55 protein-coding genes (2 of these 55 running past the window's edge) are annotated in these 57,671 nt (G+C 48.3%); 30 read left to right on the top strand and 25 right to left on the bottom strand.

Annotated elements, in window-relative coordinates; translation table 11 throughout:
- Together C2M24_RS15265 and pxpB are read right to left on the bottom strand one after the other, a co-directional pair.
- Positions 1-662 carry the 5' portion of a biotin-dependent carboxyltransferase family protein gene (locus tag C2M24_RS15265; RefSeq protein WP_105216035.1) on the bottom strand. The gene continues 295 nt to the left of window position 1, outside the view, so 662 of the gene's 957 nt are visible here — the first part of the coding sequence; it begins with the start codon at positions 660-662; its stop codon lies off the left edge, out of view.
- A 3-nt stretch (positions 663-665) separates the two neighbouring features.
- Positions 666-1,325, bottom strand: coding sequence for a 5-oxoprolinase subunit PxpB (pxpB, locus tag C2M24_RS15260; protein ID WP_158683790.1), 660 nt, complete (start codon positions 1,323-1,325; stop codon positions 666-668).
- A 158-nt stretch (positions 1,326-1,483) separates the two neighbouring features.
- Here pxpB and msrA point away from each other — a divergent pair, with 158 nt between their 5' ends.
- Complete coding sequence (msrA, locus tag C2M24_RS15255; RefSeq protein ID WP_105216031.1) at positions 1,484-2,776, top strand: peptide-methionine (S)-S-oxide reductase MsrA; 1,293 nt, start codon at positions 1,484-1,486, stop codon at positions 2,774-2,776.
- A gap of 284 nt (positions 2,777-3,060) precedes the next feature.
- On the opposite strand, the gene C2M24_RS15250 is transcribed toward msrA, so the two are convergent.
- Positions 3,061-4,059, bottom strand: a complete 999-nt coding sequence (locus C2M24_RS15250) for a GlxA family transcriptional regulator (protein ID WP_233999562.1) — start codon at positions 4,057-4,059, stop codon at positions 3,061-3,063.
- A 120-nt stretch (positions 4,060-4,179) separates the two neighbouring features.
- Here C2M24_RS15250 and C2M24_RS15245 point away from each other — a divergent pair, with 120 nt between their 5' ends.
- The gene (locus C2M24_RS15245; RefSeq protein WP_105216027.1) at positions 4,180-6,075 is read left to right on the top strand and encodes a beta-ketoacyl synthase; all 1,896 of its coding nucleotides are present in this window, start codon (positions 4,180-4,182) and stop codon (positions 6,073-6,075) included.
- Positions 6,076-6,156: 81 nt separating this feature from the next.
- Here C2M24_RS15245 and fghA read toward each other — a convergent pair whose 3' ends face one another.
- Together fghA and C2M24_RS15235 are read right to left on the bottom strand one after the other, a co-directional pair.
- Entirely contained in the window at positions 6,157-7,005 is an 849-nt protein-coding gene (gene fghA / locus C2M24_RS15240; RefSeq protein WP_105216025.1) for an S-formylglutathione hydrolase, read from the bottom strand.
- 9 nt (positions 7,006-7,014) lie between these two features.
- The gene (locus C2M24_RS15235) at positions 7,015-8,142 is read right to left on the bottom strand and encodes an S-(hydroxymethyl)glutathione dehydrogenase/class III alcohol dehydrogenase (RefSeq protein WP_233997887.1); all 1,128 of its coding nucleotides are present in this window, start codon (positions 8,140-8,142) and stop codon (positions 7,015-7,017) included.
- Between the two features lie 93 nt (positions 8,143-8,235).
- On the opposite strand from C2M24_RS15235, the gene C2M24_RS15230 reads away from it, so the two are divergent.
- The 5 genes from C2M24_RS15230 to C2M24_RS15210 all read left to right on the top strand — a co-directional run bounded on the left by C2M24_RS15230 (position 8,236) and on the right by C2M24_RS15210 (position 12,895).
- On the top strand, positions 8,236-9,144 hold the full coding sequence (locus tag C2M24_RS15230) for a LysR substrate-binding domain-containing protein (RefSeq protein WP_199775733.1): 909 nt from the start codon (positions 8,236-8,238) through the stop codon (positions 9,142-9,144).
- An 85-nt stretch (positions 9,145-9,229) separates the two neighbouring features.
- Positions 9,230-10,438: a lipoprotein-releasing ABC transporter permease subunit gene (locus C2M24_RS15225; protein WP_105216023.1), complete on the top strand. Its 1,209-nt coding sequence runs from the start codon at positions 9,230-9,232 to the stop codon at positions 10,436-10,438.
- Positions 10,431-11,132, top strand: coding sequence for a lipoprotein-releasing ABC transporter ATP-binding protein LolD (lolD, locus tag C2M24_RS15220; RefSeq protein ID WP_105216021.1), 702 nt, complete (start codon positions 10,431-10,433; stop codon positions 11,130-11,132). Before C2M24_RS15225 ends, lolD begins: the two co-directional genes overlap by 8 nt.
- Before the next feature lie 5 nt (positions 11,133-11,137).
- Positions 11,138-12,370 carry a lipoprotein-releasing ABC transporter permease subunit gene (locus C2M24_RS15215; protein ID WP_105216175.1) on the top strand — a complete coding sequence of 411 codons (1,233 nt, stop codon included), beginning with the start codon at positions 11,138-11,140 and terminating at the stop codon, positions 12,368-12,370.
- A gap of 99 nt (positions 12,371-12,469) precedes the next feature.
- The gene (locus tag C2M24_RS15210; RefSeq protein ID WP_105198929.1) at positions 12,470-12,895 is read left to right on the top strand and encodes a DUF4826 family protein; all 426 of its coding nucleotides are present in this window, start codon (positions 12,470-12,472) and stop codon (positions 12,893-12,895) included.
- Here C2M24_RS15210 and C2M24_RS15205 read toward each other — a convergent pair.
- From C2M24_RS15205 to cspD, 9 genes are all read right to left on the bottom strand, one after another.
- The gene (locus C2M24_RS15205; RefSeq protein ID WP_105216019.1) at positions 12,882-13,340 is read right to left on the bottom strand and encodes a GNAT family N-acetyltransferase; all 459 of its coding nucleotides are present in this window, start codon (positions 13,338-13,340) and stop codon (positions 12,882-12,884) included. The two genes, C2M24_RS15210 and C2M24_RS15205, sit on opposite strands and share 14 nt — an antisense overlap.
- Before the next feature lie 8 nt (positions 13,341-13,348).
- Positions 13,349-14,491 (bottom strand): cupin domain-containing protein, encoded by a 1,143-nt coding sequence (locus C2M24_RS15200; RefSeq protein WP_105216017.1) that lies wholly within the window; start codon positions 14,489-14,491, stop codon positions 13,349-13,351.
- A 112-nt stretch (positions 14,492-14,603) separates the two neighbouring features.
- Complete coding sequence (gene purB, locus C2M24_RS15195) at positions 14,604-15,971, bottom strand: adenylosuccinate lyase (RefSeq protein ID WP_105198932.1); 1,368 nt, start codon at positions 15,969-15,971, stop codon at positions 14,604-14,606.
- Positions 15,972-16,041: 70 nt separating this feature from the next.
- Entirely contained in the window at positions 16,042-16,644 is a 603-nt protein-coding gene (hflD, locus tag C2M24_RS15190) for a high frequency lysogenization protein HflD (RefSeq protein WP_105198933.1), read from the bottom strand.
- A gap of 1 nt (position 16,645) precedes the next feature.
- On the bottom strand, positions 16,646-17,746 hold the full coding sequence (mnmA, locus tag C2M24_RS15185) for a tRNA 2-thiouridine(34) synthase MnmA (RefSeq protein WP_105198934.1): 1,101 nt from the start codon (positions 17,744-17,746) through the stop codon (positions 16,646-16,648).
- 86 nt (positions 17,747-17,832) lie between these two features.
- A complete protein-coding gene (locus tag C2M24_RS15180; RefSeq protein ID WP_105216015.1) occupies positions 17,833-18,276 on the bottom strand; it encodes an NUDIX hydrolase in 444 nt (147 codons plus the stop codon).
- Positions 18,269-18,922 (bottom strand): rRNA large subunit pseudouridine synthase E, encoded by a 654-nt coding sequence (locus tag C2M24_RS15175; RefSeq protein ID WP_105216013.1) that lies wholly within the window; start codon positions 18,920-18,922, stop codon positions 18,269-18,271. Before C2M24_RS15175 ends, C2M24_RS15180 begins: the two co-directional genes overlap by 8 nt.
- 56 nt (positions 18,923-18,978) lie before the next feature.
- On the bottom strand, positions 18,979-21,201 hold the full coding sequence (locus tag C2M24_RS15170; protein WP_105198937.1) for an NADP-dependent isocitrate dehydrogenase: 2,223 nt from the start codon (positions 21,199-21,201) through the stop codon (positions 18,979-18,981).
- Between the two features lie 304 nt (positions 21,202-21,505).
- The gene (gene cspD, locus C2M24_RS15165; protein WP_105198938.1) at positions 21,506-21,727 is read right to left on the bottom strand and encodes a cold shock domain-containing protein CspD; all 222 of its coding nucleotides are present in this window, start codon (positions 21,725-21,727) and stop codon (positions 21,506-21,508) included.
- A 200-nt stretch (positions 21,728-21,927) separates the two neighbouring features.
- Here cspD and clpS point away from each other — a divergent pair, with 200 nt between their 5' ends.
- Together clpS and clpA are read left to right on the top strand one after the other, a co-directional pair.
- The gene (clpS, locus tag C2M24_RS15160) at positions 21,928-22,245 is read left to right on the top strand and encodes an ATP-dependent Clp protease adapter ClpS (RefSeq protein ID WP_105216011.1); all 318 of its coding nucleotides are present in this window, start codon (positions 21,928-21,930) and stop codon (positions 22,243-22,245) included.
- Between the two features lie 27 nt (positions 22,246-22,272).
- Complete coding sequence (gene clpA, locus C2M24_RS15155; RefSeq protein WP_105216009.1) at positions 22,273-24,546, top strand: ATP-dependent Clp protease ATP-binding subunit ClpA; 2,274 nt, start codon at positions 22,273-22,275, stop codon at positions 24,544-24,546.
- An 82-nt stretch (positions 24,547-24,628) separates the two neighbouring features.
- On the opposite strand, the gene infA is transcribed toward clpA, so the two are convergent.
- The 4 genes from infA to trxB all read right to left on the bottom strand — a co-directional run bounded on the left by infA (position 24,629) and on the right by trxB (position 27,354).
- Complete coding sequence (gene infA / locus C2M24_RS15150) at positions 24,629-24,847, bottom strand: translation initiation factor IF-1 (RefSeq protein WP_023401681.1); 219 nt, start codon at positions 24,845-24,847, stop codon at positions 24,629-24,631.
- A 91-nt stretch (positions 24,848-24,938) separates the two neighbouring features.
- Entirely contained in the window at positions 24,939-25,649 is a 711-nt protein-coding gene (locus C2M24_RS15145) for an arginyltransferase (protein ID WP_105216007.1), read from the bottom strand.
- Positions 25,627-26,358, bottom strand: a complete 732-nt coding sequence (aat, locus tag C2M24_RS15140; protein ID WP_105215997.1) for a leucyl/phenylalanyl-tRNA--protein transferase — start codon at positions 26,356-26,358, stop codon at positions 25,627-25,629. Before aat ends, C2M24_RS15145 begins: the two co-directional genes overlap by 23 nt.
- 42 nt (positions 26,359-26,400) lie before the next feature.
- Positions 26,401-27,354, bottom strand: a complete 954-nt coding sequence (gene trxB / locus C2M24_RS15135; protein WP_105199095.1) for a thioredoxin-disulfide reductase — start codon at positions 27,352-27,354, stop codon at positions 26,401-26,403.
- Positions 27,355-27,611: 257 nt separating this feature from the next.
- Between trxB and pssA the strand changes: the two genes are divergently transcribed.
- Positions 27,612-28,937: a CDP-diacylglycerol--serine O-phosphatidyltransferase gene (pssA, locus tag C2M24_RS15130; protein ID WP_105216173.1), complete on the top strand. Its 1,326-nt coding sequence runs from the start codon at positions 27,612-27,614 to the stop codon at positions 28,935-28,937.
- Between the two features lie 71 nt (positions 28,938-29,008).
- Here pssA and ald read toward each other — a convergent pair whose 3' ends face one another.
- Positions 29,009-30,130: an alanine dehydrogenase gene (ald, locus tag C2M24_RS15125; protein WP_105215995.1), complete on the bottom strand. Its 1,122-nt coding sequence runs from the start codon at positions 30,128-30,130 to the stop codon at positions 29,009-29,011.
- Positions 30,131-30,272: 142 nt separating this feature from the next.
- Between ald and lrp the strand changes: the two genes are divergently transcribed.
- From lrp to C2M24_RS15080, 9 genes are all read left to right on the top strand, one after another.
- Positions 30,273-30,752, top strand: coding sequence for a leucine-responsive transcriptional regulator Lrp (gene lrp / locus C2M24_RS15120; protein WP_105215993.1), 480 nt, complete (start codon positions 30,273-30,275; stop codon positions 30,750-30,752).
- A gap of 126 nt (positions 30,753-30,878) precedes the next feature.
- On the top strand, positions 30,879-33,497 hold the full coding sequence (locus tag C2M24_RS15115; protein ID WP_105215991.1) for a DNA translocase FtsK: 2,619 nt from the start codon (positions 30,879-30,881) through the stop codon (positions 33,495-33,497).
- Positions 33,498-33,517: 20 nt separating this feature from the next.
- Positions 33,518-34,159 (top strand): outer membrane lipoprotein chaperone LolA, encoded by a 642-nt coding sequence (lolA, locus tag C2M24_RS15110; RefSeq protein ID WP_105215988.1) that lies wholly within the window; start codon positions 33,518-33,520, stop codon positions 34,157-34,159.
- A gap of 46 nt (positions 34,160-34,205) precedes the next feature.
- Positions 34,206-35,507, top strand: a complete 1,302-nt coding sequence (locus C2M24_RS15105) for a replication-associated recombination protein A (protein WP_105216169.1) — start codon at positions 34,206-34,208, stop codon at positions 35,505-35,507.
- Positions 35,500-35,877, top strand: coding sequence for a fluoride efflux transporter CrcB (gene crcB / locus C2M24_RS15100; protein WP_105216171.1), 378 nt, complete (start codon positions 35,500-35,502; stop codon positions 35,875-35,877). Before C2M24_RS15105 ends, crcB begins: the two co-directional genes overlap by 8 nt.
- Before the next feature lie 8 nt (positions 35,878-35,885).
- On the top strand, positions 35,886-37,181 hold the full coding sequence (serS, locus tag C2M24_RS15095; protein WP_105215976.1) for a serine--tRNA ligase: 1,296 nt from the start codon (positions 35,886-35,888) through the stop codon (positions 37,179-37,181).
- Between the two features lie 270 nt (positions 37,182-37,451).
- Complete coding sequence (locus C2M24_RS15090) at positions 37,452-37,664, top strand: hypothetical protein (RefSeq protein WP_105215974.1); 213 nt, start codon at positions 37,452-37,454, stop codon at positions 37,662-37,664.
- 159 nt (positions 37,665-37,823) lie between these two features.
- Complete coding sequence (locus C2M24_RS15085) at positions 37,824-38,210, top strand: hypothetical protein (RefSeq protein WP_105215972.1); 387 nt, start codon at positions 37,824-37,826, stop codon at positions 38,208-38,210.
- A 125-nt stretch (positions 38,211-38,335) separates the two neighbouring features.
- Positions 38,336-39,385, top strand: coding sequence for a peptidase M42 (locus C2M24_RS15080; protein WP_105215970.1), 1,050 nt, complete (start codon positions 38,336-38,338; stop codon positions 39,383-39,385).
- Between the two features lie 50 nt (positions 39,386-39,435).
- Here the strand turns inward: C2M24_RS15080 and C2M24_RS15075 are convergent, their stop codons facing one another.
- The 5 genes from C2M24_RS15075 to C2M24_RS15055 form a co-directional block, all read right to left on the bottom strand.
- Entirely contained in the window at positions 39,436-39,888 is a 453-nt protein-coding gene (locus C2M24_RS15075) for a hypothetical protein (protein ID WP_105198946.1), read from the bottom strand.
- A 120-nt stretch (positions 39,889-40,008) separates the two neighbouring features.
- Positions 40,009-41,853, bottom strand: a complete 1,845-nt coding sequence (locus C2M24_RS15070) for an ABC transporter ATP-binding protein (protein ID WP_105215968.1) — start codon at positions 41,851-41,853, stop codon at positions 40,009-40,011.
- A gap of 160 nt (positions 41,854-42,013) precedes the next feature.
- Positions 42,014-43,726: an AMP-binding protein gene (locus C2M24_RS15065; protein ID WP_105215966.1), complete on the bottom strand. Its 1,713-nt coding sequence runs from the start codon at positions 43,724-43,726 to the stop codon at positions 42,014-42,016.
- A gap of 446 nt (positions 43,727-44,172) precedes the next feature.
- Complete coding sequence (locus tag C2M24_RS15060; RefSeq protein ID WP_105215964.1) at positions 44,173-44,712, bottom strand: manganese efflux pump MntP; 540 nt, start codon at positions 44,710-44,712, stop codon at positions 44,173-44,175.
- A gap of 91 nt (positions 44,713-44,803) precedes the next feature.
- The gene (locus tag C2M24_RS15055; RefSeq protein ID WP_105215962.1) at positions 44,804-45,244 is read right to left on the bottom strand and encodes a DUF3010 family protein; all 441 of its coding nucleotides are present in this window, start codon (positions 45,242-45,244) and stop codon (positions 44,804-44,806) included.
- 250 nt (positions 45,245-45,494) lie between these two features.
- Between C2M24_RS15055 and thrS the strand changes: the two genes are divergently transcribed.
- From thrS to rplT, 4 genes are all read left to right on the top strand, one after another.
- Positions 45,495-47,405: a threonine--tRNA ligase gene (gene thrS, locus C2M24_RS15050; RefSeq protein ID WP_105198951.1), complete on the top strand. Its 1,911-nt coding sequence runs from the start codon at positions 45,495-45,497 to the stop codon at positions 47,403-47,405.
- A 63-nt stretch (positions 47,406-47,468) separates the two neighbouring features.
- Positions 47,469-48,029, top strand: a complete 561-nt coding sequence (infC, locus tag C2M24_RS15045) for a translation initiation factor IF-3 (RefSeq protein WP_105199099.1) — start codon at positions 47,469-47,471, stop codon at positions 48,027-48,029.
- A gap of 208 nt (positions 48,030-48,237) precedes the next feature.
- Entirely contained in the window at positions 48,238-48,438 is a 201-nt protein-coding gene (gene rpmI / locus C2M24_RS15040; protein WP_022944197.1) for a 50S ribosomal protein L35, read from the top strand.
- A 15-nt stretch (positions 48,439-48,453) separates the two neighbouring features.
- Positions 48,454-48,813 (top strand): 50S ribosomal protein L20, encoded by a 360-nt coding sequence (rplT, locus tag C2M24_RS15035; RefSeq protein WP_105189760.1) that lies wholly within the window; start codon positions 48,454-48,456, stop codon positions 48,811-48,813.
- A 57-nt stretch (positions 48,814-48,870) separates the two neighbouring features.
- On the opposite strand, the gene C2M24_RS15030 is transcribed toward rplT, so the two are convergent.
- Entirely contained in the window at positions 48,871-49,698 is an 828-nt protein-coding gene (locus C2M24_RS15030) for an SDR family oxidoreductase (RefSeq protein WP_105215960.1), read from the bottom strand.
- Positions 49,699-49,819: 121 nt separating this feature from the next.
- Between C2M24_RS15030 and C2M24_RS15025 the strand changes: the two genes are divergently transcribed.
- The 7 genes from C2M24_RS15025 to C2M24_RS14995 all read left to right on the top strand — a co-directional run.
- Entirely contained in the window at positions 49,820-51,589 is a 1,770-nt protein-coding gene (locus tag C2M24_RS15025; protein ID WP_105215958.1) for a M14 family metallopeptidase, read from the top strand.
- A gap of 7 nt (positions 51,590-51,596) precedes the next feature.
- Positions 51,597-52,238 (top strand): MBL fold metallo-hydrolase, encoded by a 642-nt coding sequence (locus C2M24_RS15020; RefSeq protein ID WP_105216167.1) that lies wholly within the window; start codon positions 51,597-51,599, stop codon positions 52,236-52,238.
- An 89-nt stretch (positions 52,239-52,327) separates the two neighbouring features.
- Positions 52,328-52,786, top strand: coding sequence for an Lrp/AsnC family transcriptional regulator (locus C2M24_RS15015; protein WP_105198954.1), 459 nt, complete (start codon positions 52,328-52,330; stop codon positions 52,784-52,786).
- 125 nt (positions 52,787-52,911) lie between these two features.
- Positions 52,912-54,468 carry a SulP family inorganic anion transporter gene (locus C2M24_RS15010; protein ID WP_105215956.1) on the top strand — a complete coding sequence of 519 codons (1,557 nt, stop codon included), beginning with the start codon at positions 52,912-52,914 and terminating at the stop codon, positions 54,466-54,468.
- 125 nt (positions 54,469-54,593) lie between these two features.
- The gene (locus C2M24_RS15005; RefSeq protein ID WP_158683789.1) at positions 54,594-55,319 is read left to right on the top strand and encodes an SIMPL domain-containing protein; all 726 of its coding nucleotides are present in this window, start codon (positions 54,594-54,596) and stop codon (positions 55,317-55,319) included.
- 141 nt (positions 55,320-55,460) lie between these two features.
- Positions 55,461-55,853 carry an MAPEG family protein gene (locus C2M24_RS15000; RefSeq protein ID WP_105215952.1) on the top strand — a complete coding sequence of 131 codons (393 nt, stop codon included), beginning with the start codon at positions 55,461-55,463 and terminating at the stop codon, positions 55,851-55,853.
- Between the two features lie 102 nt (positions 55,854-55,955).
- A protein-coding gene (locus C2M24_RS14995; protein WP_105215950.1) for a cation:proton antiporter domain-containing protein crosses the window boundary here: on the top strand, positions 55,956-57,671 show its 5' portion. Its footprint extends 186 nt past the window's final position; the window shows 1,716 of its 1,902 coding nt (coding positions 1-1,716); it begins with the start codon at positions 55,956-55,958; its stop codon lies beyond the right edge, outside the window.

The following is a 57,671-nucleotide window of genomic DNA, read 5'->3' as shown; positions in this document are numbered from 1 at the left end:
TCGTCAAGGTCCGCGCTGGTTGGCTCTGCCTGCAGGCGTAACCCCATGCGGTTGCTTTGCGCCGATACCTGCCAAGTTGCCTCGCTAAACGCGAGTTTAAGTTTTGCTGCTAAGCCAAATTCTCTGGGCTCGGCAATATAATGGATTGGGCCTTGGCGCCTGGGTAACTTGGCTCCCCAATTAAGCCACTCAAATTTGCTGGTGGCGAAAGCAACTTGTTGTCCTTCCTTAAGAGCGTGCCCATCCAGGCCGCCGAATCCGGCCATGCAATCCGTGCTACAACTGCCCAAGACCGGCTCTAAAGCAAAACCACCGCTTATGGCTAAATAGCAGCGCAGGTTCAGAGACGAGGAGGCAAAGGTGAGGGTTTGCCCAGCTTCAGCCCGGTAACACCAGCCGGTTTCTATGCGCCTCCCGTTTAAATTAGCGCTCATATCGGCGCCGCTAAGAGCAAAGCAGCACGGTCGTTCAAAACGCAGCTTGGCCATGCCCAGGGTGATCTCTAACGCGGCAGCATCTTCGTTATTGCCTACCAATAGATTGGCAACCCGCAGGGCATCGCTATCAAGGGCGCCGCACTGGGATACGCCTAAGTGACGGTGACCAAAGCGGCCAAGGTCTTGAATAGTTAGCTGGGGTCCGGGCTTAATGATGGTCAACATGGACTAAGCCTCCACAAAGCGCAGGGTATCGCCAGGGGCGAATAATGCCGGTGGCTGTTTACTTGGGTCAAACAGCGTCTGCTCTGTGTGGCCGAGAATATGCCAGCCACCAGGAGAGTTAGCAGGATAGATGGCGGTTTTATCTGCGGCGATGGCAACGCTGCCTTTGGGCACTAAGGTACGGGGTGTAGCCAAACGTGGCAGGTGCAGGCGCGAGTCCAGGCCGCTGATGTAGGCAAAGCCGGGCTGAAAGCCGATAAAGTCCACGGTATAAAGCCCACTGGTGTGAATATTTATGACCTCGCGCTCGCTAAGGCCACAACTCTTAGCTACCGAGGCGAGATCCAAGCCGTGTTTGCCACCGTATTGCACCTTGATCTCATGAAACTGGCTTTGACTGCTATCTTCATCAAATTGCTGCCATATCAGCAGCAAGTGTTTTTGCACCCTCTCTAATTCGAGATGACTGCGGCCATACAGGGTCAAGGTTTGATCGGCACTGACTACATCTACATAATCAGGCTGTAGCAGCAACTGGCGGGCCAAGGCATTTATCATACGCTGTTTTTGCGCCTTATCGAGCGCGCTAATAGGACTGGCGTCCAATACCAGGGTGGCGTTATCGATTTGATAAAAATGCGGCGCCGGCAAGGCTGAAGTCATAGCAAGCTGATCCTTAATTCTGGTGTTACGGCTTAGCTCTGGGCTGTGTGAATAATTATAAGCCTGGGTACGGTCTAATAAACAGGTGCAGGGGAAATATGAGACCTGCATTGATATCGCCGAATATCTTCTTATCTCTACAGTCTATCGGGGTTATTATGTTTAACAAGTTGTTTTTATGCGCGATTTCACTGTTTCTTGGGCTAAGCTCAAGCGGCTTGCTTGGCGCCGATAAGGCGCAAATGACCAACGCGACGCAACAAATTGTGCTCGGGGCTGGGTGTTTTTGGGGCGTTGAAAAGCGTTTTGAAGCCTTACCTGGGGTGCTCAACGCCGAGTCGGGTTATGCAGATGGACGCGGATTTAAACCCACTTATAAGAACATCATCGCCAGAAAACGTCGTTTTGATGAAAATAACTATGCCGAAGTGGTACGCGTGACCTTTAATGCCAATGTCGTCAGCTTAGAGCAAATCCTCCAGTTCTACTTTGAACAACATGACCCTACCCAGGTTAATCGTCAGGGCAATGATAGGGGCACCCAGTATCGCTCGACCATACTTACCTACGATGAAACGCAGCAGGGTATTGCCGTTAAGATACAGAGTCAGTATCAAAAATTATTAACCCCGGCCGGTTATGGCCAGATAGCGACGGTTATCAAACCGCTGGATAAATTCCATCCTGCCGAAAATTATCATCAGGACTATCTTCGCAAAAACCCTAATGGCTATTGCCCAGATCATTCCACCGGCGTTCGTTTTGCAAAGCAAGAAGAATCTCGGTTAGATAATACGCCGCTGTTAAAGGGTAAGCATATTGTCATGCTCGATGCCCGTGCCTATTGCCCGTACTGTGAGAAACTTAAGGCGGATGTACTGAATGACTATCAAGGCTCTATCGAGGTACATATGCGCTATGCGTCACAGCTTGATGGCCTAAGCGTGACCACACCCACTTTTGCGACGCCGACCATCTTATTTTTAGAAAACGGCAAGGAAGTGGCGGGTTATCAGGGGTACATGGAACCGGGTCTGTTTTATAAGGCGCTGGGCGCGTTCAAACTAGGAGACACCGAGGCCTATCGGGTCGCCTTTAACAAGGGCACGGATAATCGCTTTTGTAAGGAATATGAAATCTTTAAAAATACACCGGACGGTGTGTTTATAGACAAACTCTCCGGTGCACCTCTATTCGATACCAAAGACCGTTTTAATTCCGGCACTGGCTGGTTGTCATTTACCAAACCCGTGGCGGGGCAGGTAACCCGTCATCAAGACAACAGTTATGGCATGCGCCGCGTGGAAATTCGCTCTAAATCCTCAGGTATTCACTTGGGGCATGTCTTTGCCAACGAGGGGCCGGGAGGCAAACCACGCTATTGCATTAATGCCACAGTGTTGGAATTTGTACCCCGGGCCCAATATCTTGCCCGTACCCAAGCGCAATAGAGCGCAATAATGCTTGGGCCAGGGTCTGTTTATCTTTGCGGTTTACTTTATGTTCAATCTAAACGCATTCTGATCACGACGCTCGTTATGGTGCATAGTCATTCTATGTTCATAGCGAGTAACACAGAGCAGGATGCGTTTAGATGAACCCGTAGGGCAGCGCTTGTAGTGCATTTCTACTGTGTTGTTACATGCTTATGTAGAATAACTACACCACACATGTGCCGCCTTGTATAAATTCACTACAAACTGCTGCAGAAACAAACAACAAAGGTCAACAGACCCTAATCACTGTCGCTGCTAAAGAGCTTTTTACGCACCAGGGTGCGGTACTCACTTGGGCTTTGTCCTAGCTCCTGGGCAAACAGCTTATTGAGCAGTGCCTGATGGTTAAAGCCCAGCTCCAAAGCGATATCGTTAATGCTGAGGTTGGAGTTGGCGAGCAACTCTTGCCCGGCCTGTACCTTAAGCTTGCGCCAATATTGATTCGGACTTAGGCCGGTGGCCTGTTTAAAGCGCCGCGTCAGGGTGCGCTGTGAGATGGCAAATTGACTGGCTATGTCGGCAATACTCAGTTCCGCGCTCAGGTTATTCTTCAGCCAAAACTGAACCTGGGCGATAAGCTCATCGGGGTGACGTTCATTCATACCTTCTAGGTAGCGCTGTTGCTCATAGGGTTTTCGTACCTCATGGGAGAAGTTGCGCTGCACATGCAGGGCACATTCGCGGCCATAGAGATTCTCAAGGATATGCACTATCACGTCGGCTAAGGCATTGAGGCTGGCGACACAATAAAGCCCCTCGGCCTGAGTAATAAAGTACTCGGGCTTTAGCTCAACTTTGGGGTAATCGCGCTTAAACTGATCGGCATAATGCCAATGGGTGGTTGCCGGGTGGCCGTCGAGCAATTTGGCCTCGGCGAGAAAGCAGTTGCCGGTGCCAACGCCTATCATGGCGCAGCGTTTTGGGTCGAGCTTGGCCAGCGCCTGAATCATACCCTCTTGTTTTCTCAATACCGGACGCGGGTTGCGCCACAGGCTGGGTAAAATAAGCAGATCACAGGTATCTAGTGCATCTAATCCGACGTTGGCGGTGAAGGGCAGGCCACTGTGGGCGAGAACCGGCTCAGTGGTTTGTGCCATCAACTGCAGGCAGAGTTTCGGTGCTTCCTTGCTATGGCGCCGTGCAAAGGCATAACCGGCGTGGAGCATCTCAAAAGGCAGGGTCAGGCTGGTGGCCAGCATTTGTGGATACAGGGCTATTAATACGTTAAATGGCTTCATAAAAGATCCGACCATTTAAATTTGGCCGTATTTGATAAATATATGGCCATTAAAACACATATCGACCGCTGTGTTCCACTTACACTAGGGACAATTTCCAAAGTAAAAGAATGAGTTGTTATGAGTGCATTACCTGTAATTGTTGCCATGGGTGGTATTAATGCCGCCGGGCGCACGTCATTTAACCAGGGTTTCCGCCGTGTGGTACTCGACGCCTTGCCATTAGCACAGCGCCAAGAAACCCTATTAGGCCTGGCCAGTTTAATGAATCTGGTAAGTGACGAGCAGGGACAATTGCTGAGCAAGGATGGCGTTGCCATCACAGCCGACAATGTTGAAGCGCAACTGGGCGAGCAGATCCTAGCTGGTACCCTAATTCGTCGTATCGAAGAGCGTTTCTTCGACGTTGACGCCACTCATTCGCACCAAAAATTGGTAGCCCAGGCCAGTGCGCCTATCAGCTTTACCACCCGTAAGCGTCAGCTACCTGAGCCTATCCCAAGTAATTGGCAAGTCACCGAGCTGGAAAAAGGCCAGGTTGAAGTAACCATTTGTGGTGATTTTGAGGTTAAGCTCGACAGTTACCGTGACAACCCGATCAAGGCTGCTGGTCAATTGCCTACCGGTTTTGACCCATCGCAAATGTATAACAGCCGTTATCAGCCGCGTGGTCTGCAAGCCACCATTTTTGCTGCCAGTGATGCGATTCATGCCAGCGGTCTGGATTGGCAAAAGGTGATGAACTCGGTGGAGCCGGATCAAATCGGTACCTACAGTGCGTCTGTGGCCGGTCAGGTGAATAGCGAAGGTCTGGGCGGTCTGTTTAAAGCGCGTCTGCAAGGTGACCGTGTGAGCACCAAACAGCTGGCGCTGGGTCTTAATACCATGTCTACCGACTTTATCAATGCCTATGTCACCGGTAACGTGGGTACCACTTTTACCACCTCAGGTGCTTGTGCCACCTTTTTGTATAACCTGCGTGCTGCGGTACACGACATTAAGGCTGGTCGTACTCGTGTTGCTATCGTGGCTTCAAGCGAATGTGCCATCGAGCCGGAGATTATTGAAGGCTTCGGTAATATGGGCGCCTTGGCCAACGACGATAACCTGAAAAAACTTGATGGCAGCGATGAAGTGGATTACCGCCGTACCTCGCGTCCATTTGGCGAAAACTGTGGTTTCACCATAGGTGAGGGCGCTCAGGTGACCATATTAATGGACGACGCCTTAGCGTTGGAATTAGGCGCTGACATTCTTGGCAGTGTGCCGGATGTGTTTGTTAATGCCGATGGTTTTAAGAAGTCTATTACCGCACCGGGTCCGGGTAACTATATCACTATGGCCAAAGCCGTGGCATTGGCACAAGCCATTGTTGGCGATGAAGCCATCAGTGAGCGCAGCTTTATTCTCGCCCATGGTTCGAGCACACCACAAAACCGTGTGACCGAGTCGGCGATTTACGACCGTATCGCTACTGCTTATGACATTAACAATTGGCCGGTTGTGGCGCCAAAAGCTTTTGTTGGCCACACCATAGCACCAGCCAGTGGCGATCAGCTTGCCTTTGCCCTGGGTGTGTTTAGCGACAACATCATGCCGGGTGTAACCACCATAGATAAGGTGGCGGACGATGTATTTAACGCTCGTCTTAATATCAGCCTGGAGCATTATCAATGTGCCCCTCAGGATGTGGCCTTTATTAACTCTAAAGGCTTTGGTGGTAACAACGCCACCGCGCCTGTGCTCAGCCCAAGTGTGACTAAACGCATGTTGGCTGCTCGTCATGGCGATGCTGCAATCGCGGAGCATGAAGTGGCCTTTAAAGATACAGCAGCGCAACAGCAGGTTTATTTTGAACAGGCGCAACGCGGCGAGTTTTCACTTATCTATCGTTTTGGTGAAGGTCTTATCGACGAAAATGCTATCAGCTTTGATACCGAGCAGATGCAGATCCCGGGCTTTGATAAGCCAGTTCGTCTGGATATTGCCAATCCGTACAGCGACATGACCAAATAAGCTGGTCGTGAAAGAATGAAAAAAGCCCCGCATCAGCGGGGCTTTTTGTTATCTGTAAGGGCCGGCCCTAAGGGCTTTCCCTTAGCCTAAGTATTGTGCATGGAAGTGCAAGTGCTGGTCGATAAAGCTACTGATAAAAAAGTAACTATGATCGTAACCAGGGTGCTGCTCTAGGCAAAGAGAGACATCGGCTTGCTCTGCCGCGGCGATTAAACGCTCCGGTCGCAGCTGGCTTTCCAAAAAGGTGTCACTCATGCCCTGGCTGACCAGCAGCGGCGGGCATTTATCCACTGGGGTATGGCTGAGTAGCTCACAGCTGTCATAGGCCTTCCAACTCTCCCTGTCTTTACCCAAATAACCACTAAAGGCTTTTTCACCCCAAGGGCAGCTAAGCGGGTTGGTTATAGGAGCAAAGGCACTAACACTTGTGTATTGGCCAAGATTACGTAAACCTAAAACCAAAGCACCATGACCACCCATGGAATGGCCGCTTATGGCCTTTTTACCATTACTGGGAAAGTGCTCATCTATCAGTGCCGGCAGCTCAGAGCAAATGTAGTCATACATTTGGTAGTGCTGCTTATAAGGCTCTTCGGTGGCGTTAACGTAAAAGCCGGCACCTAAACCGAAGTCGTAATTGCCCTCGGGATCATCGGCAACACCCTCGCCACGTGGGCTGGTGTCTGGTGCTACAAGAATAATGCCGAGCTCGGCGGCGGTTTTAAAGGCCGCCGCTTTTTGCATAAAGTTTTCATCGGTGCAGGTTAAACCCGACAGCCAATACAGCACAGGTGCCTTTGCGGTTTCATCCACGCCCGGGGGCAAAAAGATGGCAAAGGTCATGGTGCAGTTATTCACCGCGGATTTGTGGCTGTAACGCTTATGCCAGCCGCCGTGTACCTTATTATTGGCAATTAATTCCAGGCTCATATCGCCCCCTTACTTATCGTAATGGATCACGCTGCGAATACTCTTACCCGCGTGCATCAGCTCGAACGCCTCGTTGATGTCTTCAAGAGGCATGGTATGAGTAATAAAGTCATTCAGAGCGAACTCGTTATTTAGGTAACGCTCTACGATTTCTGGCAGCTCTGAGCGACCTTTTACGCCACCAAAGGCGGTGCCGCGCCATACACGGCCTGTTACAAGCTGGAATGGACGTGTTGAGATTTCCTGACCGGCACCGGCAACACCGATAATCACAGACTCACCCCAGCCCTTATGACAACATTCCAAGGCGCTGCGCATCACATTGACATTACCGATGCACTCGAATGAATAATCAACACCACCATCTGTCATCTCAACGATCACTTCCTGGATTGGTTTATCGTAATCATTGGAGTTGATAAGGTCGGTAGCGCCAAGTTTCTTCGCCAGCTCAAACTTACTTTCGTTGATGTCGATACCGATAATGCGACCGGCACCGGCCATTTTAGCGCCGATAATGGCCGACAGACCAATGCCGCCCAAACCAAAGATAGCGACTGTGTCACCAGGCTGCACTTTGGCGGTATTAAGCACAGCGCCCATGCCGGTAGTAACACCACAACCTAATAGACAGACTTCTTCCAAAGGCGCTTCTTTATTCACCTTGGCGAGGGAAATTTCAGGCAGAACCGTGTACTCGGAGAAGGTTGAACAGCCCATGTAGTGATAAATTGGCTCACCGTCTTTATAAAAACGTGTGGTGCCGTCTGGCATCAGGCCTTTACCCTGGGTTTCACGAATTTTCTGACACAGGTTGGTTTTACCCGAGGTACAGAACTTACACTCGCCACATTCCGGGGTGTAAAGAGGAATAACATGGTCACCCACGGCTACACTGGTCACGCCTTCGCCTATGGCTTCAACTACACCACCGCCTTCATGGCCTAGGATGGCAGGGAAGATGCCTTCAGGGTCTTCACCAGAGAGGGTAAAAGCATCGGTATGACACACGCCGGTGGCATGGATCTTTACCAGCACTTCGCCGGCTTTCGGCATCATCACATCGACTTCTTCAATTTTAAGTGGTTGCTTAGGGCCCCAAGCAACGGCGGCTTTTGATTTAATAAATTCAGCCATAACCATGGATCTCTTCTTATGAAATGAGGTGAAATTATTACACAATATGTTAAGTTTTAACTGGAATTAATATACTTTTACACAGAGGTAATAATGCGTTGGCAAGGCATGCCGGAATTTATTGCTGCGGCGCAAGCTCAATCCTTTACCGCCGCGGCACGGCAAATAGGCACCTCGGTGGCCCATATCAGTCGTTCAATCAGTGCCCTGGAGGAGTATTACAATACTCAACTTTTTATTCGCAGCACCCGTAAGGTGGTGTTGACGCAACAAGGTGAGTTGCTTTTGCACCATGCCAAAAAGGCACAGAGCGTACTTGAGCAAGGGGAGTGGGCGCTGCAACAGCAGCAGGCCCAGCCCAGTGGGCAATTGAGGATCACCGCACCTGTAATGTTTGGCGAGCAATTTATTATGCCCCTGGTGCACGAATATATGGCCCTTTACCCTAAGGTCAGCGTCACCATGATCTTGAGTAATCAAACCATGGACTTAATTGGTGAGCATATAGACCTGGCTATACGTATCGGTGAGCTTGCGGACTCGAATCTTAAAGCACGTCGACTGGCATCAAGGGCGGTAATAGTCTGTGCGTCACCTGAATACTTAAACGAATACGGCCAGCCTTATGTATTGAGTGAGCTTGCTCATCATCAATGCCTTCTCGGCCATGCCGACACCTGGCGATTTCAAGAAGATGGGCGCTTTAGGCATGTAAAAATAGCCAAGACCAAATTACGCTGTAACAGCGGTTGGGCCTTGGCGGATGCGGCCATGCGTGGCTTGGGGTTGGTACAACTGCCGGATTATTATGTGCAACCGGCGCTGCAACAGGGCCAGCTTAAAGAGGTGCTGCACAGTTTTGCAATTCGCAAAGAGCCCATCTCAGCCATTACCCCGGCTAATTTATACCAGGCCAATGCCACCAAGGCGCTGATGGATTATCTTGCCGAGCATCTAAGCGATAGGCTAGGGGCCAGTTACGACCTTGGGCTCGGGCGATAAATTCGCCTACCGGAAGTGCTGAGCATACCCATGACCGCGTCCCTGTGTTAGCATCGTGACAATTTCGTTTTATTTTAAGCTGTTGATGTATAAGCCTGTCAGTTTATTTATTGGTCTACGCTACTCGCGCTTATCTAAAGGCAGTGCGTTTGTCTCCTTTGTCTCGTTTTTTTCCATTGCCGGTATTGCCCTGGGGATCACCGCCTTGTTTACCGTGATGTCGGTAATGGATGGCTTTGAAAACAACCTAAAACGCACCATGCTGTCGATGATCCCTCATTTGCAATTTACTATGGCCGAGCGAGAGCCCCAGGCGCAGCAAGAGTTGATCGCAGATTTAAAAGCGCAGCCGGAAGTCAGCTCGATCAAGCGTTATCATCAGGCTCAGGCCATAGTGCAAAGCGCCGCCGATATTCAGGGCGTACTCTTGCAAGCGCCTTATCTAAGCTTACCGGATAATGTGGTTGAGAATATCGAAGTGGGTAGCTTGAAGAGCCTCTATAACGAGCGCTATCAGATTGCCATCAGTCGTTATTTGGCCCGTACGTTGGATGTGGGCGTCGGCGATACGCTGCGCGTGACCATTCCCAGTGTGACTACCTATACCCCCATGGGGCGTATACCGGCGCAGCGATTATTTACCGTAGCTGTGATCTACCGCACCGGCTCAGAGTTGGATATGCATACCCTGTTTACCTCAGGAGAGTCACTGCAGCGCTTATTGCGTATAAAAAATGCCGATGATGCGCCCATTGAAGTAAGCCTGAGCGATGCTTTTAACAGCGAATTGGTGCTGTCACGCTTAAATGAGCAACAGCGTCAGGGCGTCACAGACTGGCGGCAGAGTCAGGGCAGCTTATTTGCTGCGGTGGCGATGGAAAAACGCATTATGAGCCTGCTTTTGGGGCTGATATTTATGGTCGCCGTGTTCAACATTTTATCCTCTTTAACCATGATGGTGAGGGAGAAACAAGGCGAGGTGGCAATTTTGCAGACCCTAGGGTTAGATCACAGCCAAATTGCCAGAATTTTTATGATACAGGGTTTATATAACGGTGTGGTCGGCAGCGTGATAGGCGCGGTTTTAGCTGTGTTGGTGGTTTTTAACCTCAATGCCATTTTGGCGGCGGTCGGTTTGCATTTATTTGGTCAACAAGAGCTACCGGTAGTGGTGTCCTATGGCAATCTAATGCTAATTGTACTTGGGGCCGTGGTGATGAGTTTTGTCGCCACCTTGTATCCAGCGAAAAAGGCCGCCGAGGTGCGTCCAGCAGAGGTGTTAAGGTATGAGTAGTAAGGTAATTAGTTGTCAGGGATTGACCAAGGTTTACAGCGATGCGGCGGAGCAAATTGAGGTGCTTAAGGGCATAGATTTAACCGTTGAGCGCGGTGAAAGCGTTGCTATAGTCGGCTCTTCCGGCTCGGGTAAAAGTACCTTATTGCATATTCTTGGCACCTTGGATAAACCCACGCAGGGTAGCTTGGAAATTTGCAATACCGAGGTGGCCAAGCTGACGCGTAAGCAACAGGCACAGTTTCGAAACAAGCATTTGGGCTTTATCTATCAGTTTCACCATCTGCTGATGGAGTTTACGGCACTTGAGAACGTGGCCATGCCCTTGCTGATAGCGGGAATGGATGCCAAAGAGGCCGAACAAAAAGCGAAAGTCATGCTGGAGAAGGTGGGACTGACCCATCGCGCCCAGCATAAACCGGCAAAACTGTCCGGTGGCGAGCGCCAGCGTGTGGCTATTGCCCGTGCCGTGGTGAGTGGACCGGATCTGGTGCTGGCCGATGAGCCGACGGGTAACCTGGATAAACACAATGCCCAGCGTATCTTCGCCTTGTTGATGGAATTGCAGCAGGATTTGGGCACTAGCTTTGTGGTGGTGACCCATGATCTTGATTTGGCCAGTCGCCTTACCCGTACCGTGGTCTTGGATGAGGGCGTATTGAATCCGCAAAGGTCCGAGGCTCATGTACTATGAAGGCCATGTCCTTAAGTTTGCTACTGGCGCAGCGTTTTCGTAAATCTCAGCGTAATAGCGGTTTTATGGGCTTTATGGCCCGCAGCTCAAGCCTGGGTATTATTCTTGGTGTCGCCGTACTTATTTTGGCGCTGTCCGTGGTGAACGGTTTTCAGCAGCAATTGGTCGAGCGCTTGTTAGCCCTGGTGCCCCATGTAGAGTATGTGGCCGCGGACAGGCCTATTGAGCAGTGGCCGCAAAAGCAGCAACGCCTGGAGCGACAAGACAATGTAGTTGCGGCGGCGCCTTTTATTGCCGTCAATGCCATGGCGCAATATCGCGGTAGGCTCGAAGCGGCTCAGGTTAGGGGAGTAGTGCCCGAACTTGAAACCAGGGTATCCAAAGTCGATGACTTTATAAGTGGTAAAAAACTGACGGAGTTAGATGCCAATGAGGCGATTATCGGCGCCCAACTGGCCAAGGCGCTGGGGCTTGAGCGCGGCGATAGCCTGACGCTCTTGATGACGGATATTAATAACCCCAGCGATGCCCTAAGCGCGCCGATACGCTTAAATGTGCAGGTTGCAGGGTTAATTCAAAGCCATGGACCGCTGGATAAACTGCAAGTTTATTTGCCTTTGACCGCTTTGCAGCAGGCGTTTGCTTTTACAGAGGATCAGGTCACCGGATTGCGCATTACCCTGGATGATGTATTTAGTGCCCAGAGCGAGTCTATGCGTATTGGTCGCTCCCTCGATGACTATGTCTATGTGAACAGCTGGGTTCGCACTCAGGGCGGCCTGTATCAGGATATTCAAATGGTGCGCACCATAGTTTATTTAAGCGTTTTTTTGATCATAGCCGTGGCCAGCTTTAATATTATTTCTTCGCTGTTTATGGAAGTAAAAGAGAAGCAAAGTGCCATTGCCATCTTACGCACCATGGGCGCCAGTGATGTGATCATTATGCTCGCCTTTATGCTTCAGGGGGTAGTTTCCGCCGTGATAGCGACCTTGATTGGCGCCTTGGTTGGTGTTTTGTTGGCACTCAACATCACGGATATTTTTGTGCTCTGGAGCGATTTTATCGGTGAAAATAAGCTGGCCGGCGTCTATTTTATTGACTTTTTGCCAGCGCAAATTCATTGGCAGGATATCGCTCTGCTGGCGGCCATTACCTTAGTGATCACAGTGTTAGCCTCTATTTATCCCGCCTGGCAGGCGGCAAAGATTGACCCCGCCAAGGTATTGGGCAACTAACCCTCACAAAACTAAACTCCTGCTTTGTATCCTTTAGGGCTTGCAAGGCAGGGCGCTTCTTCGTAAAGTGACCCTAGCAACAACAATAGAAGTAGTATTATGTCGCAACAACAAGAACAATTAGCACAACAAGAACAACTAATTCGCGCTTTCCAACGTCAAGGTTTTGAAGCTGCGCAAAAGCATTTAGCCGAAAAAGGCATCATGCCAAAAACTTTGGTAGAAAAAGACAGTCGCTTCTTAGCACCACTTTGTGCGGTGTGGAAGTTTAAGGCGCAAGATGGCAAAAGTTATTGGGTGATCACAGGTCAGTTACCAGTCGATCATATTGAAGTGTCAGCCGCTGGCTCGGCTCGCGAGGCAATTCGTCATTTCTCACTGCAATGGCAGCTTAAAGCGGATCAATTGCTTAATAGCCCACGTCTAGATAAAACTCAGCACGACTTTGCTCAACTGCTGATAAACCGTGCACATGGCCTTTATGAGCTATACGAAAAACAAGAACTATGGGCTAATGAACCATAGTAAAAGGACTACTGTCACAGCGTGACACCGGGCATTCCAGGCGCTGTCTTGGAATGCCAGCCTCCATAAACACACAGCCACAAGGCGAAAAGCCTTTCTGCTTAAAGCGCTCTACCTCATCGAGCACACAATTAATACATATGGACTTAAAGCCGCAATTGCTGGCGTTGATCAGTACGTATTTGAGTATTTCTGTATAGATGCTGGGGTTACGATGGTCTGGAAGGACGGCAAGACGGCCTAAAAGGCCGTCTTGACATAGGCGTGCAGTAGCAACAGGAGTCCCGTTTTCATCATAGGCGACAAAATGCAGGGCATTATTGTCGCGCTCGTCAAATTCAACACTTTTGGGAATGTTTAATTCGAAAACAAAGACTCGCTCACGTATTTGGCGTATCGGGCTATCTTGAGACCCCCAGTCGACTTGGTGGATCCGATAAGGCATAACCCCTCCTAATCTGCAAACCAATAACCTTCTTTGATCAGTGTAGCTAATGTCTGCCTGAAAAGTAAACAGCTTGTATTCATTGCCAGCACATGGGTAGCTATGCTTTGCTCATCACATAATAGTTTTACGGTTTCCAAGTGATTGATTGGCAGGCAAAAGCTGTGGCCTTCAACGGCAAGGATAACGGCATCTTGCTGTTTTACGTACAGAGATCTCAGACCTCCGGCCTTGTGTAAAAGGGGATAATCACTAAGGAAATCCATTACCTGGTGTTCTTCTAGCGGCTCATCTAAGGGCAATAAGTCCTTATCATGTTTAGGCTCACTGAGACTTTCGCTGATAAAGCGCAAGAAGGTGCTGTCGTCGTCAATGGCGGCAATCATTAATTGACGCAAGCGAGCGATTTCATCACCGGTTAGTTCACCGCGACTGGGGCGCTCCGTTAGCTGCTCATCACCATAACGCGCTTGCCCTAGGTCATGGTCAATGAGGTGGTCGGCGAATGCAGAGAGCAGATCCGTTTGATTCGGCGCTCTAAAACCAATTGAATAGTTTAGCGATGGTTCAATGGCATACCCTTCGTGCGGCGCATTAGGCGGAATATAGAGAATATCACCGGGCTCTAGCTCGACATCGATAACCGCAGTAAAAGGGCCAACCTGGAGCAGGCCTTTATTGGCACTAAATTGTTGTACGCTTTTATCAACCTGACCAACTCGCCAATGACGTTTACCCGAACCTTGAATAATGAACACATCATACTGATCTATGTGCGGGCCCACACCGCCGCCCGGGGTGGAATAGCTCACCATCAAGTCATCAATGCGCCAATTGGGAATAAAACGAAATGGCTCAACCAGCTCGGCAGCATCAGGGTGCCAATGGTCGACCGCCTGTACCAACAGGGTAGAGTGCTCTTCGCCTAGGGTGCTGAAGTCTTCAAAAGGGCCATTGGCACATTGCCAACCGTCGCTATTAGTGACGATACGCGACTCTATACCTTCTTCCATTGCCAGACCGGCGAGTTCTTCTGCATCGATCGGGTCAACAAAATTTTTAAAGCCGCCCTTAATGAGTAGGGGTTGTTTCTGCCAGTATTGCGCTAAAAATTGCGCCTTGCTGAGCTCGTTTATTGTTAGGCTGTACATGGTTACTCCTATAATACCAATTTACTTACTTAACAGAATTGGTATAAAAAAAGCGAAAGAGCTGCGCTTTTGGCTGCATCTTTCGCTTTAAAGCATATTCTAGTGCTGAAAATTAAAGGTTATCAATGAACTCAACGGCGCGGCCAATGTAGTTGGCTGGGCTTAGCTCTTTTAATTGCGCTTTAACTTCTGCTGGTAGTTCAAGGGTGTCGATAAACTCGGCCATAGCCACCTGATCAACACGCTTACCGCGAGTCAGCTCTTTTAGCTTTTCATACGGCTTTTCGATACCGTACTTACGCATTACCGTTTGAATTGGCTCTGCAAGCAGCTCCCAGTTCTGATCAAGTTCGGCAAGTAAACGGTCGGCATTTACTTCAAGCTTGCTGATCCCTTTTAGGGTCGCTTGATAAGCGATAAGGGTATAACCCATGCCAACACCCAGGTTACGTAGAACCGTTGAGTCGGTTAGGTCGCGCTGCCAGCGTGAAATTGGAAGCTTTTGCGCCAGGTGAGCGAAAATCGCATTGGCCAGACCCAGGTTACCTTCTGAGTTTTCGAAGTCGATCGGGTTAACCTTGTGCGGCATGGTTGATGAACCGATTTCGCCGGCAATGGTCTTTTGCTTAAAGTGGTTAAGAGCAATGTAACCCCAAACGTCACGATCGAAGTCGATAAGAATGGTGTTGAAACGCGCTACCGCATCGAACAACTCGGCGATGTAGTCGTGTGGTTCGATTTGCGTGGTAAACGGGTTAAAAGTAAGACCTAGGCTGGTAACAAACTTTTCTGCATGTGTGTGCCAGTCGTAGTCAGGGTAGGCGCTTAGGTGAGCGTTATAGTTACCAACGGCACCGTTGATTTTACCTAGCATGCTTACTTGAGCAACCTGATCGCGCTGGCGCTTAAGACGCATGTACACGTTGGCAAACTCTTTACCCATGGTTGAAGGTGAAGCAGGCTGACCGTGAGTACGTGTCATCATGGCGATTGACTTGTATTCAACAGCTTTTTCTTTAACTGCGTCAAGTAACTGATCCATGTAAGGAAGCAATACGGTATCGCGCGCTTCGCTTAGCATTAGGCCGTGTGACAGGTTATTGATATCTTCAGAGGTACAGGCGAAGTGGATAAACTCGTTAACGGCATTAAGCTCGGCGTTATCGGCCACTTTTTCTTTTAGAAGGTATTCAACCGCTTTTACGTCGTGGTTGGTGGTGCGTTCAATTTCTTTAACGCGGGCCGCATCGGCTTCGCTAAAGTTTGCAACTATGCTATCAAGCAGGGCATTGGCTTCTGCGCTTAACGCTGGAACTTCTGCAATTTCCTTGGCCTCGGCGAGGGCTTGTAACCAACGTACTTCTACCTGTACGCGGTATTTGATCAGACCAAATTCACTAAAAATGCTACGTAGTTCAGTTGTCTTACTACCGTAGCGCCCATCTACCGGAGAGATCGCGGTTAACGCTGAAAGCTCCATATTAACTCCTAAGTTACGTTGAACGATTATCTTTTATTTGCTTGCAAGCCAATAACTCACAAGCCGGGGTTTAAATGTGTTCTTTAGCTAAGGCCAATATTTTGCGTTTGGCAAATATAAAGTGGCGGCGTTTACCACCGACCTGACGCCATAGCACCGCCGCGCGTATGCCTGCCAAGAGCAGGGCGCGAATACGGTTTTGAATGCTGCTTTGTTTTAATAGTGCCGGTTGACCGAATACCTGAATGCGCTGCCCAAGCGGACTGATGATGCGGGCATAGGTATCGGCAAAGGCGGCAATAATAGACTCATCAAGCAGGTCTAAGTGGTTTAATTTATTTTTTACCAGGTCTATATCGCGGCCAAGCTCGGCCAGGGCTTGCGGCTTGCTGCTCAGGATGCGTTCAAGTTGAATTAAGCCACCGACGTATTTGACCAGCTCGACGTTTTTATCACTGCCCGGGCTTAACTGAGAAACCAGGGCGCGATAGCCGGAATGAAGATTACGACTGCTGCCGTAAATTTGCTCGGCATTGTCGGCATCGGTCGCTAACAAGGAATTGAGCAGCGGCTCAATTTCATGCTGTTGTGACTGGCCGTATTTGGCCAGCTTTTGCACCTGCAGGGCTACTTGGCACATGGCCGCCAGGGCCATCACTTGATTGGCGTTCATACTAGCGGATCACCGAGTCGATAATACCGCCACCAAGGCAGACATCGCCGTCGTAAAATACCGCTGATTGACCTGGAGTTACCGCCTTTTGCGGCTCATCGAAGAGCACGCGAGCAACGCCGTCTTGGCCAACTAATAAAGTACAAGGGATGTCGTGCTGACGATAACGGGTTTTCACCGTAACGCGTGCCGTGCCTTTAGGACCAACGCGGTCAACCCAATGCAGCTGATCTGCATTAAGGCCATTGCTATACAGGCGAGGGTGGTCTTTACCCTGACCTACAACCAGCACATTGCGCTCTATGTCTTTGTCGACCACATACCAAGGCTCGCCAGAGCCTTCTTTTAGACCGCCGATATGCAGGCCCTTACGCTGACCTAGGGTGTGATACATCAAACCTTCGTGTTCACCCACCTCGTTGCCATCCGTGTCTTCGATTACACCGGGTTGGGCTGGAAGGTAACGTTGTAAAAAGTCTTTAAACTTACGCTCGCCGATAAAACAGATACCGGTACTGTCTTTTTTATCGTGGGTCACTAAGCCTTGTTGCTCGGCGATTTCACGTACCTGCGGCTTAGGTAATTCCCCCACTGGGAACAGGGTTTGGGCGATATGCTCATGGCTTAGGGTGTACAGGAAGTAACTTTGATCCTTGTTGTCGTCCTCACCGCGGAGCATGGCGAACTTACCATCGCGCTCTTCACGGCGCACATAGTGGCCGGTGGCGATATAGTCGGCGCCCAAGGCTTCGGCGGCAAACTCTAAAAAGGCTTTAAATTTGATTTCCTTGTTACACATAATATCCGGGTTGGGGGTACGTCCTGCCTTGTATTCGGCAAGGAAGTACTCGAACACGTTATCCCAGTATTCGGCGGCAAAGTTAACCGTGTGTAATTCGATTCCTAACTTTTCACAGACCATTTGTGCGTCTTTCAGATCTTCTGCAGCGGCACAATATTCATCGTTGTCGTCTTCTTCCCAGTTTTTCATAAACAGGCCTTCGACTTGATAGCCTTGCTCTTTTAACAGGTAAGCGGATACGGATGAGTCAACACCACCGGACATGCCGACGATTACTTTAATTTGGCTGTTATCGCTCATAGGAACTGAATTTTCACATCACTTGGCTTTAAAGGCGCGAATTATATCACGCTTACCCAAGGGCTTGAAGTGGCAAGGTGGGCTTGTTAACCCACTTGATAGCTTAAATGGCTCAGGGGGATCAAGGGCCGTGATTGGGAATCATCAATGCATTGGCGGACTAACTCGGAGCGAAGCGCCAGAGATTGGATTTCTTCATGTGTTAACCAGTGACAAGCCATGATATCCGCGTCCTGCGGCTTGGGTTCAAGACACTGTTCCAGCTCGCCATAAAAGCAAAAGCGCAGATAATGGACACCATTTTTTGCCTGCAAACTGTAAATACCCACCAGACCTAAGGGCGCAGCTGTGATCCCGGTTTCCTCATAAAGCTCGCGGGTACAGGCTTGAAGGAGAGATTCATTTTCTTCCAAATGCCCGGCCGGTTGATTAAAAACCACTTCGCCGCTTAGTTTGTCACGTTCTTGCACCATCAAATAACGCTCGCCACTTTTTAACACCATGGCGACGGTAACATTAGGTCTATACATGCTTTTTCTCCAAACGGTACTGGCCGCTTTGTAAATCGCCCAAGCGATAGCTACCTATGGCGGCGCGAATGAGCCGCAGGGTCGGGTAGCCGACATGGGCGGTCATGCGTCGCACCTGGCGGTTGCGACCTTCTCGGATCTGAATTTCAAGCCAGGTGGTGGGGATATTCTTACGCTCGCGTATTGGCGGCGTGCGCGGCCAAAGTCCTTGTGGCTCGTCGATGATCTTGACTTTGGCGGGCAGGGTCATGCCATCATTGAGTTCAACGCCTTGTTGTAAAGCGTGCAAGGCAGCATCACTGAGAGCACCTTCTACCTGAACCCAATACGTTTTATAGGTATTTTTCTTGGGGTTGGCGAGCTGGTGCTGCAACTTACCGCAGTTGGTCAAAAGCAACAGACCTTCGGAGTCGCGGTCGAGACGACCTGCGGCATAAACCTGCTTGATGTCTATGTAATCGGCCAAGGTACGACGGTTGGCATCATCGGTAAACTGGCACAGCACATCATAGGGTTTATTGAATAAAACCACCTTAACTTGCTGTGGCGGCAGGCTGGGCTTGGCGGGTTTACGCTTAAATCGGGTTTTATCCGCTGGTTTACCTGAAAAGGGGCGTGAGCGTGTGTTATTTGGCTTTTTTGTCATGGAGTAAAAATAAAAAAGGCACCCGATTGGATGCCTTGATATTGCATTCGATACGATTAAGCTAGTTTAGCAAGAATCGCATTGAAAGTATTGCTTGGACGCATAGCTTTGAACGCAAGCTCTTCATTTGGCTGGTAGTAACCGCCGATATCCATGCTTGGACCTTGTGCGTCGTTTAGTTCCTTGATGATGGTTTGCTCATTCTCGCGAAGTAGCGCTGCTACCTCGGTGAAACGTGCTTTAAGATCCGCATCAGCGTCTTGTGCAGCAAGTGCTTCAGCCCAGAACAAGGTCAGGAAGAAGTGGCTGCCACGGTTATCAATTTCACCCACTTTACGTGAAGGTGACTTGTTCTCGTCAAGGAACTTAGCCGTTGCTTGATCCAATGTATCAGCAAGTACCTGCGCTTTGGCGTTGTTAGTACGGGCACTTAGGTGCTCGTAAGATGCGGCAAGGGCAAGGAACTCACCTAGAGAATCCCAACGTAAGTGGTTTTCTTTTTGGAACTGCTGTACGTGCTTAGGAGCACTACCGCCAGCGCCGGTTTCGAATAGGCCACCACCGTTCATAAGAGGAACGATAGACAGCATTTTCGCACTCGTGCCCAGCTCAAGAATTGGGAACAAGTCAGTTAGGTAGTCACGTAGTACGTTACCTGTTACTGAAATAGTGTCCTGACCTTCTTTGATACGCTCAAGTGAGAACTTGGTTGCAGCAATTGGGTCTAGGATTAGGATTTCCAGGCCACTGGTGTCGTGCTCTGGCAAGTAGGCGTTAACCTTTTTGATAAGCTCGGCATCGTGTGCGCGGGCTTCGTTTAACCAGAATACCGCAGGAGTGTTAGTGGCACGGGCACGATTTACGGCCAGTTTAACCCAGTCTTGGATAGGTGCATCTTTCACCTGACACATACGCCAGATATCACCGGCTTCAACATCATGCTCGATAAGCACAGTGTCATTTGCATCAACAACGCGTACTTTACCCGCGCTCTTGATTTCAAACGTCTTGTCGTGTGAACCGTATTCTTCGGCTTTTTGTGCCATCAGACCTACGTTTGGTACGCTGCCCATGGTGCTTGGGTTGAATGCGCCGTGCTCTTTACAGAACTCAACAGTCGCATCGTATACGCCAGAGTAGCTACGGTCTGGAATTACGAAAGCAGTGTCTTGTAGCTGACCGTCGGCGTTCCACATTTGACCAGAAGAACGAATGGCCGCAGGCATTGACGCATCGATGATCACATCGCTTGGTACGTGCAAGTTAGTGATGCCGCGGTCTGAGTCTACCATGGCTACCGCTGGGCGCTGCTCGTATACCGCCATGATGTCGGCTTCGATTTCTTTGCGCTTGGCTTCGTCTAGGCCTTCAATACGAGCGTATACATCGCCAAGACCGTTATTTACGTCTACACCTAGCTCTTCAAATAGGGCGCCGTGCTTAGCGAATACGTCTTTGTAGAATACTTTTACTGCGTGACCGAAGATGATTGGGTCTGACACCTTCATCATGGTTGCTTTCATATGCAATGAGAACAACACGCCTTGTGCTTTAGCTGCATCGATTTGCTCGGCAATAAAGGCCTGTAGCTTAGATACGCTCATGCAAGAACCGTCGATGATCTCGCCGTCTAGTAGTTTTACTTCTGGCTTCAATACCGTGATGTCACCGTTATCAGCCACATGCTCGATGCGTACGCTGGTCGCTTTTTCTACAGTTACAGACTTTTCTGAGCCGAAGAAGTCGCCGTCTGTCATTGATACAACGCTAGATTGCGAGTCCTTGCTCCACTCACCCATTGAATGAGGGTTTTTACGGGCATAGGCTTTTACCGACGCTGGCGCGCGACGGTCTGAGTTACCTTCACGTAATACCGGGTTTACGGCGCTGCCTTTAACCTTGTCGTAACGGGCTTTGATATCTTCTTCTTGCTCGTTTTTAGGCTCATCAGGGTAGTTAGGAAGGGCATAACCCTGGGCCTGCAATTCTTTAATCGCCGCTTTAAGCTGCGGTACTGATGCACTGATATTAGGAAGCTTGATGATGTTTGCTTCTGGTGTTTTAGCCAATTCACCTAGCTCGGCAAGGGCATCACCGATACGCTGGTCTTCGTTTAAAAACTCAGGGAATAGGGCAATAATACGGCCGGCAAGAGAGATATCGCGAGTTTCTACATCGATACCAGCAACTTTTGAAACTGCTTCGATTACAGGAAGCAAAGAATAGGTAGCCAGAGCTGGCGCCTCATCAGTCTTGGTGTAAATGATTTTCGAGGTCATTTTGTGTCCTAATTTATCGTTGTGTATTATCGGCCTAGGCAAAAAAATCCACCTAAATAGACCGACATCTGCTGTCACTGCGGTGCAGTTTAACAAGCAAAAGAGAAAAGCTCCATTCACCTTTAGGTTAGGGCGGATATTAAAAATTCAAGTATTGTTTACAGAATAAGGGAAAACTTTACGTAGCGACGAGTAAAATAGGGGGGTACAGAGGGGATCAAAGCGAGCTAGTTACAGCATAAGCTCGCTCTTAGACGTGACCGAACAGCATAGCTGTTAGTGCAAAACGCTTAGCATTTACCGATCAAATGACCTCGGAGCCATCAGTAGGTAGAATGTTTGTGGCGTGTAGACCCTTGGGGCCTTGTTGCAATTCGAAGGTTACGTCTTGGCCAGCTTTTAGTGTTTTGTATCCATCCATATTAATGGTTGAGTAGTGTGCAAAGATGTCTTCCTCACTGCCTACTTCCTGGATAAAACCGAACCCTTTGGCATTGTTGAACCATTTGACTTTTCCACAAGCCATACTTCTACATCCTTCTATAAGTTGACTAATTTAGTTAATCTAAACCTGATAGTTTGATAGACTGGCTAATAGATAGACAGTCCAAACTTGACTGTAGTTTATTTGCCCATTCAGTCAAGTATTTTGTGCATTTTTTTAACAGTTTATTTATTTTTGATTTCGTGTTTGCTTGAGATCTACAGAGAAGACTATATTTATTTATGAGTGGAATGAAAGATTCTGGTGTTGTAGAGCGTAGTCGTGACGAGCAGAAGCAAAAGTTGCAGCCGCCACGTAAATACAAGGTGATACTCAATAACGATGACTACACACCAATGGATTTTGTTATCGAAGTTTTAATGACTTTTTTCAATATGGATAGCGAAAGAGCAACAGACGTTATGCTCAAAGTTCACCATGAGGGTAAAGCGGTATGCGGTATCTATCCTACAGATATTGCCCACACCAAAACCGAGCAGGTTAATCGCTATGCCAGAGAGCATGAGCATCCACTGCTTTGTAGTTGTGAGCAGGAATAACGAGTTTTTCAGTTTTGGGGGTTGCCAATGCTAAATAAAGATCTAGAAATTACTTTAAATGATGCGTTTAAAGAAGCCCGCACCCGTCGTCATGAATTTATGACGGTCGAGCATTTATTGCTGGCGCTATTGGATAACCCATCGGCCAACGAGGCCTTAATTGCCTGCGGTTTGGATTTGGCCCTGTTACGCAGTGAATTATCTGAGTTTATTGATGAAACCACACCGGTGATCTCAGATCTTGAACAAGAGCGTGAGACCCAGCCCACCTTAGGTTTTCAACGTGTACTGCAGCGCGCGGTATTTCATGTGCAGTCGTCCGGTAAAAATGAAGTCACTGGCGTTAACGTGCTTGTCGCTATTTTCTCGGAGCAGGAAAGTCAGGCCGTTTATTTGCTCAAAAAACATGATGTTAATCGCCTTGATATCGTTAATTTCATCTCTCATGGTATTTCCCGTGCCGATGATGAAAGCGAACATATTGACGATCACGAAGAAATTTCCGAAGAATTGGTGGGCGAGGCCAGCGAAGAGCAAAATATTCTCGATAAATACACCACTAACCTTAATGTGGAAGCACAAAAAGGCTCGGTCGACCCTCTGATTGGTCGTGACCAAGAAGTGGAGCGCACGGTGCAGGTATTGTGTCGCCGTAAAAAGAATAACCCACTACTGGTGGGTGAAGCCGGGGTGGGTAAAACCGCTATTGCCGAGGGCCTGGCCTATCGTATCGTCAATAACGAGGTACCTGAAGTGATCGCCGATGGCGTGGTGTACTCGCTGGATATGGGTGCCTTGCTTGCCGGTACTAAATACCGCGGCGACTTTGAGAAACGCTTAAAAAGCCTTCTTAAACAGCTGCAGCAACAACCCGGTGCCATTCTCTTTATCGATGAGATTCATACCATAATCGGTGCCGGAGCGGCATCGGGTGGGGTTATGGATGCATCGAATCTGATCAAACCGCTGTTATCGAGCGGCCAGATACGCTGCATGGGTTCAACCACCTATAACGAATTTAAGAATATTTTCGAAAAAGACCGTGCCTTGGTACGTCGATTCCAAAAAATCGACATCAATGAACCAAGTATCGATGACACCACGAAAATTCTTAATGGCTTAAAAGAGCGTTACGAAGAGCACCATGGTATTCGTTATACGCAAAAAGCACTGCGTGCGGCGGCCGAGCTGAGCGCCAAATACATCAATGAACGTCATTTGCCGGATAAGGCCATAGACGTTATCGATGAAGCAGGTGCCAATCAGCGTTTGCAGCCTGTGTCTAAGCGTAAGAAAACCATTAACGTGGCGGATATTGAGCAGATCATTGCCAAGATTGCCCGTATTCCACAGCAAAGCGTGTCTTCGTCCGATAAGGAAGTATTGAAGAACCTGGACCGCAACCTCAAGATGCTGGTCTTTGGTCAGGATCAATCCATTGATGCCTTATCGTCGGCCATTCGCTTATCACGCTCTGGATTGGCTAACGAAGACAAGCCCGTGGGTTCTTTCCTATTTGCCGGTCCGACTGGTGTGGGTAAAACCGAGGTTACCAAGCAGCTGGCCAAATGCATGGGCATTGAGTTTTTACGTTTCGATATGTCCGAATACATGGAACGCCATGCGATCAGCCGTTTGATTGGTGCGCCTCCTGGTTATGTGGGTTACGAGCAGGGCGGTTTGCTGACCGATGCGGTAATAAAACACCCTCACGCCGTAGTGCTACTCGATGAAATCGAAAAGGCACACAGCGACATCTATAACATACTGTTGCAGGTAATGGATCATGGCACATTGACGGATAACAATGGTCGCAAGGCCGACTTCCGTAATGTGGTGCTGGTGTTGACCACCAATGCCGGGGTACAGGAGACGGTGAAAAACAGCATAGGTTTTGCCGATCAGGACAGCTCTTTTGATGCAATGAGCGAGATAAACAAGGTGTTTTCACCTGAGTTTAGAAACCGTCTCGACAACATCATCTGGTTTAATCACCTCGATAGCGAGATCATCTTGCTTGTGGTGGATAAGTTCCTGGTGGAGCTGCAAGCCCAGCTTGATAAGAAATCCGTTAATCTGGAGCTTAGCGATGCTGCTCGTCGTTGGCTGGCCCAGAAGGGCTACGACAAGGCAATGGGTGCACGTCCTATGGCTCGGGTAATACAGGAGCAATTGAAAAAGCCATTGGCCAATGAAATCCTGTTCGGCAGCCTGACTGACGGCGGCGACGTTCAGGTTGATGTGGACACGGATAACGACTGCTTGTCCTTTACCTATGCGTCGCAATTGAGTCCAGCCTAATGACATATTAGGCAAACGGTAGATAACAAAAAGCCCAGCACTTGCTGGGCTTTTTGCTAAATCGGCTTAGCGTGCGGGCGTATTAACGTGCACGGAAAACGATACGGCCTTTTGATAGATCGTAAGGCGTAAGTTCCACTGTTACTTTGTCGCCAGTTAAAATACGAATGTAGTTTTTACGCATTTTACCGGAAATGTGAGCCACAACTACGTGACCATTCTCAAGCTCTACACGGAACATTGTATTAGGCAAGGTTTCTAGTACCGTACCTTGCATTTCAATTACGTCTTCTTTCGCCATATCTAGCGTAACACCTCTGTGATAGTTAAACGCATGGGATTGTGCCGAAAAGCAACGGATAAGTAAAGCCAAGGCACTGAATTTGTCGATTTTACAGGCAAATTACGTCTTCCCAATGATTATTGCGCAGTTGTTGTGCGGGCAAGTACTGTAGCTTGTAACGCATCTTACGACACTCGTCTATTTGATAACCAAGATACAGGTAACGCTTACCCCAATCTGCCGCCAATTGGATCTGCTTAATGATCATTAAACTGCCCAGACTCAACTGCTCATAATCCGGGTCGAAAAAGGTATAAATGGCGGAAAGGGAATGGGCCATCACATCGGTGACCGCCACGGCGATCAGCTTGTCCCTATCCCACAGCTCGATAAAATCTATATCCATCCAGTGACAAAATAAAAAACTGTCAAATTGTGAGCGCTGTGGCGGGAACATGGTGCCATCGTTATGGCGGGCATTAATATAACGCTCGTACAAGGGATAATATTCGGCTTTTTCGCGCTTACTGATACGCACCTGAAACTCTTTTGCCTTGGTTATCAGACGTTTTTGCGAGCGGCTGGGTGTATAATGGGGCGCTAATACCCGCACCGCCTGACAGGCATTGCAGGTTGGACAATGGGGCCGGTAGATCTGCTCGCCACTGCGTCTAAATCCTTGTTTTAACAAGGCCTCGAATCCATTTGGACTGTAACAAACCGGGTCTAGAATAACCAGTAATTGCTCTTCCTGAGCGGCCAAGTAACTGCAGGGGAAACGCTGACTTAGGCCGATTTTAATCGGAAGGTGTTGCGTCATAAGGAGTCTCTAACTGCCGAGCTTGCCAAAATGACAAGTCTATCGACTGATGGTTACTTTCCTTTAGTTTAGTCAAGAATTGCTGGCGTGACAGGGCCTTTGCCCCTAATTGCTCTAGGTAGGGATTCATCAACTGACAGTCAATAAAGGCGCCATTATTGGCTTTGAGTAATTCAACCAGCGCCCACATGGCCAATTTAGAGCATTCGGGAACATGGAAAAACATCGATTCACCACAAAACACCCGAGACTGCATAATACCGTATAAGCCGCCGACAAGTGTGTCGTCTTGCCATACTTCCACACTGTGCGCTAAGCCGTTTTCATGGGCATGGATATAGGCTTGCTCCATGGCATCTGTGATCCAGGTGCCTTCAACGTCCTGACGTTGCATCTTGCAGGCATGTATCACATCGGCAAAACAAGTATTGATGGTGACGCGGGTGTTAAGACGGCGTGCTGCCTTCTTCAGGCTGCGGCTGATATGAAACTCATCGAGTTCGATAATGGCTCGCTCACTCGGAGACCACCACATTAATGGCTCGCCTTCGCTATACCAGGGAAAAATGCCTTGCTGATAGGCTTGCTGCAAGCGCGGCAGCGATAGACACCCGCCTATGGCAAGTAGGCCATCGGGTTGGGTCAGAGCTGTGTTGGGGTCGGGGAAACCTTCTCCAACGCTGCCAAGGTAATGCAAATACTGAGTCATAAAAGTTGGGGCCTAGGGTCTTAACCCTAAGCCCCAATTATATTACTTAAGGTTATCTAAGTAACGCTCGGCATCCAGCGCCGCCATACAACCTGTACCGGCCGAGGTAATGGCCTGACGGTAGATATGATCAGACACGTCGCCGGCAGCAAATACGCCTTCGATGCTGGTTTGCGTAGCATTACCGTTAAGACCAGACTCAACAACCAGGTAACCGTCTTTCATTTCCAGTTGGCCTTGGAACATATCGGTATTTGGCTTGTGGCCGATAGCAATAAATACACCAGCTAAATCAAGTTCTTCGGTAGCGTCAGAGTGGCTGTCTTTCATACGCAGACCAGTTACACCCATTTCGTCACCCAGAACTTCGTCAAGGGTGCGGTTCCAGTGAATGGTCACGTTGCCGTTTTCTGCTTTTTCTAACAGACGGTCGGCAAGGATTTTCTCACTGCGGAAGCTGTCACGACGGTGGATAACATGTACTTCAGAAGCTATGTTAGAAAGATAAAGGGCTTCTTCAACGGCGGTATTACCACCACCAACAACAGCCACTTTTTGATTCTTATAGAAGAAACCATCACAGGTTGCACAGGCAGACACACCACGACCCTGGAATGCAGTTTCTGACTCAAGACCCAAGTACTTAGCTGAAGCACCGGTGGCGATGATCAGGGCATCGGCGGTATAAGTGCCGCTGTCACCTTTTAGCTCAAACGGGCGTACATTGAGGTTTACTTCGTTGATATGGTCAAAGACGATTTCAGTTTCAAAGCGCTCGGCGTGCTCTTTCATACGCTCCATCAGTGCAGGGCCGGTCAAACCGTGGGCATCGCCAGGCCAGTTTTCAACTTCAGTAGTGGTGGTCAACTGACCGCCTTGTTGAATACCGGTAACCAATACCGGGTTTAGGTTAGCACGGGCAGCATAAACGGCGGCTGTGTAACCAGCAGGGCCAGAGCCAAGGATAAGTAGTTTGCAGTGTTTGGCGCTCATAATACGTCTCAAATGAATTTATAGAATTAGGTTATGCGGGTGATTCTAAGAAAAACAATCCATATGTAAACAAAATTACGAATTTTCCATTTGCATAAATACCTAGGCTGTCAAAATAACTGTACTGTGTGATTAAACAGCAAATAGCGATAGCCTAAGCGTTATTTCATGACCTTAGATATTTTTTTTGCTATGTTCTAGGCAAATAAAAACTCGCAGACAGCGCCAAGCTGATGGCGAAGCAGAAAAATAAGGGCCTTATGTATTTTTGGCAACATCAAGCAGGCTATGGCCTCGAACAACAAGATATAGACATACTACTTGATGCAAAAAGCTATCGAACCAAGCTACTTGAGCTGATCGCCAGTGCGAAACAGCGCATCTATATCACCGCCTTGTATTTACAGGACGATGAAGCGGGGCGAGAAATTCTCGAAGCTCTTCACAAAGCCTCGCAAAACAACCCTGAATTAGATGTAAAGGTATTGGTTGATTACCATCGAGCCCAACGCGGCTTGATTGGCGCAGCGGCCAGTGAAGGCAATGCAGCCCTGTATCTGAGCGCCCTTGAACAACATCAATCCAATGTGCAGGTTTACGGTGTGCCGGTGAAGGCCAAAGAGCTTTTTGGCGTGTTGCACCTAAAAGGTTTTGTTATCGACGATACCTTACTTTATAGCGGCGCCAGCCTAAATAATGTGTACCTGCAGTATTTTGATAAGTATCGCCTCGACCGTTATTTTTTGATACGCCAAGCGCAGCTATGTGACGCCTTTGTGGAATTTACCGACAAGGTGTTATTGGCAAGTGATGCGGTGCCACGATTGGACACAAGACCCATCCCCAAGTTTATCGATATTAAGGGCGAACACCGCAAGTTGGTTAAGGCACTAAAAAAAGCCAGTTATGCCTTGGCCACAAATGAAGGCGAGAGCGATTTAACGGTACGCCCCTTTATCGGTTTAGGACGCAGAAATAACAAGCTTAATCGCCTGATCAAGCAGCTGTTCGATATCACCGAACAGGAACTGGTGCTTTACACCCCTTATTTTAATTTCCCCACGCCCTTGTTACGCGCATTGCGTCGATTATTACGCCAGGGTAAGCAAGTCACCATAGTGGTGGGGGATAAAACCGCCAATGATTTCTATATTCCGCCGGAGGAAAAATTCTCCAAGGTAGGGGCGCTGCCGTATCTATATGAAACAATCTTGGCTAAGTTTTTGAAAACCCAGCAACGTTATGTGGATGCCGGTAACCTCAATGTGTATTTATGGCAGCATGAGAAGAACTCGTTCCATCTTAAAGGCATTTGTTCTGATAACCGTTACCACCTGCTAAGTGGCCATAACCTCAATCCCAGAGCCTGGGGTCTGGATATAGAAAACGGTATTTTTATCGATGATCACAAAGGTCAGCTTGTGGACGCGGTCGCGCGGGAAAAAGCGGCCATTATGGTCCATTGTACAAGACTGCAAAGTTACACCGAACTAGAGCAGCTGAGCGATTATCCAGAGCCGGTACAAAAGATATTGGGGCAGGCCAAGCGCGTAAAGGTCGACTTCATTATTAAGCGCTTTATCTAGCCTTTTTAAAAAATATTAAGAAAATAAAAAACCCGCCAACTGGCGGGTTTTTTGTGAACACTAACGAGTAATTATAGTGTTTCAACGGCGCTGCGCGGGTCAACATATTCCATGTTGAACGCTTCAGCTACTTCTTTATAAGTTACCTTACCCTTGATCACGTTAAGACCTTTTAGGAAGTGCTCGTCTTCAAGTAGCGCTTGCTTGTAGCCCTTGTTCGCTAGCTTGATGATGTAAGGCAGAGTTGCATTGTTTAGGGCGAACGTAGAAGTACGAGGAACCGCACCAGGCATGTTAGCAACACAGTAGTGAACAACGTCATCAACGATGAAAGTAGGTTCATCGTGCGTAGTTGCCTTAGAAGTCGCGATACAACCACCTTGGTCGATTGCTACGTCAACAATTGCAGCACCAGGCTTCATCGCTTTGATGTGCTCGGCAGTTACTAGCTTAGGTGCAGCTGCACCTGGAATAAGTACGCCACCGATAACAAGGTCAGCTTCAACAACGTGCTTCTCAAGGGCATCAGCAGTTGAGTAAACAACTTTAGCCAGTGAGCCAAATTGTGCGTTAAGGCTACGTAGTACGTCGATGTTACGGTCAAGGATGGTTACGTCAGCACCTAGGCCTACAGCCATTTGCGCCGCGTTACGACCAACCATACCGCCACCGATAACAACAACCTTCGCAGGCTCAACACCTGGAACGCCGCCTAGCAGCATACCAAGAACTTGCTTAGACTTCTCAAGCGCCTGAGCACCGGCTTGGATTGACATACGACCAGCAACTTCTGACATAGGAGCAAGAAGAGGTAGACCGCCTTTAGCATCGGTTACTGTTTCGTAAGCGATACAGATAGCGCCACTTTTCACTAGGTCTTCGGTTTGTGGAAGATCTGGTGCTAGGTGCAAGTAAGTGAATAGAATTTGATCTTCACGCAGCATCGCACGCTCAACGGCTTGCGGCTCTTTTACTTTGATGATCATTTCAGCCTGAGCAAAAATCTCAGCTGCAGTTGGCAAGATTTTAGCGCCAACTTCAATATAGTCTTCGTCGGTAAAGCCAATACCTAAGCCCGCGTTGGTTTCAACGATCACATCGTGACCGTGAGCGATCAGCTCGCGCGCGCTTGCTGGGATCATGCCCACACGGTACTCGTGGTTTTTAATCTCTTTTGGTACACCGATAATCATAAGTAACTATACCTTTTTTGAACGGAAAAATTTTTCACTATTGTACATATGGCTAAATAGTGTGTCTCACTATTTTGCAATCTCAAGCCAGTGTATTAAACTTTATTAATTCTAAATTCAGTGCAATTAACTATTATCAAACATGCATCAACAACTCGATAGAATCGACCGTAAAATTTTAGTCGAATTACAGCGTGATGGCCGTATTTCTAACGTTGAACTGGCCAAGCGCATTGGTCTGAGCGCCACCCCTTGTCAGGAGCGGGTTAAAAAGCTCGAACGTGAGGGTTACATTCGTGGCTATAAAGCTGTGGTTGACCCTGCGAAATTAGGGCAGGGCCTCTTGGTGTATGTAGAAGTCACCATTACCAAGACCTCGCCAGATGTATTCGACGAATTTAACCAGGCGGTGAAAAAGCACGATGAAATTGTTGAGTGTCATCTGGTGTCGGGGAATTTTGATTTTCTGTTAAAGACGCGGGTAACGGATATGTCGGAATACCGCCAGGTACTTGGCGACATACTGTTAAAGTTGCCAAACATCAGCGAAAGCCGTACCTACGTAGTAATGGAAGAAGTCAAAGGGGAAGAGGCTTTGATCATTCGTCCCCAGGTACCCTAATAGAGGCGTAAAGCCTGGGTTGCAATTACAATTACTGATTATAAACCCAGTGCATCTTGTGCTTAGAATTGGTAAGGTAGGCGTATTGCGCCGAAATATCTAGATAAATAATAAGGATAAAGGAATATGCGCCTAAATGGTGTACAAAGACTACTTGAGACGGGCTTAATCATAAGCACCGCCTTTGCCATTTTCATATTATGCGCACTTATCAGTTTCGATCCTGCCGACCCATCCTGGTCGCAAACCGGCGAATTTGTCGATGTTAAAAATATCACAGGTACAGCAGGGGCCTGGTTAGCCGATATTCTTCTCTTTAGTTTTGGCTGGTTGGCGTTTTTAGTGCCCGCTGGCGTGCAGTTGTTTGGCTACTTTGCTTTTAAGCGTCCCCATCAGGTACTTCGCCTAGACTACATCACTTTGGCCTTGCGCCTTATCGGCCTGGTTTTATTTGTACTAAGCGCCACGGCAATCAGTTCGGTCAATTTTGATGATATTTTTTATTTTTCTTCCGGTGGGGTAGTAGGGGATGTTATCGCCGGCGCCATGATGCCCGCCTTTAATTTTACCGGCACCTCCATTCTTTTATTGTGTTTCTTTTTTGCCGGCTTAACGCTGTTAACCGGTATTTCCTGGGTGCAGTTTGTCGATACCTTAGGTGCCTGGGTTATGAAAGCCGGGCTTTGGCTATGGAATTGGTTCCAGCGCAAACGCGGTCAGTGGCGTGATGAATATGAGCAAGCCGAGTTGCAACCAGCCCTTGAAGGCAGTGCCGCCGAGGTTAAAATGCTTCAGGACGCGCCTGCGGTCAAGGAAATAAGCACGCAGACACAAGACAGTGCAGCGGCTAAACAAAAAACAGCCTCATTAATGGAAAAAGCCGCGGCCATGTTTGCTCCCGAGCCTAAATCACAAGCAAAGGAGGAGCCGGCTTTTGATGGTGAGTTTAAAATCGAACCAGACTCTCTAGCGCCAAATCACACTGCTGCACCACGTAAGCAACAGCATGCGGCATTGGATCAACTTGACGATATCTTCGCCGATGAAATGGCCTTTAGTGCCACCGATGGTGAAGGCTTTGATACCGTCGACGCGCTTAACGAATTAGACCGTGAGCAACCCTTAGCTAAATCTGAGCCTCAGGCAATGCCTAAGCCAGCTGTTAATGGCCAAGCGGCGCACACGCCCTTAAATAACCAGCCGCTATCTGCGAAAGAAAAGTTTGACCAATTGATGGCCGAGCAGCCTCCTATGGCGCCTTTGCCTTCGTTGGACCTGCTAGATCGCCCGGACAAACAAAAGAACCCGATTTCTGAAGAAGAACTTGAAGCTGTGTCGCGTTTGGTTGAGGCCAAGTTACAGGACTTCGGCGTGCAGGCCGCGGTGGTTGGCGTGTACCCGGGTCCCGTGGTAACCCGCTTTGAGTTGGACCTGGCTCCCGGTGTTAAGGTAGCGAAGATTTCCGGTCTAGCCAAAGATTTGGCCCGTTCACTCTCCGCCGTCAGCGTGCGTGTGGTTGAAGTGATACCGGGTAAAACCTATGTTGGTCTGGAGTTGCCAAATAAACACCGTGAAGTGGTGCGCCTGTCGGAAGTGATTAACGCCCCCAAGTTTGAACAGAATAAATCGCCATTAACCATGGTGCTGGGTAAGGACATCGCCGGTCAGCCTGTAGTGGCCGACCTGGCAAAAATGCCGCACTTGCTAGTAGCCGGTACCACGGGTTCCGGTAAGTCAGTGGGCGTTAATGTGATGATCTTAAGCTTGCTATACAAGTCGCCGCCGGAAGATGTGCGTTTAATCATGATCGACCCGAAAATGCTTGAGCTTTCGGTGTACGAAGGGATCCCCCACCTTTTATGTGAAGTAGTCACAGATATGAAGGAGGCGGCCAACGCCCTGCGTTGGTGTGTGGGTGAGATGGAACGTCGCTACAAACTAATGTCGGCGCTTGGGGTGCGTAACCTTAAGGGTTATAACCAAAAGGTAATGGATGCCAAAGCAGCAGGGCAACCCATTCTCGACCCCTTGTTTAAGGATACAGATGGGATGGCAGATGGCCCGCAAGAGCTGGATAAGTTGCCAAGTATCGTGGTGGTGATCGATGAATTTGCCGACATGATGATGATAGTGGGCAAGAAGGTGGAAGAGCTGATCGCCCGTATCGCGCAAAAGGCCCGTGCCGCAGGTATCCATCTGGTGCTGGCTACACAGCGACCGTCAGTGGATGTGATCACAGGTCTGATTAAGGCCAATATCCCGACCCGTATGGCGTTCCAGGTGTCGTCAAAAATCGACTCGCGCACTATTTTAGATCAGCAGGGCGCCGAGAACCTCTTGGGCATGGGTGATATGTTGTATTTACCACCGGGTACCAGCGTGCCGATACGTGTGCATGGTGCCTTCGTTGATGACCATGAGGTGCATGCGGTGGTGAGCGATTGGAAGGCTCGCGGTAAGCCAAATTATGTGGATGAAATCCTCAATGGCGATGCTGTGGAAGACGTCTTACTGCCGGGCGAGGTGCCTGAGGGTGAAGACGGTGAGGCCGACCCGCTCTATGATGAAGCCGTGGCTTTTGTGATTGAAAGTGGTCGCGTATCGGTTTCCAGTGTGCAGCGTAAACTACGCGTTGGTTATAACCGCGCCGCTCGCCTGGTCGAGCAAATGGAAATTTCAGGGCTGGTTAGCCCGCCGGGGCATAATGGCACCCGTGAAGTATTGGTGAAAAACAACGCCAATTAATTGCCTGTATTGGAGGTATTATGAAACGTATTTTTATGTCTGCTGTGCTTTTTTCTCTAACAGCTACTCATGCCTTGGCCGATGATGCCAAGGCGCTAAAGGAAAAGTTAGCGAGTTTAAACTCGCTGAGCAGCGAATTCTCCCAGCAGGTTTTTGACCCTGAAGGCGAGCTGGTAAGCGAAAGCAATGGTCAGTTGCAGTTAGAGCAACCTCGTAAAATTCGCTGGCAGCAGCAAACGCCTGATGAGACCCTGTTCGTCTCTAACGGTGTCGACAGCTATTATTTCGATCCTTTTGCCGAGCAGGTAACCTTGCTTGATACCGCCAAACTTATCGACAATACCCCCTTTATTTTATTAACCACGGATGATGAACAGCTGTGGCAAAAATTTACCATTACCGCCATTGAAAACGGCTTTGCGGTAAAACCCATTAGCAAGGAGCAGGGCCAGGTAGAGCAGCTTAGTCTGTATTTTAATGAGCAAGAGCAGATCTCCGCGCTTGAGGTTACCGACCAATCCGGGCAGCGCTCTAAATTTGAATTCAAGGATGCGCAAATCAATAACGACATTGACGATGGGCGCTTTGAATTTACCATTCCCGAGCAGGTCTTTATTGATGACCAAAGGGAGCAGCGAGGAAGCCAGTTAAGTGGCGAATAGTTTTTCCCTCGACTTTGCCCCCGATGTGCGCCCACTTGCGGCGCGCATGCGTCCTACGTCATTACAGAAATACATAGGCCAAAGCCATATTCTTGGCCCAGATCAACCCCTTTACCGTGCCATTACCTCGGGCCAATGCCACAGCCTTATTTTATGGGGGCCGCCGGGAGTAGGGAAAACGACTTTGGCGCATATTATTGCCCATCACTGCGACGCTGAATTTATCACGCTTTCTGCGGTTACCGCCGGAGTGAAAGATATACGCGACGCCGTCGAGCAAGCGCAACTGAGCCTGCAGCAAGGGCGTCGCAGCCTGTTATTTGTCGATGAAGTTCATAGATTTAATAAGTCGCAGCAAGATGCCCTGTTGCCTTATGTGGAAAACGGCACCTTTATCTTTATCGGTGCGACCACCGAAAACCCGTCTTTTGCGCTGAATAATGCGGTACTGTCCCGAGCCCGCGTTTACACCCTGAAAAAGCTGAGTCTGGATGAACTCAAGGCCGTGGTGAACCAGGCAATGACGCAGGATAATGAGCTGAAAAATGCTCTTATCAGCATTGCCGATGATAGCCTAGAGCAACTGTGCCAGGGTGCTTCTGGCGATGCGCGCAGCGTGCTTAATTTACTCGAGCTGGCCGCTACCTATGCCATTAGTGCAAAGGAGTCAGCCGCAACTAAAGGCGTGGTGATCGACCAGGAAGTTATGCAGCAGGTCGCACCGCAAATGGTCGCCCGCTATGACAAGGGCGGTGACCACTATTACGATTTAATTTCTGCCTTTCATAAGTCGGTTCGGGGCTCAAGCCCGGACGGGGCTTTATATTGGTATTGCCGTATTATTACCGCCGGTGGTGATCCTCTGTATGTGGCACGTCGCTTATTGGCTATTGCCACCGAAGATATCGGCACCGCCGATCCCAAAGCCATGGAAGTGGCTTTAAACGCCTGGGACATTTATCACCGCGTGGGACCTAGCGAGGGCGAGCGTGCCATCGCCGAGGCCACCATTTACCTTGCCAGCGCACCAAAGAGCAATGCCGTTTATACCGCTTTTAAAGAGGCAAAACGTCATGCCATAGCGACCGCGGATCTCGACGTGCCCTTACATTTGCGTAATGCCCCCACGGCCTTGATGAAAGAGCAGGGCTTTGGCGCAGATTATCGTTATGCCCATGACGAACCCGGCGCCTACGCGGCCGGTGAGAGCTTCTTCCCGCCGGAGATTGCGCAAACTCAGTACTACCACCCCAGCGACAGGGGTCTGGAAAAGCGCATCGCCGATAAGCTGCAATATCTCAAGGAGCGCGACCAGCAGAGTCTGCGTAAACGCTATGAGCGTGATTAATACCTATCTTTTGATTGCCCTAGGTGGAGCGCTTGGCGCTTGTATGCGCTTTGGTATTAATGAATTAGCACTAAAACTCCTGTCCAAGGGATTCCCTTTTGGTACGCTGACGGTTAATATTCTCGGTTCATTGTTAATGGGCGTTTTATACGGCCTTTTGGATCGTGAAATACTGACCGATCCGCACCGCCTGACCCTGGGAATAGGGTTTTTAGGCGCACTAACAACATTTTCAACATTTTCGCTCGATACCCTGCTGCTAATGCAGCAAGGTCAGTGGCTGAAAGTGGCGTTAAACATCCTGATCAATGTCGGGGTGTGTATTTTTATGGCTGCACTAGGCCTCATGCTAACAACGCAAAAAGGTTAATAACTCACATGTTAGACTCAAAGTATCTCCGTCAGGACGTAGAGCAAACAGCCGCACGTTTAAAAACGCGTGGTTTCGAATTAGACGTTGCCAAGCTTGCCGAGCTTGAAGAGAAGCGCAAAGCACTACAAGTAAAAACACAAGAACTACAAAGCGAGCGTAACTCCCGTTCCAAGGCCATCGGCCAAGCCAAAGCCAAGGGTGAAGATATTCAGCCGCTACTTGATGCCGTTGCGCACTTAGGTGACGAGTTAGAAAACGCGAAAAAAGAACAAGACGATGTTTTAGCTGAGCTAAACGATATTGCGTCTGGCTTACCAAACCTGCCAGCACAAGAAGTGCCTGTAGGTAATGATGAAGCTGACAATGTTGAAGTAAGTAAGTGGGGCGAGCCAAAGTCTTATGATTTTGAAGTGAAAGACCATGTTGACCTTGGTGAAGCACTAGATAAAGGCTTGGATTTCGAAGCAGGTGTAAAACTATCAGGCGCACGCTTTACCGTGATGCGCGGCCAGGTAGCGCGTATGCACCGTGCACTTGTGCAATTTATGCTTGATACGCATGCAGATAAAAACGGCTACACCGAAATGTACGTACCTTATTTGGTAAACAAGGACAGCCTGTTCGGTACCGGTCAGTTGCCTAAGTTTGCCGAAGATCTGTTCCACACCGAAAAACTGGGCGAGCATGATGCAGGTTTTAGCTTAATTCCAACCGCTGAAGTACCTCTTACAAACTGCGCACGCGATGAAATCTTCGATGAAAAGCAGTTACCTGTGCGCATGACGGCACACACACCCTGTTTTCGTAGTGAAGCGGGCAGCTATGGGCGTGACACTCGCGGTCTAATTCGTCAGCACCAGTTTGATAAAGTTGAATTGGTACAACTGGTTAAACCGGAAGACTCAATGCAGGCATTAGAAGAGCTAACCGGCCACGCCGAGCAAATTCTACAGGCTCTTGAGCTGCCGTATCGTAAAGTCGTGCTGTGCACCGGCGACATGGGCTTTGGCGCAACTAAAACCTACGACCTGGAAGTCTGGTTGCCGGCTCAGGATACTTACCGTGAGATCTCTTCATGTTCAAATATGGGTGATTTCCAGGCGCGCCGTATGCAGGCGCGTTTCCGCCGCGCCGGTGAGAAGAAGCCAGAGCTTCTTCATACCCTAAATGGCTCAGGCCTGGCCGTTGGCCGTACCCTAGTTGCTATCTTGGAAAACTATCAGCAAGCCGATGGCTCTGTTGTGGTACCAAGTGTACTGCGTCCATATATGGGCGGCTTGGAAGTTATTCGCGCGCAATAAGCGCTGAGACAGAAATAAAAAAGGTCGCCTAGTGGTGGCCTTTTTTTGTGCTTTGAATTTAAACCTTAAACTTGTGCGTTTATTTAATTTGCCACTATGAAGCTGCTTTACTATCCAAGTAGGCGGATTGAGTCTACCCTAGTAAAGGTTGTAACTATCTGTTATCAATAGAAGTAGTGAATATGCGGGGAAACACGTTGGTGGACTATGCCTATTTCCTGGTACAGCATTCACATAATAAAAATATAAAACGATTAACAAGGAATTATTATGAAAGTTATCCCATCTACGCTGTTACTGATCCTAAGTACATTCTTACTATCATTTTCTGGCTTGGCAACGTTATTGGCGACACCTAACGCCAGTGATAGCCGAGGCATGTTCATTATCGCCCTCGGTGCGGCAGGTCTTGTCGTTGGTGCAATGGCGATTTTGCAGCTTAAGAAACTGAATCGGCTCTTGTTGGCACAACAGGCAGCGTAAAAAAGACAAGGTAGCGTCGAGGTAAGAGCAAGGAATTGTACCTTAAGCCACCAGCGACCTGGGTCGCTAAAATGCCCGCTTGGTCTAAAATACTTATTTAGCGACCCAGGCAATGACTCCCCTAACAGGGGAGTTTTTTATAATAGAAAGGACTCAACAATGAAATACGCGTTTTACCTGCTGGCCCCCATGGCCGCAACCCTCTCTTCGTTGGCATCGGCCGAACCGCTTAGCTTTGAACAGGCAAAATCCCGCGCAGATAACATAGAGGCTTCTATGTCGGCAAATGAAGCCGAGCGCTTAGTTCAGGCACAAGGTAAGCTTGCATCTTCGGCATTTCCTCATTGTTTACGGGAAACAAGCTCAATTCCCATCAAGTTTACGGTTGTGGTGCAAATTGACGCCTCGGGGCAGGTGATCAATTCGTGGCATCAGGGTAGCAGCAAGTTTTCCGAATGTTTTGCAGATGTTATGGCCAGTTCCTTGTCATACACGCCCGACAGTCAGCCATTTTATACCTCGTTTGAATTCAAAAATGTAAATTAATAGCCAAGCAAATCAGTGCCTAGAGTGAAATTGATTGACTCTAAACTAGAGCTGTTCTAGCTTCGCTAGTTGGGAATGGACCCAATTAACTTTTGCTTATAGAGCGCTTACAGAGTCAGGTGGTTATGTTAAACAATGAGTTCTTTGATCTGCTAAAAACCATTATCCGTCAGCCCAGCGTGGTTGGTGCTGAGCATTCATTTTTTAGGGTGTTACAAAGGGAGTTAGAAGAGCGCGGCGCGCATGTAACCTGGTATGAAGGTTTATTGGTAGCCCAGGGGAGCAAGCCTTTTAGCACCATGTTTTCAGCCCATATCGACAGGCATGGCCTGATCTGCACTGGCCCCAATGAGTTTCAATACGCGGCCTTTATCTCCGCTAATCGTACGGATTTATTAAATAACTCGGTATCCGAAGAGCTGATGACCAAGATCACCGAGCGCTTTCAAAATGAACCCGTGTATGCCTATGAACCCTGGTCCGGCGCGTATCGTGGCAGTGGCGTGATCACCAATGCCTACATCTGCGAGTATCGCAATAACCTGATCTTTGAAATTGACGGCTTAGAAGGCCTGGTTGCCGGTACGCCCGTGGCCTTTAAAGATAAATTGAAAATACAAGAGCAGCGACTTTACGGGCAACTCGACAACGTCTTATGTGCGGCGGCCTTGGTACATATGTTTAGTCTTGGCTTTCAGGGCACGGCGTTTTTTACCGCACAGGAAGAAGCGGGCAAGAGCTGGCGCTACTTGCTTGAGTGGTTCCGTCGTTTTGGCGGCTCTACAAACCGGCTGTTTGTGGTTGATACCAGTCCATTTCCTGATGTGGACACAGCAGACAATCAACAACTGGTGCTCAGAAATAAAGACGCCAACGCGGCTTTCAACAGCGAGGCAACGCAAATGGTGCAGCAGCTTTGCGAGCAACAGAATATAAGCTACTTGTATAAAGACAAATATATGGAAGCCATAAATGAGCAGCTAGTTGCCCAAGGTGAGGAGCCAAGATCCATTGGCAGCACCGAGTTAGGGCGTATCATCGCGGCTTCCAACGGGTTAGTGGACGGCACTACGATTCAGATCCCCTCGACCGGTTATCACACCATGTCGGAGTCGGCGTCCGTGGAGTCAGTTGAAACCTTCTTATCTCTTTTGTGTGCCTTGTCACAGGAATAGGCGGGGTGAGGAGCAAGCAGAGCCAGTCTAAGGACTCTGCTTGCTTTTGGTCATTGCCTAAACTTCATTTCCTGCAATAAATAAGTGCTCATAACGGTGCGATATTCTGCACGATTACCACTTTCTTCTTGCATCTTTTCCATGCTCTTCTGCACCCATTGGAAGTAGGCTTCACGGCGCTTTTCATTCTCGGCAACCGAAGCCATATTTTCAAAAACCCGTACTATGTAGAGATCGGGCTCGTCTGCTCTTGGATGAACATTTTTGACAATGGAATAGCTGCTGATCCAGCCTTGCTCTACGGCGAAGTCAGAGCTTTTACGCCACTCGGACGCCAACCACTTCGCATACTTTAATCCTGCTCCATCGGCTATTTTAATCCCTGTAACTTCCCAGTAATTGCCGCCAATAAAAGGCGGCTCATTATCTTCGGCGTGTACGACTTGAATAGACAGCAAACTAAAAACACAAAACAACGCTCCTATAAATAAGTTCTTATACATAGTAAGCTCCTCGTTACAGGTTGCGATATTGCAACTTGAGCTAATAAAACTAGTTCTGTTTATTTCGTCTGTCTAATCAAGTGTATAAAAAACCTCGCCTAAGCGAGGTCTTAATATTCATCATTCGGTACCAATAAAGCCACCGGTTTGATGGGCCCAGAGCTGGGCATAAATGCCGCCTGCAGCGATCAACTCCTGATGCGTGCCTTGCTCAACGATGTGACCCTTATCCATCACTACCAGGCGATCCATTTGCGCTATGGTCGACAAACGGTGAGCAATGGCTATTACGGTTTTATCCTGCATCAGGGTATCTAAACTGGCCTGAATGGCCGCTTCGACCTCTGAGTCGAGTGCCGAGGTGGCCTCATCGAGCACCAATATCGGCGCGTCTTTTAACAGCACTCGGGCAATGGCGATACGCTGGCGCTGACCGCCCGAGAGTTTAACCCCGCGCTCGCCCACTTGAGCGTCAAGCCCCTTGTTGCCCTTGCTGTCTTCAAGCTCTTCGATAAACTCCCAGGCCTTGGCTTGTTTGGCCGCATTGATGATTTGCTCATCGCTGGCATCGGCCAGACCATAGCCGATATTTTCACGCACGCTGCGGTGCAATAGGGCGGTGTCTTGTGACACCATGGCGATATGCTGGCGCAGACTCTCCTGAGTGACGCCATCTATTGCTTGATTGTCGATGCTGATGGAGCCTTGCTCAACATCGTAAAAGCGCAGCAAAAGGTTAACCAAAGTGGATTTACCGGCGCCTGAGCGTCCAACCACACCGACCTTTTCTCCTGCGCGAATATGCAAATCCAACCCAGCCAAGACACTGTGTTGTTCATCCTGCTGGGCCTTGCCATAGTTAAAACTAATATTGCTAAAGCTAATAGCACCGGATGTTACTTCAAGTGCCTTGGCATCGCGTTTATCTTCAATGGCGATGGGTTTGGTCAGGGTACTCATGCCATCGGCTACCGTACCTATATTTTCAAATAAGGCGCTTATTTCCCACATGATCCACTGAGCCATACCGTTTAGACGCAGGGCCAGGCTCACGGCGATAGCAATGGCGCCAACGCTGATAGCACTTAAAGACCACAAGTAAATAGACAGCGCCGCCGTAATAGCCACTAAGGTATAGTTGAGCACTTGCACGCTCACTTGAAGGCCTGTGGCCAAGCGCATTTGGCGATAAACGGGATCTAAAAACAGCTCCATCGACTCCTTGGCGTAGCGCTCTTCTTTCGATGAGTGGGAAAACAGCTTAATGGTGGAAATATTGGTGTAGCTGTCAACGATACGGCCTGTCATTTGCGAACGCGCCTCTGCTTGCTCCTCGGCAACGCGCTTTAAACGAGGAATAAAATAGCGTTGAATACAGGCGTAACCTACCAGCCAGAGCAACATGGGCGCTGTCAGGCGCCAGTCAGCCTGGCCAATAAACAGCAGCATGGCAGTAAAATAAACCAGAATATAGACGGCAACATCTAACAGCTTGATCACGGTTTCCCGTACCGCCAGGGATGTTTGCATTACCTTGGTAGCGATACGTCCGGCAAAGTCATCCTGATAAAAGCTCATGCTTTGGCGCAACAAATAGCGGTGCGCTAGCCAGCGGATCGACATGGGATAATTGCCAAGTAGAGCCTGATGCAATACGGCGGAATGAACAAACACCAGTATGGGCAAGATGATCAAAGTCAAAATACCCATAAACCAAAGTTTACCGCTGTCTTTGGCGAACAGCTGCTGTGGTGTGGTCTGATTGAGCCAATCAACCAGCTGACCCATAAAGCTAAATAGCGATACCTCAATTACAGCTAAAAGTGCGGCACTGATAGACATAACCGCCAGCGGCCATTCCATTCCTCGGGTGTAATAACGACAAAATGCCAGCAAGCCTTTAGGTGGCGCTTGTGTGCTGCGCTCGGGGAAGGGGCGGGTTAGCTTTTCAAAAAATGCAAACATAAGACCATAAACAACTAAATACTGTTAATGGCGCAGTGTAGCGGCTTTAAAAAGAGCTGCCTAGCCATAGCGCGTGGCAAATCGGCAACAGTGTGCGGCTTAGGGGATTAATTAATATTACTTGATCAAAACAAAGGCCCCTGTGCTGGGGCCTTCGGGCTTATACCGCTAATGCTTGCTCTGCTTCGAGCTTAGCTATCATTTGTTCTCGCATTTTGAATTTTTGTAGTTTACCGGTCACCGTCATTGGGTATTCGTCGACGATTTCAATGTATTTGGGAATTTTAAAGTAAGCCAAGTGTTCTTTAAGATAGTCACGCACCTGTTGCTCGTTGAGGAAATGGCCATCTTTTAATTTAAGCCACAGGCACACCTGCTCGCCGAACTTATCATCGGGAATACCAAATACGGCGGCATCACTGATTGCCTCGTTAAGGTATAACAGCTCTTCAATTTCGCGCGGGTAGATGTTCTCACCGCCACGTATGATCATGTCCTTGATACGACCCACTATGGTGACATAGCCTTGCTCGTCCATTACACCCAGATCGCCTGAGTGCAGCCAGCCTTGTGCGTCTATGGTGGCCTTAGTTTTCGCTTCATCCCCCCAGTAACCCTGCATTACGCAATAACCGCGGGCACATATTTCCCCGGCCGTGCCAATGGCTGCAACTTCGCCGCGCTCATCGATGATTTTCACTTCGGTGTGCGCCATGGCCCGGCCTACGGTTTCCACCTGCTTCTCTATAGGCGAGTCCATCTCAGTAATATGATTAATGGGGCTGCATTCGGTTTGTCCATAGCCAATCAGTACTTGTGTCATATTAAATTCACTGTGCACCTTGCGCATCAATTCCTGCGGGCAGGTGGCGCCAGCCATGACCCCGGTACGCAGAGTAGAAAGGTCAAACTGAGAAAATTCCGGGAGCTCCAATTGCGCAATAAACATGGTAGGCACACCATGTAAGGCGGTGCAGCGCTCCTGCTCAACAACTTTTAGCGTGGTCAGGGGTTCAAACGACAGGCTAGGGAAGATGGCGCAGGCGCCACTGGCAACACAGACCAGGTTTCCGAGCACCATGCCAAAACAGTGGTACAAGGGCACAGGAATGCACAGGCGGTCGTTTTCGTTAAAGTGCATGGCACGCGCAACGAGCAAGCCGTTATTCAATATATTTCTATGGCTTAGGGTCGCGCCTTTTGGGTTACCCGTGGTGCCCGAGGTAAACTGAATATTGATGGCGTCATCCGGGCTGAGCCGCGTTGCGATTTCCTGCATCTGCTTATAATGCTGAGCTTGGCCTAAATTCTGTAACTGGGCAAAGGGCAGCATACCGGGGAGCTCTTGCTCACCTATACTGACTACCTGAATCAATGAAGGCAGTTTAGCTATTGGCCCTTGGTGGTTAGGCTCTTTTAACTCTGGCGCTAACTGATACAGCATTTCGACATAATTTGATGCCTTAAACTGCTGCGCCATGACCAGAAATTTCACCTCAACGTTATTGATGGCAAATTCCAGTTCGTGAGGGCGGTAAGCCGGGTTTAGGCACACCATAATGGCGCCGATTTTAGCCGTCGCCATTTGGATCAGTGACCATTCGATATTATTTGGGGACCAAATGCCGACCCTGTCTCCTGGCTGTACGCCTAATGCCAATAGGCCGGTGGCGACCCGCTCTATTTCTTCAAGGTAACGTTTATAGCTCCATCGTATGTCTTGGTGGCAAACGACGATGGCTTCTTTATCCCCATAGGTGTCGACAATACCTTGCAGGTAACCGCCTATTGTCTGCTCGCTAAGGCTAATTTGGCTGGTGCCTTGATACGCGCTGTGAGTAAGAGGAAATTGCTGGTTTAAATGCGTGGGCATACTGTGCCTCCTTGGCGCAAAGTGAATTTTACTCAATCAATTCTTAGCAACTACTCAAACATAGATTGTCGACACATGCCATTAAAAAAGACGATTAACCCTGCAGATGCGACTAAAGGTGTAGATAGGTGTCGACAAAGAGTGGGGAGTTTAGGTAAGTAGGGCAAGAGTAATGAATTGAAAAATCTAGTGTGTGGGCAAGCTAGACGCTTATACCAATTCTGTTAAGTATGTGATCAGAGGTAGCGCTGGATAAATGATATGATGACGAGGCGGTATTTTTCTTATGTAGTTATTCTACATAGAAAAATCCCAACGCCGTGAGCATGATATTTAGCCCGCTTAGCTATTTAAGTGAATTGGTATTATAAAGAAGGGGCGAGTGGGTCCGGCGCAAATTTGCCCGGACCCTATTGGTTATTCTGTAATAGGGAGCTAGACGAGTGTTAGAAAAGGAGGATTTTAAATCCGATAAAGATCAAGACCACACCGCCGAGTAATTCTGCTTTGCTTTCTAACCAGGTGCCGCTGCGGGCACCAACAAATACACCGACAAAACTAAATACCAGGGTGACTGCTCCGATAATTGCACAAGCCAACAAGGGGTGCACATCTAGCAGGGTTAAGGTAAAACCCGCTGCCATGGCATCAATGCTGGTAGCTATGGCCAGTAACAACAACACCTTATGGGTGATTTGCGCTATATCTTCTTCGATGCCTTCACTGAGGGCTTCAAAAATCATTTTTGCGCCGATAAGCAGTAATAAGCCAAAGGCTATCCAATGAGCATAGGCGTCCACCCAGCCCAGCACGCCTTTACCACCGAGATAACCAATTAACGGCATCAAACCTTGGAACAAACCAAAATACACACCGGCTTTGAGTGCCAACGAGCGCGTTAAGCTGGTGTGTTTTGAGCCAAGCCCGATGGATACTGCGAACGCGTCCATGCTTAGGGCCACGGCTAAGATAAAAACTTCAATCATAAGAGAGCTCGCTATCGTTGATTTAAAAAAGAGTGAGCACATAAAAAAGGCCGCTTGAAAAAGCGACCTAGTAGCATGTAATTCTTGGCGCTTAATCCTTGGCGTAGGTGCGCTGCATTATATACACATAAGCTGTGATAAATGCTTGTTCTTGGAATTTCTTTAAGCCAGTTTCTTCAAAATCGATAGGAACAGGGTTGCGCTTTAATTGCTCTTTCATGATGGTGGCATTAAGAACACACACATCCAGGTCGGGAATAAGCTGCAGCGCCGTTTCCATTTTAAAACCAACGGCACCACCGGCGAACTTGCCCTTTTGTGGACGACCTTTAATGGCGATTGAATCAACGCCATAGTCTTCCATCAGCTTTTTAAAATCGCGGTAAAACTTTTGTACTTGTTCCGTGTCGTCGGCGTCACTGAGTACAAAACGTGTTTGTCGTACGTCGCGAATGTCGAAAACGTCATTGTCTTTTGATAATAAGCACAGCAGCACTTCGCTGCCTTTAATTTCTACACCACAGGTATTCATGTTATATCGCCTTTGTATTCAATGGGCTCTAGTATATCAGAGATGGTGTAAAAACAATGGAATAAAATTATTCCTTGAACCTTGAATTTGTATGCAGGGCACGCGAGAATAGCCGCTTGCGCTCATACTCAGGCGCAACAACATCATCGCAATGCTTGTTGGTATAAGCGTTGATTATGAATTAAATCGATTAAATATAACTTACTACATGTGGCGCGGCGTAGGTGTCACCACTGTAAAAGGATTAAACATGCCTGTAATTACTCTTCCTGACGGTAGTCAGCGTATTTTTGATAACCCAGTCTCAACAATGGATGTGGCCTTTGATATCGGCCCAGGTCTTGCCAAAGCAACCATTGCCGGCCGTGTAAACGGCGAGCGCGTTGATGCCTGTGACCTTATAACCGAAGATGCGCGTTTAGAAATTATCACCGCCAAAGATGAAGATGGTTTAGAAATTATTCGCCACTCTTGTGCTCACCTTATTGGTCATGCCATTAAACAGCTTTACCCGGACGCCAAAATGGCCATAGGTCCGACTATCGATAACGGCTTTTATTACGATGTCGATATGGAGCACTCGCTGACGCAAGAAGACCTTGAAGCGCTGGAAAAGCGCATGCTTGAGCTTGCAAAAACCAAATACGATGTAGTTAAAAAGGTTGTCAGCTGGCAAGAAGCCCGCGATGCCTTTGCTGCACGTGGCGAAACCTACAAGATGGAAATCCTTGACGAAAATATCTCAAAAGATGACCGTCCTGGCCTATACCATCACGAAGAGTATGTTGACATGTGTCGAGGCCCGCACGTACCTAACATGTCTTTCTGTCAGCACTTCAAACTGATGAAGGTAGCCGGCGCATACTGGCGTGGCGATTCAGAAAACAAGATGCTGCAACGTATCTACGGCACCGCGTGGGGCGATAAAAAGCAACTCAAAGCGTATTTGCAACGTTTAGAAGAAGCAGAAAAACGTGACCACCGTAAAATCGGTAAAGCACTTGACCTATGGCACTGGCAAGAAGAAGCGCCGGGCATGGTTTTTTGGCATAACGACGGCTGGAGCATTTATCGCGAGCTTGAAGATTTCGTTCGTGAGAAGTTACGCGAGTACGATTACGAAGAAGTAAAAGGCCCATTGATGATGGACCGTGTGCTGTGGGAAAAATCAGGTCACTGGGACAAGTATGGCGACGCCATGTTTACGACCGAGTCTGAAAAGCGCGAGTACGCTATTAAACCTATGAACTGCCCAGGTCACGTACAAATCTTTAACCAGGGTTTAAAATCATACCGCGACCTGCCACTGCGTATGGCCGAATTCGGTTGTTGTCACCGTAATGAGCCATCGGGCGCACTGCACGGTTTGATGCGTGTACGTGGCTTTACTCAGGATGATGCCCATATCTTCTGTACTGAAGAGCAGATCCTGGATGAAGTAGCGGCCTGTATCGACATGGTTTACGACACTTACTCAACTTTCGGCTTTGAAAAAATCGTGGTTAAGCTGTCGACACGTCCAGAGCAACGTATCGGTGAAGATGCGCTTTGGGGTCGTGCCGAACAAGCGCTGGCGCAGGCGCTTATGGACAAGGATATAGAGTTTGAATACCTGCCAGGCGAGGGTGCCTTCTACGGGCCAAAAATCGAATTTACTTTATACGATTGTTTGGAACGCGCATGGCAATGTGGTACGGTGCAGCTAGACTTTATGTTGCCGGGTCGTTTGGGCGCAACTTACGTTGCTGAAAACAACGAACGTCGCACTCCAGTAATGATCCACCGTGCGATTTTGGGTTCAATCGAGCGCTTCATCGGTATTTTGACCGAAGAATACGCGGGATTATTCCCAACCTGGTTGGCGCCAAAGCAGGTAGTATTGATGAATATTACCGATAAGCAGGCCGATTATGTGCAAGAAGTTGTACAAAAATTAAATAAACTGGGTATTCGTGCTGCAGCCGACTTGAGAAATGAGAAAATTGGCTTTAAAATTCGCGAACATACTTTAAAACGTATTCCTTACCTGTTAGTAGTTGGCGACAAAGAAGTTGAAGAACAGGAAGTCGCGGTAAGGACACGTACAGGTGAAGACCTGGGCAAGTTTAAAGTCGATGACTTTATTACAAAAATCGCAGACGAAATTAAGAATAGACGTTAGTCTGTGATTGAAAAAGGGTGTGCCAAATACTGAAGGTTACACCCTTTTTTGTTTTTAATATTCTTGGAGGAACGTACCATTAGAGGCGGAAAAAAGAGTCAACAAACGACTCAAAAAAATCGTATTAACGAAGACATCACGGCAAAAGAAGTTCGACTAATTGGCTTTGACGGTGAGCAAGCAGGCATTGTGTCTTTGAGTGAAGCGTTGTCATTGGCGGAAGAAGCTGGTGTCGATCTCGTTGAGATCAGCCCTAATGCTGAGCCACCTGTTTGTAAGGTTATGGACTACGGTAAGTTCATTTTCGAAAAGAGCAAGGCACAAAAAGAACAGAAGAAGAAGCAAAAGCAAATCCAGATTAAGGAAATCAAGTTCCGTCCGGGTACTGACATTGGTGACTACCAGGTTAAATTGCGCAACCTTCGTAAGTTCTTAGAAGCGGGCGACAAAGCGAAAGTAACTATCCGCTTCCGTGGCCGTGAAATGGCCCACCAAGAAATTGGTATCGAACTTTTAAATCGCATTAAAAACGATTTAGAAGATTTGGCAACCTGCGAGTCTTTCCCTAAGAAAGTCGAAGGTCGTCAAATGATTATGATGCTAGCGCCAGTGGCTAAAAAATAGTATACTGCGCGGCTTAAGATTTAGTGCAGGTTTACAAGCTAGCTAAATTGCCTTGGTAATTTATTTAGCACCTGTATCTATCCGGTTGAAAGTAAGGGGCTTTTTAAGTCCCTTCACCGGTTTTGGGAGTAAGTTAGGCCAATAAAGTGTCAGTATAAGCTGGACGCCTGCTTGCTAAATTTAAGCAATATCAATTGGAGTTATTGCAATGGCTTATAAGCTAAAAACACACCGTGGCGCCGCTAAGCGCTTCAAGAAAACTGCTTCTGGCGGTTTTAAGCGTAAACAAGCGCACCTTCGTCACATTCTGACCAAGAAAACCTCTAAGCGTAAGCTTCACCTACGTCCTAAGCTAATGGTTCACAAGAACGACCACGGCTTAGTTTCTCGTATGTTACCATTCGCTTAATAGGGGTATAGAATAATGGCAAGAGTAAAACGCGGTACTATCGCGCGCGCACGTCACAAGAAAGTTTTAAAGCAAGCTAAAGGTTACTACGGTGCACGTTCACGTGTTTACCGCGTAGCTTTCCAAGCGGTTACTAAAGCGGGTCAATACGCTTACCGTGACCGTCGTGCGAAGAAACGTACTTTCCGTCAACTATGGATTGCTCGTATCAACGCTGCAGCTCGTCAAAATGGTTTGTCTTACAGCCGTTTCATCAACGGTCTTAAGAAGACTTCTGTAGAGATCGACCGTAAGATCCTTGCAGACATCGCTGTTTATGACCAAACTGCTTTCGCAGCACTAGTAGCTAAGGCTAAAGAAGGCCTAGAAGCTTAATTTGTGCTAGCAAAGAAAGGAGCCAATTGGCTCCTTTTTTATTGCCTGCAATTCCTGTTAACGGGATTTAGTTAACACCCAGTCCATCCAGCTGATGGGCAAGATTCTTCTTAAAAAGCCGAATAAATAGGTTGGGGTAGTGACATAATACCTTGCCTGTGGTCGTTGCGACTCCAAGGCGTGCACCAAGCGCTTGTAAACAGCCTCCGGGCCTAATGTAAAAGGTTGCGGTCCAGTGGCCGATTCCAGCCGACGCTGTTGTGCCAAATAGTTTTCCTTATGCGCACTGGTTTCAATATTGATACCCGAGGTTAAAAAAGCCTGCAGGGCATTATCACGAAATTTCGAGGTGATGGGTCCGGGCTCAATCAAAGATACATGGACACCGCTGCCTTTGAGCTCCAAGCGTAGGGTATCTGTTAGACCTTCCAAGGCAAACTTGCTGGCGTTGTAAGCGCCGCGATAGGGTAAGGTCACCAAACCCAACACCGAGGAGTTTTGAATAATGCGGCCATGGCCTTGTGGACGCATTATTTTACAGGCCAACTGGGTAAGGTGGTGCCAGCCAAAGACATTGGTTTCAAATTGCTTGCGTAGCGCCTCTACGGGTAAGTCTTCTACGGCGCCGGGCTGACCATAGGCGCCATTATTAAAGAGCGCATCGAGTTTACCGCCGCCGAGGGTGAGTGCCTCTTGCAGGCCTTTTTCTATTGATTGCGTATCTGTGTAATCAAGCTGCACGCAGGTTATACCCTCTGCATTGAGTTTATCTACATCCTCTTGGGCGCGACAACTGGCAATAACCTTATAGCCACGCTTTTGCAATTGCTGTGCACAATAATAGCCAATGCCGCTGGAGCAGCCGGTGATAAGTATGGTTTTCATAGTCTAATGTAATGATTATTCGCTGGTTTGTAGGCAAACTAGCATTTCATCGCAGCCCTCGCCAGTGTTTGTTTAACCTTGTTATACTCAAACCCACTTATAAGAATAACAAGAGCTTATTATGCTAACCTCTTTATTGCTTAGTGCCGCCCTTAGCCAAGATGCGCATCTGCCGCCATTGATCCCCTGGCAAGGAAAGAGTGAAACCCTGATGCAAACCCAGGGCCCCTTACTAACCGACTTTGAACGCTCAGGTGGTGTCGACTCACCAAATTATAAAGACACCATGGCGTATTTAGATCAGCTGACAAAGGCAAATAGCGCTCAGTTTCATAATGTGAGCATAGGTAAAAGCGATGCCGGGCGTGATATTCGCATGCTCATTGCCACTGAGCATGGGTTGACCTCCGCCGAGCAGCTTGTAGCAGACAGCAAACCCACCTTGCTGATTCAAGCGGGCATACACAGTGGCGAGATAGACGGCAAAGACGCCGGCTTTATGATGCTTCGCGATATTGCCAATGGCAAACGTCCCGATATATTAAAACAGGTTAATCTGCTGTTTATCCCCATTCTCAATGTCGATGGTCATGAGCGCCGCAGCGCCTTTAATCGCATTAACCAAAGAGGCCCACGCATTATGGGCTTTCGTACCAATGGGCAAAACCTTAATTTAAACCGCGACTACACCAAGTTAGACACCCCGGGTGTTCGCGCCATCGCCCATGTCGTTAATGCCTATCAGCCGGATTTATACATAGATGTGCATGTGACCGACGGCGCCGACTATCAATACGATATCACCTATGGCTATAACCCAAGCTTTGCAAGTAGCACGCCCAAGGTAACACAGGCTTTGGACAAGTGGGTGGCGCCCTTTATCAATGCCAGGCTCGAACAACAGGGGCATATGCCCGGTCCTTTGGTTTTTGTGATGGATAAAATGGAATTTTCAAAGGGTCTGGCCGGTTGGGTGGCTGGGCCTAGATACTCTAACGGCTGGGGAGAGTTGCGTCACCTGCCCACCATATTGGTTGAGAACCATTCATTAAAGCCCTATAAACAAAGGGTGCTTGGCACCTATGTGCTCTTAGACGGCGCAATTGAAGCCTTAGCAAAGCATGGTAAGCAACTTAATCAGGCGGTCACTGCTTCAATTAAGGATAACTACAAAGAGCTGGTCGTTGAGCGCGCTTATGCCAGCGAGCCGGACTATATTAGTTTTAAGGGCATAGCCTACGAGCGCTATCACAGCAAAACCACCCAAGCCCATGAGGTTCGCTACCTAGGCGAGGCGCACGATTATCCGAGTTTGCCTATTTACTGGCAAAAAGAAGTTAAAACCAAGGTGGCTGTCCCCAAGGCCTTTTATATTCCTCGCCAATATGCGCAAGCTTTAGATGTGCTGAACATTCAAGGGGTGAAAACAGAAGCCATATCAACACCCGTAACACTTACCCTGCACCAAGGGCGCATAGGCAGCCACGAGTTTGCCAAGGCGCCATTTGAAGGGCGTTTTAGAGTGACGCCGACAATGGAATATACAGAGGTGAATGTCATGGTCGATGAGCATTGGCTAAAAGTAGATACAGATCAAACGCTTGGCTTGCTCGCCACGCATCTATTGCACCCACAAGCGCCAGACTCTTTGTTACAGTGGGGCTTTTTCCATAGCCTGTTTCAGCGCACCGAGTATGTTGAGAACTATGCCTTGGCTCCCTATGCAGAACAGATGTTGTTAAACAATGAGGACATCAAGGAAAGCTATGAGCAAAAGCTAAAAGACTCGAGCTTTGCCGAGGATGCTAAAGCACGCCGCGCTTGGCTTTATGCGCAAAGCCCGTATTATGATCAGCAATATTTGAATTACCCCATATTGATGCAGTACTAATATGACCATAAAGATACTTACTGTGCCGGTGACACCATTTCAGCAAAATTGCCGTATTTTGGTGTGTACCAGCAGCAAAAAGGCGGCTATTGTCGACCCAGGTGGTGACGCACAAAAAATAGTTGCCACCTTGAATGAGCACGAACTTGTGCCCGAGGCCATTTGGCTAACTCATGGTCACCTGGATCATGTAGGAGCAGCCGATGAGCTGGCTAAGGCTTACAACCTTGATATTATCGGCCCGCATATAGAAGAAAAGTTTTGGTTCGATGCACTGCCACAGCAGGCGCAGATGTTTGGCTTTGCACCTCGTCCGGCATTTTGGCCGACGAAATGGTTAAGTCACGGCGACACCTTGACCTTAGGCGAGCTCAGTTTTGAGGTACGCCATTGCCCAGGACATACACCCGGTCATGTTATTTTTGTTGAACAAACGCAAAAACAGGTGCTGGTAGGGGATGTGATCTTTAAAGGTTCGATAGGGCGCACCGACTTTCCTAGGGGCGATGCTCCGACCTTGATAGCTTCTATCAAAAGTCAGGTATTGTCTTTGGACGATGATTTTGTCATCTTAAGCGGTCATGGTGAAAACACCACGGTGGGCCAGGAACGCGCCACTAACCCTTTTATCAGTGGACGTTTTGGCTAACTTGTATCGGTTTCGGCCCTAAAAAAAAAGACGATCCCCGCAGGATTGTGTATAATTTTACCTAATTAAAGAAAGAATAAGAAAAATCAATGTCATTAAATCAAGTTGATCGCCAGATACTGGCGCTATTGCAGCAAGATGCAAGTCTCTCTACTGCAGAAATTGCCGATCAAGTCGGCTTGTCGCAATCGCCTTGTTGGCGCCGTATTGCCCGTTTAGAGCAAGAAGGCTATATCAAGGGCAAAGTAGCTTTACTCGATGAGAAGAAGCTCGGCTTCGATATGCTGGTGTATGCCCATGTTCGTTTATCCAATCACGGCCGCGATCAACTGGCGCAATTTGAAGAATTGATCATGAGCTATGACGAGGTGACCGAGTGTTACACCATGGCAGGCACCATGGACTTTATGCTGCGCATCATCTCTAAGGGTATTGAAGGTTATGAGCTATTTGTTCGCGATAATTTGCTCAATCTGCCTTATGTGCAAGAGGTACACTCCAACGTCACCATGACCTGCGTAAAACGCTCTACCTCTTTACCCTTATAAATGTATTTTATAGGCGGCCAAAACGGTCGCCTAACTCTTTGCTGAATTGTTAATTTCTCTGCTTTTTGCTAGAATCTGCACCCCTTTCGCAGCTTGTTTCTAATCGCACCGCAAACGAGGAATGAATGTTTAACTTACTCAGCAAAGCACCTAGCTCTGCTAAAAACGATATCCTATCGGGATTAACCGTTGCCTTGGCATTGGTACCCGAAGCCGTGGCCTTTGCCTTTGTAGCTCAGGTTGACCCCCTTGTCGGCTTGTATGCCGCCTTTATTGTAGGTCTTATCACCTCACTGATTGGTGGCCGTCCGGGTATGATCTCCGGCGCAACCGGCGCCTTGGCCGTGGTTATGACCTCTTTGGTTATCACCCATGGTGTCGAATACCTGTTTGCGACCGTGCTCTTGATGGGTATATTGCAGATACTGGCGGGCGTGTTTAAGCTCGGCAAATTTATTCGTATGGTGCCGCACCCGGTCATGCTCGGCTTTGTAAACGGCTTGGCGATCGTCATTTTCCTTGCCCAACTGGGGCAGTTTAAGGTGTTGGGCGACGATGGCCAAATGAACTGGATGCAAGGCGAACTGCTTTATACCATGCTAGGCCTGGTTGCCTTAACCATGGCCATTATTCATTTCCTCCCTAAGTTGACAACGGCTATTCCATCGAGCCTGGCCGCTATTTTAGTGGTAACCGGCCTGGTGCTAGGTTTAGACCTTGAAGCGCGTACCGTTATCGACTTTGTAAAAGATATGACGGGTGATAGCGCTGCAACCATAGCCGGCGGTTTCCCTGAGTTCCATATTCCTCAAGTACCATTTAACCTTGAAACCCTGAAAATCATCCTGCCTTACGCGGTGATCTTAGCGGCCATAGGTTTAATTGAATCACTGCTGACCTTGACCCTGATCGATGAAATTACCGATACCCGCGGTCAAAGTAATAAAGAATGTGTAGGCCAGGGCGCGGCAAACGTAACCTGTGGTTTCTTCGGTGCCATGGGCGGCTGTGCCATGATAGGTCAGTCGATGATCAATATTAATTCCGGTGGTCGTAGCCGTTTATCCGGTATTACCGCGGCATTATTGCTATTGGTATTTATCCTATTTGCCGCCAGCTACATTGAAATGATCCCACTGGCAGCACTTGTTGGCGTCATGTTTATGGTGGTTATCGGCACCTTTGAATGGTCAAGTTTCCGTATTATGCGCAAGGTACCTAAATCCGATGCCTTCGTTATCTTCTTAGTAAGTGCGGTAACGGTAGCGACGGATCTGGCCATTGCCGTGTGCGTAGGTATTATTGTGTCGGCCCTGGTATTTGCCTGGCAACATGCGAAACATATCTACACCGAGAGCTATATCGATGAGCAGGGCTCTAAGGTCTATGAGCTACATGGCCCCTTGTTCTTCGGATCGGCGAAGAATTTCTTAGAGCTATTCGACATTAAAAACGACCCTAAAGACGTTATTGTAGAGTTTAAACACAGTCGCGTTGCGGATCACAGTGCCATCGAAGCCATAGACACCTTGGCGGATAAATACACCAAGGCAGGTAAAACCTTGCATCTGCGCCATGTTAGTGCCGACTGTAAGGAATTGCTGCGTAAAGCACGGGATCTTGTGGAAATCAATGTAATTGAAGACCCTAAATACCGTGTTGCTTCGGATGAGCTGGGTTAATACCAATTCACTAACCCAATTGAACCCATAATTTTAGGCCTGCATTTCGCTGGCCTTTTTTATTCAGTTGCAATTAACTAGTCTATACATAGACTTATGTTAATTCTTCAATAATGGGTACGACTATGAAACAACTACTTTCAGTGTTACTGACTTCCTCTTTGGCCCTTGGTGGAGCCTTCGCTGTACAGGCGCAAAGCATTCCCGACGAGCCCCATTTACAGGTTCGCGGCGTGGGTGAAGTGTGGGCCACGCCAGATAAGGTAACCATTAATCTGAGCGTTAATGAGCAAAGCATGGATGTGCTGGAGGCCAAAAGTGCCGCCGACAGAAAACTGGCAAACATGATCATGGCGTTAAAAGAGCTGGGTATTGAAAGTAAGGATATTCATGCCAGCCAATTGGGCATTCACAGCAAAACCCGCTATAACCGCGATACACAAACCAATGAGTTCGACGGCTATGAAGTCAGCCGTAATGTCAGTGTTATTCTGCGCCAAATTGATAACTATGCATCGGTTTTGCAGTTGTTGGTACAGCAAGGAGCCAACCAGGTAGGGCAGTCGCATTTTGGTTTGAGTAATTACGACGAACTGTATAACCAAGCGCAACAGCAAGCCTTTAGTGATGCCAAGCAAAAAGCAAAAACCTATGCCGATGGCTTTGATACTAAGGTGGGCAAAGTTTACAGCATTAACGTAATGAGCCACGACAGACCGATTCCATATCCGCGCGCGGAAATGAAAATGATGGTCGGTGCGGATGCCGCGCCCGGTGTCGAGCAAGCCTACAATGTTGGCGAAATTAAGGTCAGTGCCTCGGTTAACGCGGTATTTTTACTCGATAATTAAACTCGGTAATAAAAATCCGTGCGTGACTGTGTAACCTAGTCAAAGCCGAAGGTAAAATCCCAAAGAGTTTTCCTTCGGCGCTTTTCTTTTAAATCAATTACCTGTAACTTCTAGCCTGATAATGTACTCAGGAGAGCAGACGTGATTGTTTCCATCTATGCCGCCATTTTAGCGCTGGTCTATTTGCAACTTAGCCTTTACGTAGTCAAAGAGCGCCGACGTAGCCACCGCTCTATCGGTATCGGCGACAGCATGGCACTGCAGAGGGCAGTACGCGCTCACGGTAACTTTATCGAGTATGTACCGCTGGCATTGCTTCTATTATTTTTCAATGAATATCAGGGTCTTGCAAGCCATTATAGCCACCTGCTAGGGGCAACCTTGGTGTTTGCACGTCTAATCCATGCCAGCAACATTTCCCAGTTAGATGAAAACATAAAGGTGAGGGTAGTGAGCATGGTGTTAACCTTCTCAGTGATAATGATCTCTGCGGTGTCCTTGCTGCTCGATGCCACCTTGGGGATTTATCTTTAAATCCTGCCTACCTTATCTCGGCAAAATCAAAGCCTTAGTATAAATAGTCGTCTAAACTTGCCCTTAAGCGTGATTCTAAATTGCTAGCTCAAGGGCAAATTGATGACTGACATTCTTATTGTTGCCTGTATTTTTCTGATCTCCGCCATAGTGGCCGTTCCCATTGCCACGCGCTTTGGTTTAGGCTCCGTACTTGGCTATCTGATAGCCGGTATTATCATTGCACCCTTATTAACAGTACTTAAAATAGACCTGGTATCGATTCAGCATGTCGCCGAGTTCGGTGTGGTGATGATGCTTTTTCTGGTGGGCTTGGAGCTAGAGCCAAAAAAACTCTGGTCTATGCGCGCTCAGTTAATAGGCTTAGGTGGCGGGCAAGTATTGCTTACGGCTCTGGCTATTATGGGAGTTGCTGTGCTTTTAGGATATTCATGGCAACTGGGCCTGAGTATCGGACTTATTCTCACCTTGTCATCCACCGCCATTGTCTTGCAGAGTTTGGCCGAACGCTCAGAGCTTGATACAGAGGGCGGTAAGGCAACATTTTCCGTATTGCTCACTCAGGATATCGCCGTTATTCCAATCTTGGCCGTGTTGCCCTTACTGGCCATGGGCGAAGCAAGTAGCGCCGAGATCGCTGGCACACATGCGACGTCCCAAATAAACATACTAAGTGGATTAAATGGCTGGCAAAGCGCATTAATAGTACTGGCGGTGATCTTAAGTGTGGTGGTAGGGGGCGCGTATCTGACTGGGCCTATCTTTAAATTTATCGCCCAGGCAAGATTAAGGGAATTATTTACCGCAACGGCCTTATTCCTGGTGATAGGCATAGCCTTAATGATGACATTAGTTGGGTTATCGCCGGCTTTAGGTACCTTTATCGCCGGGGTAGTTCTTGCAAATTCTCCATACAAACATGAGCTTGAAAGTAATATCGAACCATTTAAAGGGCTCTTGTTGGGCGTTTTCTTTATTACCGTTGGTGCCGGGATTAATTTCACTCTATTGGCTGCGCAGTTTGGCTCGATATTCTTTACTACCTTAGCCCTGATACTGGTTAAAATTGCCGTGTTACTGGTATTAGGACGCGTGCTTGGCATTAAAGGCGCAGCCCTTTGGTTACTTGCACTTGGGCTTGCCCAAGCCGGTGAATTCGGCTTTGTTTTACTGTCATTCTCAGTGACCAATCAGGTGATGGAGCAGGCCATGGCAGACCGTTTATTACTGGTGGTTACTCTGTCTATGCTGATATCGCCTTTACTTTTTATTCTATATCAAAAGGTTATAGCGCCGAGATATGTGGTTGAAGGAAAAAGCCGCGAAGAAGAGTTTCCACAAAACAGCCATATTATTATCGCCGGTTCGGGACGAGTCGGCGGTTTAGTGGATAGGATATTAAAAATAGGCGGGTATCGTGCCACGGTAATTGACCATAATTATCAACATTTGGAAGCCATGGCGCGTATCGGAGTGCATTATTTTTATGGGGATGCGACACGACCTGATCTATTAAATAGTGCCGGAATAGAGAAAGCGAAATTATTGGTGATAGCCCTGGACGATAAAGAGCAAATCACCACCTTAACTCAGTACGTTTTACAGAATTATCCCCATGTCCATGTGTTAGCACGAGCCATAGACAGGCATCATGTTTATCAGTTATGGGCACTGGGTTGCCGTGACATTATCCGAGAAACCTACGACAGCTCACTGCGTATAGGGCGCGCCGCCTATGAAGCGCTAGGAATTAACAGCGAACAGGCAGCAGATATCATTTCCAAGTTCGATACCTATGATAAGAAAATGATGCGGGTC

The organism is Pseudoalteromonas sp. T1lg22 (assembly GCF_002964645.1).
GTDB lineage: Bacteria > Pseudomonadota > Gammaproteobacteria > Enterobacterales > Alteromonadaceae > Pseudoalteromonas.
Note: the sequence above shows the minus strand (reverse complement) of the source record. Positions and strands in the feature narration are given on the sequence as shown.

Excerpts from the sequence above, each read along its gene's own strand:
- rpmI (WP_022944197.1), top strand. The coding sequence starts at position 48,238 with ATGGCTTATAAGCTAAAAACACACCGTGGCGCCGCTAAGCGCTTCAAG.
- C2M24_RS15080 (WP_105215970.1), top strand. The coding sequence starts at position 38,336 with ATGTTAAACAATGAGTTCTTTGATCTGCTAAAAACCATTATCCGTCAG.
- C2M24_RS15025 (WP_105215958.1), top strand. The coding sequence starts at position 49,820 with ATGCTAACCTCTTTATTGCTTAGTGCCGCCCTTAGCCAAGATGCGCAT.
- C2M24_RS15215 (WP_105216175.1), top strand. The coding sequence starts at position 11,138 with ATGTCCTTAAGTTTGCTACTGGCGCAGCGTTTTCGTAAATCTCAGCGT.
- C2M24_RS15005 (WP_158683789.1), top strand. The coding sequence starts at position 54,594 with ATGAAACAACTACTTTCAGTGTTACTGACTTCCTCTTTGGCCCTTGGT.
- purB (WP_105198932.1), bottom strand. The coding sequence starts at position 15,971 with ATGGAGCTTTCAGCGTTAACCGCGATCTCTCCGGTAGATGGGCGCTAC.
- C2M24_RS15145 (WP_105216007.1), bottom strand. The coding sequence starts at position 25,649 with ATGACGCAACACCTTCCGATTAAAATCGGCCTAAGTCAGCGTTTCCCC.
- clpA (WP_105216009.1), top strand. The coding sequence starts at position 22,273 with ATGCTAAATAAAGATCTAGAAATTACTTTAAATGATGCGTTTAAAGAA.
- lolD (WP_105216021.1), top strand. The coding sequence starts at position 10,431 with ATGAGTAGTAAGGTAATTAGTTGTCAGGGATTGACCAAGGTTTACAGC.
- C2M24_RS15250 (WP_233999562.1), bottom strand. The coding sequence starts at position 4,059 with ATGAAGCCATTTAACGTATTAATAGCCCTGTATCCACAAATGCTGGCC.
- C2M24_RS15115 (WP_105215991.1), top strand. The coding sequence starts at position 30,879 with ATGCGCCTAAATGGTGTACAAAGACTACTTGAGACGGGCTTAATCATA.
- C2M24_RS15180 (WP_105216015.1), bottom strand. The coding sequence starts at position 18,276 with ATGTATAGACCTAATGTTACCGTCGCCATGGTGTTAAAAAGTGGCGAG.
- C2M24_RS15200 (WP_105216017.1), bottom strand. The coding sequence starts at position 14,491 with ATGTACAGCCTAACAATAAACGAGCTCAGCAAGGCGCAATTTTTAGCG.
- C2M24_RS15015 (WP_105198954.1), top strand. The coding sequence starts at position 52,328 with ATGTCATTAAATCAAGTTGATCGCCAGATACTGGCGCTATTGCAGCAA.
- serS (WP_105215976.1), top strand. The coding sequence starts at position 35,886 with ATGTTAGACTCAAAGTATCTCCGTCAGGACGTAGAGCAAACAGCCGCA.
- ald (WP_105215995.1), bottom strand. The coding sequence starts at position 30,130 with ATGATTATCGGTGTACCAAAAGAGATTAAAAACCACGAGTACCGTGTG.
- C2M24_RS15070 (WP_105215968.1), bottom strand. The coding sequence starts at position 41,853 with ATGTTTGCATTTTTTGAAAAGCTAACCCGCCCCTTCCCCGAGCGCAGC.
- lrp (WP_105215993.1), top strand. The coding sequence starts at position 30,273 with ATGCATCAACAACTCGATAGAATCGACCGTAAAATTTTAGTCGAATTA.
- C2M24_RS15225 (WP_105216023.1), top strand. The coding sequence starts at position 9,230 with ATGTATAAGCCTGTCAGTTTATTTATTGGTCTACGCTACTCGCGCTTA.
- C2M24_RS15245 (WP_105216027.1), top strand. The coding sequence starts at position 4,180 with ATGAGTGCATTACCTGTAATTGTTGCCATGGGTGGTATTAATGCCGCC.
- clpS (WP_105216011.1), top strand. The coding sequence starts at position 21,928 with ATGAGTGGAATGAAAGATTCTGGTGTTGTAGAGCGTAGTCGTGACGAG.
- fghA (WP_105216025.1), bottom strand. The coding sequence starts at position 7,005 with ATGAGCCTGGAATTAATTGCCAATAATAAGGTACACGGCGGCTGGCAT.
- C2M24_RS15065 (WP_105215966.1), bottom strand. The coding sequence starts at position 43,726 with ATGCCCACGCATTTAAACCAGCAATTTCCTCTTACTCACAGCGCGTAT.
- C2M24_RS15090 (WP_105215974.1), top strand. The coding sequence starts at position 37,452 with ATGAAAGTTATCCCATCTACGCTGTTACTGATCCTAAGTACATTCTTA.
- C2M24_RS15105 (WP_105216169.1), top strand. The coding sequence starts at position 34,206 with ATGCGTCCTACGTCATTACAGAAATACATAGGCCAAAGCCATATTCTT.
- C2M24_RS15085 (WP_105215972.1), top strand. The coding sequence starts at position 37,824 with ATGAAATACGCGTTTTACCTGCTGGCCCCCATGGCCGCAACCCTCTCT.
- lolA (WP_105215988.1), top strand. The coding sequence starts at position 33,518 with ATGAAACGTATTTTTATGTCTGCTGTGCTTTTTTCTCTAACAGCTACT.
- msrA (WP_105216031.1), top strand. The coding sequence starts at position 1,484 with ATGTTTAACAAGTTGTTTTTATGCGCGATTTCACTGTTTCTTGGGCTA.
- C2M24_RS15210 (WP_105198929.1), top strand. The coding sequence starts at position 12,470 with ATGTCGCAACAACAAGAACAATTAGCACAACAAGAACAACTAATTCGC.
- thrS (WP_105198951.1), top strand. The coding sequence starts at position 45,495 with ATGCCTGTAATTACTCTTCCTGACGGTAGTCAGCGTATTTTTGATAAC.
- C2M24_RS15010 (WP_105215956.1), top strand. The coding sequence starts at position 52,912 with ATGTTTAACTTACTCAGCAAAGCACCTAGCTCTGCTAAAAACGATATC.
- C2M24_RS15075 (WP_105198946.1), bottom strand. The coding sequence starts at position 39,888 with ATGTATAAGAACTTATTTATAGGAGCGTTGTTTTGTGTTTTTAGTTTG.
- C2M24_RS15030 (WP_105215960.1), bottom strand. The coding sequence starts at position 49,698 with ATGAAAACCATACTTATCACCGGCTGCTCCAGCGGCATTGGCTATTAT.
- hflD (WP_105198933.1), bottom strand. The coding sequence starts at position 16,644 with ATGAACGCCAATCAAGTGATGGCCCTGGCGGCCATGTGCCAAGTAGCC.
- C2M24_RS15230 (WP_199775733.1), top strand. The coding sequence starts at position 8,236 with ATGCGTTGGCAAGGCATGCCGGAATTTATTGCTGCGGCGCAAGCTCAA.
- C2M24_RS15235 (WP_233997887.1), bottom strand. The coding sequence starts at position 8,142 with ATGGCTGAATTTATTAAATCAAAAGCCGCCGTTGCTTGGGGCCCTAAG.
- C2M24_RS15060 (WP_105215964.1), bottom strand. The coding sequence starts at position 44,712 with ATGATTGAAGTTTTTATCTTAGCCGTGGCCCTAAGCATGGACGCGTTC.
- rplT (WP_105189760.1), top strand. The coding sequence starts at position 48,454 with ATGGCAAGAGTAAAACGCGGTACTATCGCGCGCGCACGTCACAAGAAA.
- pssA (WP_105216173.1), top strand. The coding sequence starts at position 27,612 with ATGTATTTTTGGCAACATCAAGCAGGCTATGGCCTCGAACAACAAGAT.
- C2M24_RS15055 (WP_105215962.1), bottom strand. The coding sequence starts at position 45,244 with ATGAATACCTGTGGTGTAGAAATTAAAGGCAGCGAAGTGCTGCTGTGC.
- pxpB (WP_158683790.1), bottom strand. The coding sequence starts at position 1,325 with ATGACTTCAGCCTTGCCGGCGCCGCATTTTTATCAAATCGATAACGCC.
- C2M24_RS15175 (WP_105216013.1), bottom strand. The coding sequence starts at position 18,922 with ATGACAAAAAAGCCAAATAACACACGCTCACGCCCCTTTTCAGGTAAA.
- C2M24_RS15205 (WP_105216019.1), bottom strand. The coding sequence starts at position 13,340 with ATGCCTTATCGGATCCACCAAGTCGACTGGGGGTCTCAAGATAGCCCG.
- aat (WP_105215997.1), bottom strand. The coding sequence starts at position 26,358 with ATGACTCAGTATTTGCATTACCTTGGCAGCGTTGGAGAAGGTTTCCCC.
- mnmA (WP_105198934.1), bottom strand. The coding sequence starts at position 17,746 with ATGAGCGATAACAGCCAAATTAAAGTAATCGTCGGCATGTCCGGTGGT.
- C2M24_RS15170 (WP_105198937.1), bottom strand. The coding sequence starts at position 21,201 with ATGACCTCGAAAATCATTTACACCAAGACTGATGAGGCGCCAGCTCTG.
- cspD (WP_105198938.1), bottom strand. The coding sequence starts at position 21,727 with ATGGCTTGTGGAAAAGTCAAATGGTTCAACAATGCCAAAGGGTTCGGT.
- infA (WP_023401681.1), bottom strand. The coding sequence starts at position 24,847 with ATGGCGAAAGAAGACGTAATTGAAATGCAAGGTACGGTACTAGAAACC.